Origin of the sequence: Sphingomonas albertensis, assembly GCF_014358075.1 — a bacterium.
In the GTDB taxonomy this organism is placed as follows: domain Bacteria; phylum Pseudomonadota; class Alphaproteobacteria; order Sphingomonadales; family Sphingomonadaceae; genus Sphingomonas; species Sphingomonas albertensis.
The window spans coordinates 1-56188 of the sequence record NZ_JACONT010000024.1 but is presented as its reverse complement, the minus strand read 5'-3'; the positions used below and the strand labels follow the sequence as shown (position 1 = coordinate 56188).

General features: G+C 65.7%; 55 protein-coding genes and 1 tRNA gene (1 of these 56 cut by a window edge). 30 read left to right on the top strand and 26 right to left on the bottom strand.

Features of this window, described 5'->3' with window-relative positions; translation table 11 throughout:
- Both surE and serS read right to left on the bottom strand, forming a co-directional pair.
- Positions 1–437, bottom strand: partial view of a 5'/3'-nucleotidase SurE gene (surE, locus tag H8S47_RS11980; protein WP_187504091.1) — the 5' portion only. It extends 328 nt beyond the left edge of the window; only the first 437 of its 765 coding nucleotides appear in the window; it begins with the start codon at positions 435–437; its stop codon lies beyond the left edge, outside the window.
- Entirely contained in the window at positions 437–1714 is a 1278-nt protein-coding gene (serS, locus tag H8S47_RS11975; RefSeq protein ID WP_187504090.1) for a serine--tRNA ligase, read from the bottom strand. Before serS ends, surE begins: the two co-directional genes overlap by 1 nt.
- 103 nt (positions 1715–1817) lie before the next feature.
- Here serS and H8S47_RS11970 point away from each other — a divergent pair, with 103 nt between their 5' ends.
- The 5 genes from H8S47_RS11970 (at position 1818) to H8S47_RS11950 (ending at position 4643) form a co-directional block, all read left to right on the top strand.
- Positions 1818–2258, top strand: coding sequence for a host attachment family protein (locus tag H8S47_RS11970; RefSeq protein WP_187504089.1), 441 nt, complete (start codon positions 1818–1820; stop codon positions 2256–2258).
- A 90-nt stretch (positions 2259–2348) separates the two neighbouring features.
- Positions 2349–2642 carry a hypothetical protein gene (locus tag H8S47_RS11965; protein WP_187504088.1) on the top strand — a complete coding sequence of 98 codons (294 nt, stop codon included), beginning with the start codon at positions 2349–2351 and terminating at the stop codon, positions 2640–2642.
- Between the two features lie 114 nt (positions 2643–2756).
- Complete coding sequence (locus tag H8S47_RS11960; RefSeq protein ID WP_187504087.1) at positions 2757–3062, top strand: hypothetical protein; 306 nt, start codon at positions 2757–2759, stop codon at positions 3060–3062.
- 561 nt (positions 3063–3623) lie between these two features.
- Positions 3624–4094 carry an RNA polymerase-binding protein DksA gene (gene dksA / locus H8S47_RS11955; protein WP_187504086.1) on the top strand — a complete coding sequence of 157 codons (471 nt, stop codon included), beginning with the start codon at positions 3624–3626 and terminating at the stop codon, positions 4092–4094.
- A gap of 201 nt (positions 4095–4295) precedes the next feature.
- Complete coding sequence (locus H8S47_RS11950) at positions 4296–4643, top strand: PilZ domain-containing protein (RefSeq protein WP_187504085.1); 348 nt, start codon at positions 4296–4298, stop codon at positions 4641–4643.
- A gap of 100 nt (positions 4644–4743) precedes the next feature.
- On the opposite strand, the gene H8S47_RS11945 is transcribed toward H8S47_RS11950, so the two are convergent.
- Positions 4744–4899: a YdcH family protein gene (locus tag H8S47_RS11945; protein WP_187504084.1), complete on the bottom strand. Its 156-nt coding sequence runs from the start codon at positions 4897–4899 to the stop codon at positions 4744–4746.
- A gap of 262 nt (positions 4900–5161) precedes the next feature.
- Here H8S47_RS11945 and H8S47_RS11940 point away from each other — a divergent pair, with 262 nt between their 5' ends.
- Together H8S47_RS11940 and H8S47_RS11935 are read left to right on the top strand one after the other, a co-directional pair.
- Positions 5162–5323 carry a YdcH family protein gene (locus tag H8S47_RS11940; RefSeq protein ID WP_214655055.1) on the top strand — a complete coding sequence of 54 codons (162 nt, stop codon included), beginning with the start codon at positions 5162–5164 and terminating at the stop codon, positions 5321–5323.
- Positions 5324–5433: 110 nt separating this feature from the next.
- Positions 5434–5895, top strand: coding sequence for a DUF1465 family protein (locus tag H8S47_RS11935; protein WP_235982817.1), 462 nt, complete (start codon positions 5434–5436; stop codon positions 5893–5895).
- 50 nt (positions 5896–5945) lie between these two features.
- On the opposite strand, the gene H8S47_RS11930 is transcribed toward H8S47_RS11935, so the two are convergent.
- The 3 genes from H8S47_RS11930 to H8S47_RS11920 form a co-directional block, all read right to left on the bottom strand.
- Entirely contained in the window at positions 5946–6905 is a 960-nt protein-coding gene (locus H8S47_RS11930; RefSeq protein WP_187504082.1) for an NAD(P)H-dependent flavin oxidoreductase, read from the bottom strand.
- Positions 6906–6972: 67 nt separating this feature from the next.
- Positions 6973–8211: an aminotransferase class V-fold PLP-dependent enzyme gene (locus H8S47_RS11925; RefSeq protein ID WP_328805514.1), complete on the bottom strand. Its 1239-nt coding sequence runs from the start codon at positions 8209–8211 to the stop codon at positions 6973–6975.
- Between the two features lie 8 nt (positions 8212–8219).
- Entirely contained in the window at positions 8220–10607 is a 2388-nt protein-coding gene (locus H8S47_RS11920; protein WP_187504080.1) for a TonB-dependent receptor plug domain-containing protein, read from the bottom strand.
- Positions 10608–10832: 225 nt separating this feature from the next.
- On the opposite strand from H8S47_RS11920, the gene poxB reads away from it, so the two are divergent.
- A complete protein-coding gene (gene poxB, locus H8S47_RS11915; protein WP_187504079.1) occupies positions 10833–12581 on the top strand; it encodes a ubiquinone-dependent pyruvate dehydrogenase in 1749 nt (582 codons plus the stop codon).
- A 73-nt stretch (positions 12582–12654) separates the two neighbouring features.
- On the opposite strand, the gene H8S47_RS11910 is transcribed toward poxB, so the two are convergent.
- Positions 12655–12731: transfer RNA gene (locus H8S47_RS11910), tRNA-Pro, on the bottom strand.
- Between the two features lie 193 nt (positions 12732–12924).
- Between H8S47_RS11910 and H8S47_RS11905 the strand changes: the two genes are divergently transcribed.
- The 8 genes from H8S47_RS11905 to mazG all read left to right on the top strand — a co-directional run bounded on the left by H8S47_RS11905 (position 12925) and on the right by mazG (position 20793).
- Positions 12925–13971: a lytic murein transglycosylase gene (locus H8S47_RS11905; RefSeq protein WP_187504078.1), complete on the top strand. Its 1047-nt coding sequence runs from the start codon at positions 12925–12927 to the stop codon at positions 13969–13971.
- Between the two features lie 102 nt (positions 13972–14073).
- Positions 14074–15237: a D-alanyl-D-alanine carboxypeptidase family protein gene (locus H8S47_RS11900; RefSeq protein ID WP_187504077.1), complete on the top strand. Its 1164-nt coding sequence runs from the start codon at positions 14074–14076 to the stop codon at positions 15235–15237.
- Positions 15238–15265: 28 nt separating this feature from the next.
- Positions 15266–16255: an AAA family ATPase gene (locus H8S47_RS11895; protein WP_187504076.1), complete on the top strand. Its 990-nt coding sequence runs from the start codon at positions 15266–15268 to the stop codon at positions 16253–16255.
- Between the two features lie 50 nt (positions 16256–16305).
- Positions 16306–17853: a methionine--tRNA ligase gene (metG, locus tag H8S47_RS11890; RefSeq protein WP_187504075.1), complete on the top strand. Its 1548-nt coding sequence runs from the start codon at positions 16306–16308 to the stop codon at positions 17851–17853.
- Positions 17853–18644 (top strand): TatD family hydrolase, encoded by a 792-nt coding sequence (locus tag H8S47_RS11885; protein ID WP_187504074.1) that lies wholly within the window; start codon positions 17853–17855, stop codon positions 18642–18644. Before metG ends, H8S47_RS11885 begins: the two co-directional genes overlap by 1 nt.
- Positions 18641–19405 (top strand): MBL fold metallo-hydrolase, encoded by a 765-nt coding sequence (locus tag H8S47_RS11880; protein ID WP_187504073.1) that lies wholly within the window; start codon positions 18641–18643, stop codon positions 19403–19405. Before H8S47_RS11885 ends, H8S47_RS11880 begins: the two co-directional genes overlap by 4 nt.
- Positions 19402–19989, top strand: coding sequence for a retropepsin-like aspartic protease family protein (locus H8S47_RS11875; protein WP_187504072.1), 588 nt, complete (start codon positions 19402–19404; stop codon positions 19987–19989). The genes H8S47_RS11880 and H8S47_RS11875 overlap by 4 nt, the downstream gene beginning before the upstream one ends.
- Before the next feature lie 69 nt (positions 19990–20058).
- Complete coding sequence (mazG, locus tag H8S47_RS11870; RefSeq protein WP_187504071.1) at positions 20059–20793, top strand: nucleoside triphosphate pyrophosphohydrolase; 735 nt, start codon at positions 20059–20061, stop codon at positions 20791–20793.
- Here mazG and hflX read toward each other — a convergent pair.
- The 7 genes from hflX to dusB all read right to left on the bottom strand — a co-directional run bounded on the left by hflX (position 20774) and on the right by dusB (position 29931).
- On the bottom strand, positions 20774–22066 hold the full coding sequence (hflX, locus tag H8S47_RS11865; protein ID WP_187504070.1) for a GTPase HflX: 1293 nt from the start codon (positions 22064–22066) through the stop codon (positions 20774–20776). The two genes, mazG and hflX, sit on opposite strands and share 20 nt — an antisense overlap.
- Positions 22063–22638 carry an RNA chaperone Hfq gene (hfq, locus tag H8S47_RS11860; protein ID WP_398457691.1) on the bottom strand — a complete coding sequence of 192 codons (576 nt, stop codon included), beginning with the start codon at positions 22636–22638 and terminating at the stop codon, positions 22063–22065. The genes hflX and hfq overlap by 4 nt, the downstream gene beginning before the upstream one ends.
- Before the next feature lie 88 nt (positions 22639–22726).
- Complete coding sequence (ntrX, locus tag H8S47_RS11855) at positions 22727–24103, bottom strand: nitrogen assimilation response regulator NtrX (protein WP_128452791.1); 1377 nt, start codon at positions 24101–24103, stop codon at positions 22727–22729.
- Between the two features lie 4 nt (positions 24104–24107).
- A complete protein-coding gene (locus H8S47_RS11850) occupies positions 24108–26378 on the bottom strand; it encodes a sensor histidine kinase (protein WP_187504068.1) in 2271 nt (756 codons plus the stop codon).
- Positions 26379–26439: 61 nt separating this feature from the next.
- The gene (ntrC, locus tag H8S47_RS11845; RefSeq protein ID WP_187504067.1) at positions 26440–27885 is read right to left on the bottom strand and encodes a nitrogen regulation protein NR(I); all 1446 of its coding nucleotides are present in this window, start codon (positions 27883–27885) and stop codon (positions 26440–26442) included.
- Positions 27882–28946: a two-component system sensor histidine kinase NtrB gene (locus H8S47_RS11840; RefSeq protein WP_187504066.1), complete on the bottom strand. Its 1065-nt coding sequence runs from the start codon at positions 28944–28946 to the stop codon at positions 27882–27884. Before H8S47_RS11840 ends, ntrC begins: the two co-directional genes overlap by 4 nt.
- On the bottom strand, positions 28933–29931 hold the full coding sequence (gene dusB / locus H8S47_RS11835) for a tRNA dihydrouridine synthase DusB (RefSeq protein WP_187504065.1): 999 nt from the start codon (positions 29929–29931) through the stop codon (positions 28933–28935). The genes H8S47_RS11840 and dusB overlap by 14 nt, the downstream gene beginning before the upstream one ends.
- 91 nt (positions 29932–30022) lie before the next feature.
- On the opposite strand from dusB, the gene H8S47_RS11830 reads away from it, so the two are divergent.
- Genes H8S47_RS11830 through H8S47_RS11820 form a run of 3 tightly spaced genes read left to right on the top strand, consistent with a single transcriptional unit; the run spans position 30023 to position 32252 of the window.
- Positions 30023–31174 (top strand): bifunctional 2-C-methyl-D-erythritol 4-phosphate cytidylyltransferase/2-C-methyl-D-erythritol 2,4-cyclodiphosphate synthase, encoded by a 1152-nt coding sequence (locus tag H8S47_RS11830; RefSeq protein ID WP_187504064.1) that lies wholly within the window; start codon positions 30023–30025, stop codon positions 31172–31174.
- On the top strand, positions 31171–31707 hold the full coding sequence (locus H8S47_RS11825; protein WP_235982811.1) for a hypothetical protein: 537 nt from the start codon (positions 31171–31173) through the stop codon (positions 31705–31707). Before H8S47_RS11830 ends, H8S47_RS11825 begins: the two co-directional genes overlap by 4 nt.
- Entirely contained in the window at positions 31707–32252 is a 546-nt protein-coding gene (locus H8S47_RS11820) for a CinA family protein (protein WP_187504063.1), read from the top strand. The genes H8S47_RS11825 and H8S47_RS11820 overlap by 1 nt, the downstream gene beginning before the upstream one ends.
- On the opposite strand, the gene H8S47_RS11815 is transcribed toward H8S47_RS11820, so the two are convergent.
- Together H8S47_RS11815 and lipA are read right to left on the bottom strand one after the other, a co-directional pair.
- The gene (locus H8S47_RS11815) at positions 32168–32671 is read right to left on the bottom strand and encodes a type II toxin-antitoxin system RatA family toxin (RefSeq protein WP_187504062.1); all 504 of its coding nucleotides are present in this window, start codon (positions 32669–32671) and stop codon (positions 32168–32170) included. The two genes, H8S47_RS11820 and H8S47_RS11815, sit on opposite strands and share 85 nt — an antisense overlap.
- Positions 32671–33594: a lipoyl synthase gene (lipA, locus tag H8S47_RS11810; RefSeq protein ID WP_187504061.1), complete on the bottom strand. Its 924-nt coding sequence runs from the start codon at positions 33592–33594 to the stop codon at positions 32671–32673. Before lipA ends, H8S47_RS11815 begins: the two co-directional genes overlap by 1 nt.
- A 106-nt stretch (positions 33595–33700) precedes the next feature.
- On the opposite strand from lipA, the gene H8S47_RS11805 reads away from it, so the two are divergent.
- Positions 33701–34411 (top strand): carbonic anhydrase, encoded by a 711-nt coding sequence (locus H8S47_RS11805; protein WP_187504060.1) that lies wholly within the window; start codon positions 33701–33703, stop codon positions 34409–34411.
- On the opposite strand, the gene H8S47_RS11800 is transcribed toward H8S47_RS11805, so the two are convergent.
- Both H8S47_RS11800 and aspS read right to left on the bottom strand, forming a co-directional pair.
- Complete coding sequence (locus H8S47_RS11800; protein ID WP_187504059.1) at positions 34397–35173, bottom strand: polyphosphate kinase 2 family protein; 777 nt, start codon at positions 35171–35173, stop codon at positions 34397–34399. The genes H8S47_RS11805 and H8S47_RS11800 overlap by 15 nt on opposite strands.
- Before the next feature lie 26 nt (positions 35174–35199).
- On the bottom strand, positions 35200–37023 hold the full coding sequence (gene aspS, locus H8S47_RS11795) for an aspartate--tRNA ligase (protein WP_187504058.1): 1824 nt from the start codon (positions 37021–37023) through the stop codon (positions 35200–35202).
- Between the two features lie 171 nt (positions 37024–37194).
- Between aspS and rnd the strand changes: the two genes are divergently transcribed.
- The gene (rnd, locus tag H8S47_RS11790; RefSeq protein WP_187504057.1) at positions 37195–38370 is read left to right on the top strand and encodes a ribonuclease D; all 1176 of its coding nucleotides are present in this window, start codon (positions 37195–37197) and stop codon (positions 38368–38370) included.
- Positions 38367–38663 (top strand): I78 family peptidase inhibitor, encoded by a 297-nt coding sequence (locus H8S47_RS11785; RefSeq protein WP_187504056.1) that lies wholly within the window; start codon positions 38367–38369, stop codon positions 38661–38663. Before rnd ends, H8S47_RS11785 begins: the two co-directional genes overlap by 4 nt.
- 125 nt (positions 38664–38788) lie before the next feature.
- On the opposite strand, the gene H8S47_RS11780 is transcribed toward H8S47_RS11785, so the two are convergent.
- Genes H8S47_RS11780 through H8S47_RS11765 form a run of 4 tightly spaced genes read right to left on the bottom strand, consistent with a single transcriptional unit; the run spans position 38789 to position 44379 of the window.
- Positions 38789–40300: a Ppx/GppA family phosphatase gene (locus H8S47_RS11780; protein WP_187504055.1), complete on the bottom strand. Its 1512-nt coding sequence runs from the start codon at positions 40298–40300 to the stop codon at positions 38789–38791.
- Positions 40297–42462: an RNA degradosome polyphosphate kinase gene (locus tag H8S47_RS11775; protein ID WP_187504054.1), complete on the bottom strand. Its 2166-nt coding sequence runs from the start codon at positions 42460–42462 to the stop codon at positions 40297–40299. Before H8S47_RS11775 ends, H8S47_RS11780 begins: the two co-directional genes overlap by 4 nt.
- Before the next feature lie 16 nt (positions 42463–42478).
- Positions 42479–43123: an HdaA/DnaA family protein gene (locus H8S47_RS11770; protein WP_187504053.1), complete on the bottom strand. Its 645-nt coding sequence runs from the start codon at positions 43121–43123 to the stop codon at positions 42479–42481.
- Between the two features lie 11 nt (positions 43124–43134).
- Positions 43135–44379, bottom strand: coding sequence for a heavy-metal-associated domain-containing protein (locus H8S47_RS11765; protein WP_187504052.1), 1245 nt, complete (start codon positions 44377–44379; stop codon positions 43135–43137).
- A gap of 64 nt (positions 44380–44443) precedes the next feature.
- On the opposite strand from H8S47_RS11765, the gene purM reads away from it, so the two are divergent.
- The 4 genes from purM to H8S47_RS11745 are packed head-to-tail and all read left to right on the top strand — an operon-like array spanning position 44444 to position 47091.
- The gene (gene purM / locus H8S47_RS11760) at positions 44444–45559 is read left to right on the top strand and encodes a phosphoribosylformylglycinamidine cyclo-ligase (RefSeq protein WP_187504051.1); all 1116 of its coding nucleotides are present in this window, start codon (positions 44444–44446) and stop codon (positions 45557–45559) included.
- Positions 45552–46124: a phosphoribosylglycinamide formyltransferase gene (gene purN, locus H8S47_RS11755; protein WP_187504050.1), complete on the top strand. Its 573-nt coding sequence runs from the start codon at positions 45552–45554 to the stop codon at positions 46122–46124. The genes purM and purN overlap by 8 nt, the downstream gene beginning before the upstream one ends.
- On the top strand, positions 46121–46486 hold the full coding sequence (locus H8S47_RS11750; RefSeq protein ID WP_187504049.1) for an MmcQ/YjbR family DNA-binding protein: 366 nt from the start codon (positions 46121–46123) through the stop codon (positions 46484–46486). The genes purN and H8S47_RS11750 overlap by 4 nt, the downstream gene beginning before the upstream one ends.
- Positions 46483–47091 (top strand): hypothetical protein, encoded by a 609-nt coding sequence (locus tag H8S47_RS11745; protein ID WP_187504048.1) that lies wholly within the window; start codon positions 46483–46485, stop codon positions 47089–47091. Before H8S47_RS11750 ends, H8S47_RS11745 begins: the two co-directional genes overlap by 4 nt.
- 162 nt (positions 47092–47253) lie before the next feature.
- Here H8S47_RS11745 and H8S47_RS11740 read toward each other — a convergent pair whose 3' ends face one another.
- From H8S47_RS11740 to H8S47_RS11725, 4 genes are all read right to left on the bottom strand, one after another.
- Positions 47254–47772 carry a GNAT family N-acetyltransferase gene (locus H8S47_RS11740; protein WP_187504047.1) on the bottom strand — a complete coding sequence of 173 codons (519 nt, stop codon included), beginning with the start codon at positions 47770–47772 and terminating at the stop codon, positions 47254–47256.
- Positions 47772–48194, bottom strand: a complete 423-nt coding sequence (gene ndk, locus H8S47_RS11735) for a nucleoside-diphosphate kinase (RefSeq protein ID WP_187504046.1) — start codon at positions 48192–48194, stop codon at positions 47772–47774. The genes H8S47_RS11740 and ndk overlap by 1 nt, the downstream gene beginning before the upstream one ends.
- A 73-nt stretch (positions 48195–48267) precedes the next feature.
- Positions 48268–48714, bottom strand: coding sequence for a DNA polymerase III subunit chi (locus tag H8S47_RS11730; RefSeq protein WP_187504045.1), 447 nt, complete (start codon positions 48712–48714; stop codon positions 48268–48270).
- A 156-nt stretch (positions 48715–48870) separates the two neighbouring features.
- Positions 48871–50346, bottom strand: a complete 1476-nt coding sequence (locus H8S47_RS11725) for a leucyl aminopeptidase (protein WP_187504044.1) — start codon at positions 50344–50346, stop codon at positions 48871–48873.
- 216 nt (positions 50347–50562) lie between these two features.
- On the opposite strand from H8S47_RS11725, the gene H8S47_RS11720 reads away from it, so the two are divergent.
- From H8S47_RS11720 to rsmA, 4 genes are all read left to right on the top strand, one after another.
- Positions 50563–52830, top strand: a complete 2268-nt coding sequence (locus tag H8S47_RS11720) for an LPS-assembly protein LptD (protein WP_398456834.1) — start codon at positions 50563–50565, stop codon at positions 52828–52830.
- 78 nt (positions 52831–52908) lie between these two features.
- The gene (locus H8S47_RS11715; RefSeq protein WP_187504042.1) at positions 52909–54330 is read left to right on the top strand and encodes a peptidylprolyl isomerase; all 1422 of its coding nucleotides are present in this window, start codon (positions 52909–52911) and stop codon (positions 54328–54330) included.
- A gap of 34 nt (positions 54331–54364) precedes the next feature.
- Complete coding sequence (pdxA, locus tag H8S47_RS11710) at positions 54365–55375, top strand: 4-hydroxythreonine-4-phosphate dehydrogenase PdxA (RefSeq protein ID WP_187504041.1); 1011 nt, start codon at positions 54365–54367, stop codon at positions 55373–55375.
- Positions 55369–56188 (top strand): 16S rRNA (adenine(1518)-N(6)/adenine(1519)-N(6))-dimethyltransferase RsmA (rsmA, locus tag H8S47_RS11705; RefSeq protein ID WP_413243622.1); only part of this gene is annotated, 820 nt, incomplete at its 3' end. The genes pdxA and rsmA, both read left to right, overlap by 7 nt.

Below are 56188 nucleotides of genomic sequence, written 5' to 3'. Positions count from 1 at the left end.
CCCCAAGCCGCCGCGGCCTCGAACGGTACGCTGTCGCCCATGCCTTCGCGGCTGTAGATCTGGCTCAGTGCGATCGAACGAATGCCACCCAGTGCCCCTTCCATCGCCGCCGAGACGGTGCCCGAATAGGTCACGTCCTCGGCCAGGTTGGCGCCGCGATTGACGCCCGACAGGATCAGGTCAGGCGGGCAATCCTTCATGATCTTGGCGAGCGCCATCATTACCGCATCGGTCGGCGTACCTGCGACCGCGTACCGCTTTTCGCCATGCTTCCGCACGCGGATCGGCCGCGACAGCGTCAGGGAATGGCCCGCGCCCGATTGCTCCTCGGCCGGTGCGACCACCCAGACATCGTCGGACAGCGTCCGTGCGATCGTCTCTAGCACCTTGAGGCCGGGCGCATAATAGCCGTCGTCATTGGTCAGCAGAATCCGCATCAGCGCTTGGGCTCCAACAAGGTCAGCCCGCCGAGATACGGCTGGAGCACAGCAGGCACGGCGACCGAGCCGTCCTCTTGCTGGTAATTCTCCAGCACCGCGACCAGCGTCCGGCCGACCGCGAGCGCGGAGCCATTGAGCGTGTGGACGAACCGCGTGCCCTTCTCGCCCTCTGGCCGATAGCGTGCGTTCATCCGGCGCGCCTGGAAATCGGTGCAGGTCGAGACGCTGCTGATCTCACGATAGCGCGCCTGGCCCGGCAGCCAGACTTCGAGATCGTAGGTGCGCGCCGCGGTGAAGCCCATATCGCCGGTGCATAGGAGCATCCGCCTGAACGGCAGCTGCAACGCGTCGAGCACGCCCTCCGCGCACGCCGTCATGCGCTCGTGCTCGGCCTCGGACATGTCGGGTGTGACGATCGAGACCATCTCGACCTTGTCGAACTGGTGCTGGCGAATATAGCCGCGCGTATCACGCCCTGCCGCGCCCGCCTCGGAGCGGAAGCACGGCGTCAGCGCGGTGAAGCGGAGCGGCAGTTCCGCCTCGCTGAGGATCTGCTCGCGAACGATGTTGGTGAGGCTCACCTCGGCTGTCGGGATCAGCCAGCGGCCATCGGTCGTCCGGAACAGATCTTCCGAGAATTTTGGCAGCTGCCCGGTGCCGAACACGGCTTCGTCGCGGACGAGCAGCGGCGGCGAAACCTGTTCGAAGCCTGCCTCGGACACGTGGTCCAGCATGAACTGCCCGAGCGCGCGCTGCAGCTTGGCGGCGGGCCCGCGAACCAGCGTGAACCGCGCGCCGGACATCGCCGCGCCCGTCTCGAAATCGAGGCCGAGGGCAGGGCCGATCACATCATGCTCGCCCGCCGTGAAGGCGAAGGTCGTCGGCGTGCCGCGGGTATGGACGAGCGCGTTATCGTCCTCGCCGCCGCCTTCGGGTACGTCCCCTGCTGGCAGGTTGGGGATCGCGGCCAGCATGTCGCCGAGTTCGGCACTCAGCCGTGCCTCGTCTGCCTCCAGTGCCGGCAGTGCTTCCTTCAGGCTCGCGACTTCGGCCATCAGCGACTGCGCCTTGGCCTCGTCCTTCTGCGCCTTGGCTTGGCCGATCGCCTTCGACAATTCGTTGCGCCGCGTCTGCGCGCTTTGCGACTCCGCGATCGTCGCGCGGCGCTGCTCGTCGAGCGACACCAGCGAAGCGGATTGCGAGGCCACGCCCCGCTTGGCGAGGGCGGCGTCGAAGGCGGCGGGATCGTCTCGGATCAGGCGTATGTCGTGCATTGCTGGGCTATGCCGACCGCCGCGGGCGTACGCAAGGCGGCGCAACCTCCCCGGTACGCGGCGCGTTCACCCCCTGTACGCATAGCGAAAAGGAGAGACCCGCATGCATCTTCCCCACAACTCCGTTGTGCTTGTTGCGGACGGCCGGAAAATGCTGTTCCTGCGCAACGAGGGAGACAATGAATTTCCCAATTTTGTCGTCGAAAAGGCCCAGGAGCAGGACAATCCGGCCACCCGCGACCAAGCGACCGACTCCGCGGGCCGCGCCTCGTCTCCGCAGGGTGGCGTACAGAGTTCGGTCGAGCCGACCGATTTCCACCAGATCGAGGAAGATCGCTTCGCTGCGGACGCAGCCGACTTCCTGAAGATGGGTGCGCTGAAGAACAAGTATGATTCGCTGATTGTCGTCGCGCCGCCTAAAACGCTTGGCGAGTTGCGCAAGCATTACCACAAGGAAGTCAGCAGCCGCCTCAAGGGCGAACTCGATAAGGACCTGACCGGGCATCCGATCAAGGATATCGAGAAGGCGCTCCAGAACGCCTGACCACGGATACAGAAAAGGCCCCGTCGGAGCATATCCGGCGGGGCCTTATTTCTAAGGTATTCCAGTGCTTAAGCGGCAATCGCCTTTGGCTTGGCAAAACGCTTGCGCGCCACCAAGGCTGCTGCTGCCGCACCGAACAACAATATCATCGGGGGCGCAGGAACAGGCGCAGGTGGACCTCCGCTCGAACCCGTGCTGCCGCTCGAACTGGCGCTGCTCGCGCTGCTGGCACTACTCGCACTGCTTGCGCTCGATCCGCTCGAACTGGCTGACGAGGCGCTGCTGCCCGATGAGGCGGAACTGCCGGACGATCCGTTGGAGCTCCAGCCACCGTTGGAATTCCACCCACCGTTCGATCCCCACCCCTTGCTGCTCGACCCATAGCCCGAGGAACTTGCGCTGCTGGCGGACGATGCCGAAGACGCTGAGGAGGCCGATGACGCGCTGCTCCCCGAGGACGACACATCGCCACTAGAGCCGCCCGAGGCCGACGAGACATTGCCGCTGGAACCGCCGGTCGAGGTCGACCCACCGCTCGACGTGGACGAGATCACGATGCTGCCACCCGATCCGCCGCTGCCGCCGAATCCGCCGCCGAAACCACCACCCAGTCCGCCGCCGAAAAAGCCGCCGCTGCCGCCGACCACGATCGGCGCGCCGCCGGCACCGCCGCCACCGATGAACCCTTCGCCGACCGGCGCGGGAACCGGCGTTGCGCCCGCCACAGTAACGATCGTGGGCGCGCAGGTTGTGCGCGTCGTGGTGGTGACGCGGCGAACACGCGGTCGCGCTGCTGCGACCTGAGGACGTACGACCCGCTTGACGAGCACGCGCTTGGCGTTGGCGGTTCGCGTCGGGCGCTCGGCCACGTGCACGGCACCACCGCCGATCAGGGCACCTCCACACGCGCACGCGCATAATTTGGCCAAGGCCATCCGCACCGACATATCGTCACTCTTTCGTTGCCGGCACCCTTGTGTTGCCGGATCCCCGCCTGCAGCATTGGTTTACCGCTATCCGACTAACTGCAAAACAAACCGTTAAGCGCAAGCGGATTAACCATATTCGAAATGGTAAATGAACCATTTATGCGACGGTCGATACCCAAGCCGAGCTTAACGTGCCGGGCTGGGACACAAGTCGAACGAATGTGGACCATGTCGCCGGCTACCACGGAATCGTGGATAGTGCGGCGGTGTGAAACCTTCGTGAGTAGTAGTGTTATAAAATGTCGAAAACGGACGCGGATGCGCAAGTCGCGTCGCTTGTGGTCCCAACAGCGTGCGACTATAGGCGCTTTCACCATTTGGGGGCGGCTTCTGGAGATCGGCGAGGTCGATCCGACGGGGCCAGAGGGAGAGTGGTATGGCGACCGTGATGAATCGTATGGACGATACCGGCAATTTCAATCGCGACCCGGCGAACGACGGGGGGCCCGACGGGTATCGACCCGAACCCGACGAGCCGTTCATGAGCCTGAAGCAGCAGGCGTATTTCCGCCGAAAGCTACAGGATTGGAAGGACGCCATCCTGCGCGAATCGCAGGAAACGCTCTCGCAACTCCAGGTCGATTCGCTGCGGGAAGCCGACCTTACCGACCGCGCCTCGAGCGAGACCGACTGGTCCATCGAACTGCGTACGCGTGACCGGCAACGCAAGCTCGTGTCGAAGATCGAGGCGGCGATCCGCCGGATCGACGAGGGCGAATACGGTTATTGCGAAGTGACGGGCGAGCCGATCAGCCTCGCACGGCTCGAAGCCCGGCCGATCGCAACGATGACGGTCGAGGCGCAGGAGCGTCACGAGCGGAACGAGAAGGTATCTCGCGAGGACTGATAGCCCGGTCCTCGGTTTGGCGCGGACTTGCCGACGCGGACTTGGCCGGCGCGGACTTGTATGTCTCCGATCAGCCTTTACGGCTTGTCAGTACGACGAACGGACGAGGTACAGGATGCGAATGGCCAGCTTCTACCCCAGCGTCGACCAGTGCATGGGCGTTCGTAATGAGGCGTCGGTCGGTCCGGGACATGGCCGGCTATGACGCGGCAAAGCGACGTCTTAAGCGGTGCCGATATCGATGGCGGCAAACGACAGCGTTCACGCGACAGTTTGGTCCTGACGGCGCAAATTCGCCTTGATCGTGAAACAGGTCTTCGGGAAGTGCGGGTTCGCAATCTGTCCGCTGGTGGGCTGATGGTCGAACTCGACGAAGACGCCGACGTCGGAACGCCGGTCATGATAAAATTGGAGGGCATCGGTGAGGTCGACGGCAAGATAGCGTGGTGCACCGAAGGCCGTATGGGGATCGCGCTCGATTCGCTGATCGACCCCGACAAGGTGCCGAGACCGTCCGGATCAGGGAAATCACCGACCAATCAGGCTTAGGGCTGGGCAGGCTTTTTTCCGAAGCCCGAGCAGTGTTGGTCGCGGAATTGCAATGAAATCGCCCCCCGGAGCTTGGCCGGGGAGCGGTAGATATTGCCGGTTACAGGCTGACGATCTCTTCCTTCAGACGCAGTTTCTGTTTTTTGAGTCCCGCCAGCAATGCCGTGTCAGGCAAGGGACGATGGATCTCCTCGGCGATCCGCCGATCCAGCACGGCGTGCTTGGTTTCCAAAGCTGTCTGATGTGTCGTCTGCACGGTGGGATACCTCCTGCATTCGGGTTGGGAGACCGAGTAAACCACCGAGTCACGGAAATGTCTTCATCGGAAATGGATCATATCGATGATCGAGCCTTTTCCAGCGACGACCCGTTCCGATCTCGATTGCGGCGATTTGAATGGACCCGTGACGGTTTAGCACTCGCGCGCCCCGCCGCATTTGCTAAGTACGGCGTCAGGTTAGCGGCATCAACCGGGGGACAAGGTGGACGACGCACAGGCCAGGATACGACTTGACGCAATGCGGACCGAGCACCGCGACCTCGACGATGCGATCACCGCACTGGCGATGACCGCCGTTCCCGATCAATTGCAGATGGCGCGCTTGAAAAAGCGCAAGCTGCGTCTTCGCGATGAGATCGCCATGATCGAAGACCAGATGATTCCCGATATCATCGCCTGACACGGCGTCGCCGACGCGCGGCCAAATTGACGCATTCCGGGACACTGCGCGGTTACCGGTGCATTAACCTCGCTGTCGGACCTCGAGTCCGTGTGGCATCGCCGATGACGATGACCCAGACCAGCCATGAACTGCTCATGCAGCACCGCCTGATCGATGCGCTTTATAACGAAGCGATGCTGCTGGCGGACGAGGCACGGGACTATTTCGACGAGGCCGGCCGAGTGGATCGCGAAGCACTGGATCCCCCGGTTCGGGTGAGCTTCAGTTGCGAGTCGCTCAAGGTGACGACCCGGCTGATGCACGTGATCGCATGGTTCCTGACGCAGCGTGCGGTGCGGGCAGGGGAGTTGCGTGCGAGCGACGCGCTGGATCCTGGGCGGCGGTTGGGCGATGCGCCGTCGACCGATCAAGCCGTAATCGACGTCCTCCCGAGTCTCGCCCGCCGCCTGGTCGAGGCGAGTATCGATCTGCATCGGCGTGTCGCGCGGCTGGATATGGCGCAGGATACGCCCGGCATGATCGTCAGCCCTGCGCTATCGATGCAGAACCGCCTCGCCACCGCATTCTAGACGTATGTGACGCCCAAAGGGGGGCGGCGGCAGCGGCGGGTCGTCTCGTCCTAGAGCGCCAGCCGCGCCCTCGCCGCGCGATACTCGCGTTCGAGCCGGTCGACGCGGAGCGCCACCGTCTCGACCTCCGTGACCGCGCCAATCCCCTGGCCCGAGCCCCAGATATCGCGCCAGGCCTTGGGTTTCGATCCGTTGCCGCCGCCGAAATCCATCGTCTTCAGATCGCCTTCCGGCAACGCGTCGGGGTCCATCCCCGCGGCAACGATCGAGGCACGCAGGTAATTGCCGTGCACGCCGGTGAACAGGTTCGAATAGACGATGTCCGACGCACGGCCGGCGACGATGCCGTCCTTGTACGCCTGATCCGCATTCGCTTCGCTCGTGGCGATGAACGGCGATCCGATATAGCCGAAGTCCGCCCCCATCGCCTGCGCCGCCAGGACCGCATCGCCGGTCGCGATCGATCCGGACAAGGCGAGCGGGCCGTCGAACCACTGGCGGATCTCCTGGATGATCGCGAACGGCGACAGTCGACCGGCATGACCACCGGCGCCTGCCGCGACGGCGATCAGGCCGTCGGCGCCTTTCTCGATCGCCTTGCGCGCGAACCGGTCGTCGATCACGTCGTGCAGCGTGATACCGCCCCAGCCGTGCACGGCCGTGTTCAAGTCCTCGCGCGCGCCAAGCGAGGTGATGACGATCGGCACCTGCCACTTGGCGCAGGTCGCCAGGTCGCTTTCGAGGCGGTCGTTGGACTTGTGGACGATCTGGTTCACCGCGAAGGGTGCTGCCGGGCGATCGGGGTTGGCGCGGTTATGCGCGCTCAGTTCCTCGGTGATCCGGTGCAGCCATTCGTCCAGCATCGCCTGCGGCCGGGCGTTGAGCGCGGGGAACGACCCGACGATCCCCGCCTTGCACTGCGCGATCACCAGTTCGGGACCCGAGATAATGAAGAGTGGCGACCCGATTACAGGCAGTCGCAGATTTTTTAGAATAGCGGGTACGGTCATGTCCGTTTGCTAGCGCAACTCCGCGGCGCGGGCTAGATGTATCGTCGCCGAGAGTGCAGCGCCCGGATCACAGCAACGGCAGGGCACGTGCGAGGGCATCCATGTCCGCCATCGTATTGAACAGGGCCGGCGTCACGCGGACGCACGAGCCGGCGGCGGGTCCGTCGCGGTGCACGGTGAAGATCCGGAACCTGTCGAGCAGTGTCTTTGCCAGCGCCACATTGTCCGCGCTGCTGGTCTTGCCCGCGATCCGGAACGACGTGATGCCGCCGTGCAGCGCGGGATCGTGTGGTGTCAGGATTTCGATGCGGGGCACGTCCTTGACCTGATCGACCCAGCGGTTGCGGAGGGCGGCCAGCCGACCGGCGCGGCGCGCGCCGCCGATTTTCGCCTGGAAAGCAAGCGCGGCCGGCACGGTCAGCGGCGCGGCGAAGTCGATCGTGCCGGTATGGATCCGCGCCTGGATCGTGTCGCGGTCCGACGCAGGATTGGCGGGGTCACGGTCGATCGCGGAAAGTGCGTTGCGGCGGACATGGATCGCGCCGACGCCGAGCGGGGCGCCCAGCCATTTGTGGCAGTTGATACCGACATAATCGCAGTCGAGATCGGCCAGCGTCATATCGAGCTGACACCAGCTGTGCGCGGCATCGACGATCGTCGCGATCCCGCGCGCGCGCGCCATCGCGGCGATCTCGCGTACCGGCAGGACCAGGCCGGTACGATGGCTGAGATGCGTCAGCAGGATCAGTTTGAGACGTGGGTTCGCTGCCATTGCCGCGGCATAGGCATCGATCAGCGACTGGCGGGTCGCAGGCTGCGGCAGCGCGATCCGCACGACCGACACGCCGCGGCGTGCCACGAGACTGTCCATGCACGCCTGCATGCTGTCGTAATCAAGATCGGCGTAGAGAACCGCATCGCCCGGGATCAGGCGGTTATAGCCCAGGATCAATGCCTTGAGCGCTTCGGTGGCGTTGCGGGTGAACGCGATCTCGTCGCGGTGGACATGCAAGGTGGCTGCAAGCCCATCGCGTGCGGCGGTCCAGTCCGCGATCATTCCCCTGCGCGTATAATAGCTCGTGTCGCGGTTCACGCGTTCGACGTTTCGCTCGTACGCGTCGAGAACAGGGCGGGCCATCATGCCCCAGTTGCCGTTCTCGAGATGGACGACCTCGCGCGTCGAATCGTATTGCGCGGCGACGCCCTTCCAGAAGGGTTCGTCATCGACCGCGCTGGCCGGAAACGCATTGGCTCGCGCGATCGGAAGCGCGGCGGCACCCGCGAGAAACAGGCGGCGATCGATGATCTGCACCATCAGAACTTCATCCCGACCCGCGCGTAATATTGTCCGCCATCGGTGTCGTAGGGCGCATTCCGCGAATAGATCAGACCGCGGACCGCCTGGTTCGTCGCCTCGGCCGGATAGGTGTTGGCGACGTTCTCAGCGCCGATCCGCAGCGTGAAATGCTCGTCGAACCGGTAGCTGGCCGATACGTCGAACAGCGCGATCGAGCCGAACCGCTGGAACAACTCGCCCGTCGCGTTGCCGGTTACGTCGGTCCACGCGCCGTAATAGCGGCCGCGTGCCAGGAACGAGACCGCGCCAATGTCGTAGCCGATCGTCGCGGTGCCGTTATGCTGGGGGAGGCGCTCCTCGAAAATGCGGCGTTGCGTATCGTTGGGGATCGCCGCGCTGACGCCGCTGCGAACCTTGGTCTGGTTGTAGTTGTAGGCGAGGCTCAGGCTGGCGCGGCCCGGACCGACGCGATGCGCATAGGACAGCACCGCATCGATCCCGCGGGTGCGCGTGTCGAAGTCGTTGGTGAAGTACGAGACCGCGGTGAAGCGCTGCGGGTTGGCGAAACTCGCCGGCACCGCGAACGTCTGCGACTGGCTGAAGCGGTTGTCGACGTCGATCTGGTAGATATCGATCGAGCCGGTCAGCCCGAACCGACTCTGGAAGGTAAGCCCGGCGGTTGCAGTCTTCGAGGTTTCGGGGGTCAGCGGCTTGGCGCCGAGCGCGATCGCCAGCGGATCGCTGGGCGACAGGCGACCCTGGTTGAATACCTGGAGCGTGGTGGTGTCGAGCCCTTGCGTGGTCTGCGCCGTGTTGAGCTGTGCCGGAGTCGGTGCGCGGAAACCGGTCGAATAGGTTCCGCGTGCGGCGATGCCCTTGATCGGTTCGAACCGTGCGGACAATTTGTAGTTGAAGGTGTCGCCGAACGCGGAGAAATCCTCGTAGCGACCCGCGGCACCGAGCGTCACCATCTCGACCGGTTGCCATTCGAGATCGACATAGCCGGCATAGCTGGTCTGATCGAACGTACCCGCGAGGCTCGGGCTGAAACCGGGAAAGCCGTTCGAATTGGGCGCGAGGCCCGTCGCTGCGCCCGCGCCGATGGCGTAGGACGCCGGGTCGCCAGCCGAAACCTGATACGTTTCGCGCCGCCGCTCCGCGCCGAACGCGACGTTGACAGGATGTGCGGTGCCGACCGGCAGGCGATAGACGAAGTCGGCGTTGAGGTTGAACTCGCGCTGTTCGAGCTGGCCGAGATAGAAGCTGGTGGGGCTCGCTGGCCCGAGCGATGCGTTCAGGCTCTCGTTTAGCGTGTAGGCGATCCGGCTGCGGCCGACCGCGGCGGAGAGATCGTAGCTGAACCGATCGCTCAGATCGCCGCGTAGTCCGCCATCGGCCTGGTAATCGCTGAACGTGGTGCCGAACCGCGGGGTGAAGCCGACCGGGTAGATGTTGCGGAACGAGAAGCCGGGAAACGCGCTGGTGGCATTGTAGACGCTGCCGGTGCCGGCGGGATTGCGCCAGTTGAAGTCGGTGACGCCTTCGCCCTGCTGTGCGGTGCCGAACACATAGAGCGTTGCGGCATCGGCGAGTGCGTAATGCGCGTCGATCGCGCCGCGGATACGCTCCTCGTCGGGCTGGCCCCAGCGCTGCACCGGGTTTGGAACGACGAGGGTCGGGTTGGCCGCCTGGAAGGCGATGGCGTCGGGCCGCTGGCGGGTCCGCGAGGTCGCTTCCGAATGATCATATTCGCCGGTGACGACGATCGCACCGCGGTCGCCGAGCGCGATGCCGCCGCGCGCGCCGGTCTGATATTCGTTGCCGTCGCCTTTGTAATATTGCGAGACCTGGCCGAATGCCTCCATGCCGGCGGTGTCGTCGAGGATGATGTTGACGACGCCGGCGATCGCATCCGACCCATATTGCGCCGACGCGCCGTCGCGCAGCACTTCGATCCGCTTGATCGCCAGTGAGGGTATGCCGGCCAGATCGGGGGCCTGAGCGCCGCGCGTGCCGAGCAGCGCCGACCGGTGATAGCGCTTGCCGTTGACCAGCACGAGCGTCTGGTCGGCGGAGAGCCCGCGCAACGTCGCCGGCCGGACGAAGGCCTGGCCGTCGGCGGCGGGCAGGCGCTGGACGTTGAACGACGGCAGCAACTGCGCCAGCGTATCCGACAGGTCGCCCGAGACACTCGATCGCACCGCGTCACCCGACAGGACGTCGACGGGGGCGAGCGTGTCGAATTGGGTTCGCGACCGATCGCGCGTGCCGGTCACGACGATCTGGCCGTCTTCCGCGACCGTGTCGATCGAGGCATCGGCTGCAGCCGGTGGTAATATCGTCTGCGCGAAAGCCGACGAACTGGCGATCAGCGCGATCAACGCGCTGCCGGTGATGAATTTCATAAGGCCCCTGGGGTTTGCCGACATGGGTCCGTCGGTTCGCACCGCAGCCGCTAGTCGCCGGGTGATGCGTCTTCGTGACGGAACGGATGCAGTTTTGTGACTTTGGACACAGGAGCGGGGTCGCGCAGGGTCGTACGTTCGGTGCATCCCGATCGCACCGCAATGCGTTTGCCCCTCGTCCACCTCGCTGGTCGGGGGGGCATCCTTCACGTGCGGAGCCGTTCCATGTCCAAGACCATCATCGCCGACCTGTTCGCCGAAACGCTGCATCTCGCGGGCGTCGAACGGATCTACGGAGTCGTCGGCGACAGTCTCAACGGCCTGACCGACAGCTTGCGACGCCAGGGCAAGATCGAATGGATTCACGTCCGCAACGAGGAAGCCGCGGCGTTCGCTGCTGGCGCCGAGGCGCAATTGACCGGCAAGCTCGCGGTGTGCGCCGGTTCGTGCGGACCGGGCAACATGCACCTCATCAACGGCCTGTACGACTGCCACCGCACGCGCGTGCCGGTGCTGGCGATCGCCGCGCAGGTGCCGAGCGGGGAGGTGGGGTCGAACTATTTCCAGGAGACACGGCCCGAGGCGCTGTTCCGCGAATGCAGCGTATATTGCGAGACGATCTCCGACGCCGACCAGATGCCGCGAACGCTCGAAACCGCGATCCGCGCGGCGGTCGGCCACCGCGGCGTCTCGGTCGTCGCGATGCCCGGCGACGTCGCGCTGCGTTCGACCACCGGCACGCTCGCGCGCTCGGCCGGGGCGCTGCTGCCGTCGCGGCCGGTGACCGTGCCGGGCGAGGCGCAGATCGCCGAGCTCGCCGCGTTGCTCAACGATGCGCGCAAGGTGACGATCCTGGCGGGTCGGGGGTGCCGGACTGCGCATGCCGAACTGGTTAAGCTTGCGGAAACGTTGCAGGCACCGGTCGTCCATGCGCTCGGCGGCAAGGAATTCGTCGAATACGACAACCCCTATGACGTCGGCATGACCGGGCTGATCGGCTTTTCAAGCGGCTACGACGCGATGATGGCCTGCGACGTGCTGCTGATGCTCGGCACCGATTTCCCCTACCGCCAATTCTATCCCGAAAAGGCGAAGGTCGCGCAGATCGACCTGCTGCCTGAAAATCTCGGGCGGCGGACATCGATCGATATCGGCTTGGTCGGCGATGTCGGCGCTACGATCACCGCGGTGCTTCCGAAGCTGGCCGCTCCGCGAGACGGTAGCTTCCTGCAATCCGCGCGCGAGAATTATGCGGAGGCACGCAAAGGCCTCGACGATCTCGCCGACGGTACGCCCGGCAGCGGCGTGATCCATCCGCAGCATGTCGCCCGCGTCCTCAGCGAGCAGGCGGCGGACGATGCGGTCTTCGCCTGCGATGTCGGCACGCCGACGGTATGGGCGGCGCGCTACCTCAAGATGAATGGCCGCCGTCGGTTGATCGGCTCGTTCAACCACGGTTCGATGGCGAACGCTCTGCCGCAGGCGATCGGCGTGCAGGCGGCCTATCCGGCGCGACAGGTGGTGACGCTGTCGGGAGACGGCGGCCTCGCGATGCTGATGGGCGAGTTGCTGACGGTGCGCCAGCTGGGTTTGCCGGTGAAGATCATCGTCTTCAACAACGGCACGCTTGGCTTCGTCGAGATGGAGATGAAGGCGGCTGGCCTGATAGAAACCGGCGTCACGCTCGACAATCCCGACTTCGCGGCCATGGCGCGGGCGATCGGACTGCACGGCGTTCGGGTCACCGATCCGGGTGAGGTCGAAGCCGGCGTCCGCGAGGTGCTGGCGCATCCAGGGCCAGCGCTGCTCGATGCGGTCACGGCGCGCACCGAACTCTCGATGCCGCCCAAGATCACGCTGGAGCAGATGAAGGGCTTCACGCTCTATATGGCGAAGGCGATCATCAGCGGTCGAGGTGACGAGGTGATCGAGCTGGGCAAGACCAATGCCGGTCTGCTCAAGCGACTCTTCTGACAAACAGACGTATGATGTCGATGAAGAGGTGAGGGCGACGGATGCGGGATCAGCCTCGCAGTCCGTCACTCGATGGTCGGGGAGACAGGATTCGAACCTGCGACCCCCTGGTCCCAAACCAGGTGCGCTACCAGCCTGCGCCACTCCCCGACTGCGACGGCCCTTAGCCGCTGCTTTTGCCGGATGGCAAGCGACATCGTGTTCGAAGCGGCAAAAGGAACGCGGCCTGGGAGTCCGCCCTTTGCAGGTCGAGTGTGGAGTGTAGCGAAGCGTACGGCCGCACGTGCGGCTGGCGCGACGATGCGAGGTTCCGATCGCGGCGGGTCTGTGGCAGAGCCTGCCAATGGGCGGGACATCGACAGCAACAGCGCGACTGCGCAGGATCGTGATCGGCTTCGTTGCCGTGCTGGCTGGGACTGGCCCGGCATTGGCGCAGGACGATGCGGGGTTTCAGGCCTATATGATGACCCTTCGTCAACAGGCGCTGGCGGATGGGGTGAGTACGCGGACCGCCGATGCGGTCTTCCCGGGGTTGACCCTCAACCAGCGGGTCATCGACCTCGACAGGCAGCAACCCGGCGCGACCAGCAGCAGCGCGATCCCGGCCTTCGCCCCATACCGCGCGCAGCATGTCGATGCGGCGCGGATCGCGCGCGGTCGCCAGACCTATCAGGCGCAGCGCTCGCGGTTGCAGCGGATCGAGCAGACGACGGGCGTGCCCGAATCGATCATGGTCGCGATCTGGGGGCATGAGACGAATTACGGCAGCTATACCGGCAATTTCGATCTGCTCCGCTCGCTTGCCAGCCTTGCCTATGAAGGCCGACGGCGATCGCTGTTCGCGGGAGAGTTCATCGCCGGGCTCAAGATGCTCGATCGCGGCGTGACGCGCGACCAGTTGAAGGGGAGCTGGGCGGGCGCGACCGGCAATCCGCAATTCCTGCCGTCGATCTATCTGCGTCTGGCGCGTGACGGCGATGGCGACGGCCGTGCGGATATCTGGAACAGCCCGGCGGATACGCTGGCGTCGATCGGCAATTATTTCGTCGATGCGGGCTGGCGTGCGGGTCAGCCCTGGGGTGTCGCGGTCAATGTGCCCGCCGGGTTCGACCGATCGCAGGTCCGCAACCGGCTCGTGTCGCCGCGCTGCCCGCGCGTGTTCGAGCGGCATAGCGGCTGGCGGACGATTGCCGAATGGCGCGCGCTGGGGATTTCGCCGCAAGGTCGCAGCCTACCCGCCGACAGCGTGATGGCGACGCTGCTCGAGCCGGACGGGCAGGGCGCGACCGCCTATCTGCTGACCAGCAACTACCGCGTGATCCTCGATTACAACTGCTCGAATTTCTATGCGCTGTCGGTCGGGCTGCTTGCCGACGCGGTCGAGCGCTAGGCTGAATTTGCACGCAACGGATACGTGACGCGGTCGCCGGGCGCGGCTATGACCTGCATCACATCCTGCCCACGGACCGCCCTTTTGCTCACGGAATACCCCATGAAGAAGCTGATCGTCGCACCGCTCGTCGCCATTGCGCTAGCGCACCCGTCCATCGCCGCCGCGCCGCAGTTCCAGACCGCCGCGCCGATCGCGTATATGGAGGATCTATCGTCGGGCGCGGTCCTGTTCGCGCGCGATGCGGATCGCCGCATGCCGCCCGCGTCGCTCGCCAAGATGATGACCGTCTATGTCGCGTTCGACATGGTCAAGAAAGGCGAGCTGAAGCTCGACCAGATGATGCCGGTGCGGCCCGAGACCTGGGCGAAATGGCATGGTCCATCCGCGGGTTCGACGATGTTCCTGTCGTCGGGTGAGAACGTCAGCGTCGCCAACCTCCTGTACGGGATCGTCACGTTGTCGGGCAACGACGCGTGCATCGTGCTGGCCGAGGGCATCTCCGGGTCGGAGCAGGCGTTCACCGAGCGGATGAACCGCAAGGCGGCCGAACTCGGTCTCAAGGACAGCCATTTCGGCACCGCCAATGGCTGGCCCGATAACGGTGTCACCTATGTGACCGCGCATGATCTGGCGCAGCTCGCCGCGGCGACGATCACCAACTATCCCGATCTCTACAAGCAATTCTATTCGAAGCGTGATTTCACCTGGGGCAAGACGATGGGCGGCAGCGCCATCACGCAGGCGAACCGCGATCCGATCCTCGGTCGCGTCGCCGGCGCCGACGGTCTCAAGACCGGCCACACCGAGGAGGCCGGCTACGGCTTCACTGGGTCCGCGATCCAGAACGGCCGTCGCCTGGTTATGGTCGTCGCCGGTCTGACGAGTGCAGGCCAGCGTGCGGAAGAGTCGGTGCGCTTCATGGAGTGGGGCTTCCGTGCGTGGCAGTCGAAGCCGATCGTCGCGAAGGGCAAAAAGGTCGAGACCGCCGCGGTCCAGATGGGCGACAGCTCTTCGGTCGGTCTCGTCGCGCCCAAGGCGCTGACCGTGACGCTGCCCGCTGGTACCTCGCCGACCATGACCGCGAAGGTCGTCTATCAGGGCCCGATCAAGGCGCCGATCAAGGCTGGCCAGCACGTCGCCGATCTCGTCGTCACGACCTCGGATGGTCTCCAGCAGACGATGCCGCTGGTCGCCGAGAAGGACGTTGCGGTCGCGGGGTTCTTTGGGCGCGCATGGGCAGGACTGAGCGGCTTTTTCGGCTGATGACCCCGGCGCCGACGGCGTTGCCGGCATGACGTCGATCATCGGCAACGCCGCCGCGCAGGCCGCCTTCATGGCGACGATGCGCGGCGGGTCGTTGCATCACGCGTGGCTGATCGCCGGACCGCAGGGTGTCGGCAAGGCGAGCTTCGCGCGCGCCGCAGCGATGCGCATGCTGGCGGATGCGGCCGATCCCGATGCTGGGCCCGATGCTGGATCGACCGGGTTGGAGGTTCCCGAGGGGAACCGGACGCGGTCGCTGATGGAGGCCGGGTCGCACCCCGATTTCCGCGTGCTCGCGCGATTGCCGAAAGATCCGGAGAAGCCCGACCAGGATCTCGCGCGGAGCATCACGATCGCGCAGGTGCGGACGCTGCAACCGCTGTTCGCGACGACGCCGTCGATGAGCCCGCGGCGCGTCGTGGTGATCGACGCAATCGACGATCTGGAGCGAGGCGGGGCGAATGCGCTGCTCAAGAACCTTGAGGAACCGCCGGCCGGGACGATATTCCTGTTGGTCAGTCACGCGCCGGGTCGGTTGCTGCCGACGATCCGGTCGCGGTGCCGCCTATTGCGGTTCGAGGCACTTTCCGACGACGAGGTCGCGACCGCGATCCGAACGTTGCAGCCCGATGCCGACGAGGGCGAGGTTGCTGCGCTGGTGCGTGCGAGTGATGGCGCGCCCGGCCGCGCGCTGCGCTATGCCGGGCTCGATATCGCGGCGATCGACGATGCCATCGCCGCGATCGCGCAGGACGGCGATCGGGATAACGGACGCCGGTTGAAGCTCGCCAAGGCGCTCGGGCTCAAGGCGGCACAACCGCGGTACGAGGCGTTTCTCGACCGTGCGCCGGCGTTCATCGCCGACGCGGCGCGGACCCGCTCGGGCCCAGCGCTCCGATCCGCGCTCGACGCGCATGCCGCAGCGCGCGACCTCGCGGGCGCAGCGATCGGACTGTCGCTCGACGCGCAGGCGACCGTGTTCGAGATGGCGGGGATCGTCGCGACATTACGCCAGTGATCGGGCCGCGCAGGCTTCACCTCACCGGGGCGATGCTCTAGGAGCGCGGCATGGCCGATCCTTTCTATATCACCACCGCGATCCACTATCCCAATGGCCGTCCGCATATCGGCCATGCGTATGAGATGATCGCCGCCGACGCGATCGCCCGCTTCCAGCGTCAGGCGGGCCGCGATGTGCTGTTCCAGACCGGGACCGACGAGCATGGCCTCAAGATGGTCCAGGCCGCGCGCGACCGCGACATGCCTGTGCGTGACCTGTCCAACGAAATGTCGTCGTATTTCCACGAGATGGCGGATCGTCTTGGCATCTCGTATGACCGCTTCATCCGGACGGTGGACGAGGATCATTACGCCGCGAGTGCCGCGATCTGGCAGGCGATGGCGGACGCGGGCGACCTGTATCTCGACCGCTACGAGGGCTGGTATTCGGTCCGCGACGAGGCGTTCTACGACGAGTCCGAGCTGACCGGGGAGGGCGACGATCGTCGCTCGCCGCAAGGTACGCCGGTTGAATGGACCGCGGAGGAGACGTGGTTCTTCCGCCTGTCGAAATATCAGCAGCCCTTGCTCGATCTGTTCGCCGCCAATCCCGATTTCATCCGGCCTGAAAGCCGTCGCAACGAAGTGATGCGCTTCGTCGAGGGTGGCCTGAAGGATCTGTCGGTCTCGCGCACCAGCTTCGACTGGGGCGTTCCGGTGCCGGGCAGCCCCGGACATGTCATGTATGTGTGGGTCGACGCGCTCACCAATTACCTGACTGGGATCGGCTATCCCGACATGACCGGCGACAAGGCGAAATACTGGCCGGCGGATATCCATCTGATCGGCAAGGATATCGTCCGCTTCCATGCGGTCTATTGGCCGGCGTTCCTGCTGTCGGCGGGCATTCCCTTGCCTAAGAGTGTGTTCGGCCACGGCTTCCTGCTTACCCGCGGCGAGAAGATGTCGAAGTCGGTCGGCAACGTCGTCGATCCGATGGCGTTGGCCGATGCGTTCGGCGTCGATGCGTTGCGCTATTTCTTCCTGCGCGAGGTCAGCTTCGGGCAGGACGGCAGCTACTCGCCTGAGGCGATCGTCATGCGCGTGAATGCCGAGCTGGCGAACAGCTTCGGCAACCTCGCGCAGCGGACCTTGTCGTTCATCGCCAAGAACTTGGCCGGCGAGTTTCCCACCGCGGGTACGGTTCAGGATGCCGACGGCATGCTGATCGAGGAGGTCGTCGTCGCTTGTGCGGGGTTCAGGGCCGGCTTCACAGATCTCGCGCTTTCGCAGGGCATCGAGGCGTGGATGCGCGGCGTGTTCGCGTGCAACCAGTATATCGATGCGCAGGCGCCCTGGGCGTTGCGTAAGACCGATCCCGAGCGGATGAACGCGGTGCTCCGCACGCTGGTCCGCGCGATCCGCATGCTCGCGATCGCGATATTGCCGGTCGTCCCCGAGTCTGCTGGCAAGGTGCTCGATCAGATCGGCGCGACCGAGCGCGACCATGCCGCGATCGACGACGATGGCTGGTACGACCGGATCGCCGCATCGGACTTCCGGATCGCACCGCCATCGCCCGTGTTTCCCCGTCTCGAAATGCCCGCGGAGGCCTGATGCTCGCCGACAGCCATTGCCACCTGAACTACAAGGGCCTCGTCGAGGACCAGCAGGCGGTGCTAGAACGCGCACGTGCCCGCGGTGTGACGGCGATGCTCAACATCTCGACGCGGGAGAGCGAGTGGGACGATATCGTCGCCACCGCCGAGCGCGAGCCGGACGTTTGGGCGACGATCGGTATCCACCCGAACGAGGCCGACGTGTATCCCGACGTGGACGCCGCCAAGCTGATAGAGCGCGCACGGCATCCACGCGTGGTAGGGCTCGGCGAAACCGGCCTCGACTATTTCCGCGACACCTCGGACCGCGCCCGCCAGCAGGCGAGCTTCCGCGCGCACATCGCCGCGTCGCGCGAGACCGGTCTGCCGATCGTCGTCCACACCCGCGATGCCGAGGACGATACCGCCGCGATCATGGCCGAGGAGATGGGGAAGGGGGCCTATCCCGGCGTAATCCACTGCTTCACCGCGAGTGGAGCTTTCGCTGACAAGGCGCTGGATATGGGGCTTTATATCTCGATCTCGGGGATCGTGACGTTCAAGAACGCGCGGGATCTTCAGGAGACGGCCGCGCGCCTGCCGATCGAACGACTGCTGATCGAGACCGACGCGCCGTTCCTTGCGCCGGTGCCGCATCGGGGCAAGACCGGCGAACCTGGGTTCGTTGCCGATACCGCGGCGTTCCTCGCCAACCTTCGCGGCGAAGATGTCGAGGAATTGTCGCGCCGTACGGCCGAGAACTTCCACACGCTGTTCGGCAAGACGCGGGTGTCAGGGGCTTCGGCATGAAGATCACGATCCTCGGCTCCGGCACATCCTCCGGCGTGCCGAGGATCGGCAACGACTGGGGCGAATGCGATCCGAGCGAGCCGCGCAATCGCCGCACTCGTGCGTCCGCGCTGGTCGAGCATGACGGCACCCGGATCCTGATCGACACCAGTCCCGACATGCGCGAGCAGTTGCTGCTGGCCGACATCGACCGGGTAGACGCGGTGATCTGGACGCACGACCATGCCGATCACTGCCACGGCATCGACGATGTACGGCAACTCTTCCACGCGACCGGAACGCCGGTCCGCGGCTATGCGCGGCCAGTCACGCTGGCGGCGCTGGACGCGCGGTTCACCTATGCGTTTCACGGTCGCCCCGGCTATCCGCCGACCATCGCCGCCGAAGTCTTGCCGGACCGACTGACGATCGGTGGCATCGACATCCGCGTTGCCGACCAGCCGCACGGCAGCATCCACGCAGCCGGCCTGCGGTTCGATGCGGACGGTATCTCGGTTGGATATGCGACGGATTTCAACGTGATGACCGATGACATGGTCGCCCTGTATCAGGATCTCGACATCTGGGTCGTCGACGCACTCCGCCGACGTCCGCACCCGACGCATATGGAATTGCCGGCTGTCCTGAACTGGGTGGAGCGCCTGACGCCGAAGCGGACGGCGCTGATCCATATGGACAACACGATGGATTACGCAACGCTGCGCCATGAACTCCCGGTCGGTGTCGAGCCCGGCTATGACGGGCTAGTCCTCACCGCATGATCGGCGACCGCGCAGCCCAGTTCGCGCTGTACGCGGTCATGCTGATCCTGCCGCTGTCCGCGCTGGTAGCGCGCCGGTTGCCGCTGAAACCCGTGCTGAAAATGGCCCTGGCGTGGGTCGCGATCTTTGTGGTGGCTTTGCTGATCGCGAGCCAGCGGGACCGGCTGTCGGGACTGAAGACCCTGTTCGCAGACCAGCAGGTCAGCGGTACCGAAACGCGGATACGCATGGCCGAGGACGGGCATTTCTGGGCCGATGTCGATATCGACGGCGTACGGCGGCGCATGCTGATCGACAGCGGTGCGACGACGACCGCGCTGTCGACGGCCACTGCGAACGCTGCGGGACTCGATAGCGACGAAAGCCCGTTCCCGGTTATCATCTCGACCGCGAACGGCGACGTGTCGGCGCGGACCGCGACGGCCAAGCGCATCACGATCGGCACGATCACCGCGACCGATCTTGGCATCGTCACGGCGCCGTCTTTCGGGGACACCGACGTCATCGGCATGAACTTTCTGTCGAAGCTGGGATCGTGGCGGGTCGAGAACGCCACGCTCATCCTGACCCCGATCCAGGAATAGATTTTACATAATGTATATTATCGATCTTGAGATAGTCAGCGGATCGATGCAAATTTACAGGTGCCCCCTATGATCGAACGCCTCACTTCCATCATGGCGCGGTTGCGTGATCCGGTCGACGGATGCGAATGGGATCGGGTGCAGACTTGGTCGACGATCGCGCCGTACACGATCGAGGAAGCGTATGAGGTTGCCGACGCGATCGCCCGCGACGACCCAGCCGATCTCAAGGACGAACTTGGCGATCTGCTGCTTCAGGTCGTGTTCCATAGCCGTATCGCCGAGGAATCGGGTGCGTTCACGCTTTCCGACGTCGTCGCCGCGATCAGCGACAAGATGGAGCGCCGCCACCCGCATATCTTCGGTGATGCGGTGAAGTCGCCCGGATGGGAAACGATCAAGGCCGGCGAGCGTGCGGAGAAGTCCGATCCCAGCGCGTTGGCCGGCGTCGCGATCGGCCTGCCCGCCTTGTCGCGTGCCGAGAAATTGCAGAAGCGTGCAGCGCGCGTGGGGTTCGACTGGCCCGATGCAGCGGGTCCGCTTGCGAAGGTTTTCGAGGAAATCGAAGAGGTTCGCGAAGCCGGCTCGGACACGATCGCAGAAGAGATCGGCGACCTGCTGTTCGCCGTGACGAACTGGGCCCGTCATCTCGGTGTCGATCCCGAAGCCGCGTTACGCGCCGGCAATGCCAAGTTCGAGGCACGCTTTCGGGCGATCGAGGCCGATGGCGGCGACGCCTTCGCCGCCATGACACTCGATCAGAAGGAAGCCCTTTGGCAGGCGGTCAAGCGTCGCGACGGATGAACCGGTCGTAATCGCTTTCAGACAGTCGCACGTCGTAGGTCGTCTCGAGTTCGTCGTCCAATCTGCCAAGCACCTCGCCGTGTGCATGGAGCCACGCCGCACCCGCCCCATCGGTAGCATCGAGCGTGATGCTATACCGTCGATGCGCGCCGGTGAGCTTGGCGGCGACTTGGTGGATCAGCGTATCCACCCCTTCCCCGCTCAGGGCCGAGATCGCCACGACGTCGTCACGATGCGAGGCCTGCGCGGCGATCTCGTCATGCGTATCGGCATCGAGCAGATCGAGCTTGTTCCAAACCTCGAACCGCGGCGTGTTCTCGTCCACGCCAATTTCGGCTAGGACGGTTTCGACGTCGGTGCGCTGAGCCTCGGTATCGGGATGCGCGATATCGCGGATATGGACGAGCAGGTCCGCCGACACGACCTCCTCGAGCGTCGCCTTGAACGCAGCGACCAGCTGGGTGGGAAGATCCGAGACGAACCCGACGGTGTCGGACAGGATCGCCTTGTCGATGCCGGGTAGCTGGATCTGCCGCAACGTCGGATCGAGCGTAGCGAACAGCAAGTCCTCCGCCATCACGTCCGCTCCGGTCAGCCGGTTGAACAGCGTCGACTTGCCTGCATTGGTATAGCCGACCAGAGCGATAACCGGCCACGGGGCGCGCTGGCGGCGCTCACGGTGAAGCCCCCGCGTGCGGCTGACCTGCTCGAGCTCACGCTTCAGCCGGGCCATCCGGTCGCGGATCAGACGGCGATCCGCCTCGATCTGGGTCTCGCCCGGGCCGCCCAGGAAGCCGAAACCGCCGCGCTGGCGCTCAAGATGGGTCCAGCTGCGGACCAACCGCCCCGCCTGATAATCGAGATGCGCCAGTTCGACCTGCAACCGACCCTCGGCGGTCGCGGCGCGCTCGCCGAAGATCTCAAGGATCAGGCCGGTGCGATCGATAACCTTGGTTTCGAGCGCCTTTTCGAGATTGCGCTGCTGGACCGGGCTGAGGCTCGCGTCGAACACGACGAGCCCCGCTTCTTCCATCCGCACCTGGGTCGCGAGCAGTTCGACCTGTCCGCTGCCGATCAGCGTCGCCGGCTTGGGCTGGCGAACGCGATAGGCGATCCGCTCGACGACCTCGACGCCGATCGCCGCGGCGAGACCAGCGGTCTCCTCCAGGCGAGCATCGACGTCGCGCGAGGCGTCGCCCTGATCGGGCAACACCACGATCACGCGCGTACCGCGGGCGAACTCGTCCCGATCGCGTTCGAAACCGCTACTCAATCGCCGTGGTCCGCATCATCTGCGTCATCCGCATCATCCGTATCGGTGGGTTCCTCGGCGAGGTTCAGCGGGCGCGCCGGCTGGATCGTCGAGACTGCATGCTTGTAGACGAGCTGCGCCATGCCCTCGCGCTGGAGCAGCATGCAGAACAGGTCGAAGCCGGCGATCTGGCCCTGCAGCATGACGCCGTTGATCAGGAACATCGTCACGCTGTCTTCGGACTTGCGCACCGCGTTGAGGAAGATGTCCTGCAACAACGGGTGCTTCTTCTGGTTCTCTCCGACGGCATCGACGATTGCCGACACGTCCATCGGGCCTGCTGGCATGATCGTCGAAATGGCATGCTTGTAGATCAGCTGCGACTGGCCATCGCGGCGGAGCAGCACGGAAAAATTATCGAACCATGTGACGATGCCCTGGAGCTTCACGCCCTTGACGAGGAACATCGTGACCGGCGTCTTGGAGCGCCGGAGTGCGTTCAGGAAGAGGTCCTGAAGCGAGCCTGGTTTATCGGCCAATGGGATAACCCTTTGTTTTTGGCGGGACTTTGCCCGCAAGGCGCTGTTTCCCAGCGTCGGAGATGCACCCGGTTACCGGGCACCGTATGTGATTTATGATCGACACCCCCATAGTTCCAGAGGGCGGCGAAATTGCGGCGTGCTATTCGTCGCGTGTTTCGGTGATTCCGAGCAGCTTGAGTTTCCGGTGCAAGGCCGAGCGTTCCATGCCGATAAAGCTGGCCGTGCGCGAGATATTGCCCGAAAAACGTCGGATTTGGACGCGCAGATATTCGCGCTCGAACGTCTCGCGCGCCTCCCGCAGCGGCGATCCCATGATCGCGGTGCCGCCCGCCGCCCCCATGTCGCCCTGATCGCCGAGCACTTCGGCGGGCAACAGGTCGATGTCGATCCGGCCGATGCGATCGCCAGGCGCGAGGATGATCGTCCGCTCGACCACGTTGCGCAACTGGCGGACGTTGCCGGGCCAATCATAGGATTGCAGCGCGACCATCGCATCAGGCGCGATCTCCGGCGTCGGTACGCGGCGTTCGGACGCGTAATGCGCGATGAAGTGCTGGACCAGCGCGGGAATGTCCTCGCGGCGATCGGACAGCGGCGGGATCGTCACGGGGACGACGTTGAGGCGGTAATAAAGGTCTTCGCGAAAGCGCCCCTCGGCGATCTCGAATACGAGGTCGCGCGCCGTCGCCGAGACGACGCGAACGTCGACCTTGACGACCCGCGTGCCACCAACCCGCGTGAAACTCTGGTCGGTCAGCGCGCGCAGGATCCGCGCCTGCGTCGTGATCGGCATGTCGGCGATCTCGTCGAGAAACAACGTGCCACCATGTGCCTGCTCGAACAGGCCGGGACGGACGAGATCGCCCGCCTCCTCGACCCCGAACAGTTCCTCGTCGACCCGCTCGGGCGTCATCCGCGCCGCGCTCACGACGATGAACGGTGCGTCGGTGCGCTGGCTCCAGCCATGCAGCAGCCGCGCGGCGACTTCCTTGCCGACGCCTGCGCCGCCCATCACGAGCACGCGGCTACCGGTTGCCGCGACCCGCTTGAGCGTCGCCCGGACGCCGTTGATCGCGCCAGAACTGCCGGTGAGATCGGTCTCGCGGCCGACCGTCGCGCGCAGGGTGGCGACTTCGCGCCGCAGCCGTTCGGTCTCGGTCGCACGCGCCACCATGAGCAGCAGGCGCTCGGCCTCGAACGGCTTTTCGATGAAGTCGGACGCGCCACGCCGGATCGCGGCGACCGCGGTATCCAAATTGCCGTGCCCCGAGATGACGAGGACGGGGATCGACGGGTCGCGACGCTTGATCTCGTCGAGCAGTTCGAGGCCGTCGAGCCGCGAGCCTTGAAGCCAGACGTCGAGCAGCACCAGCGACGGACGCCGTGCGGCGATCGCCTCCAGCGCGGAATCGCTGTCGCCGGCGTCGCGCGTGTCATAGCCTTCGTCTTCGAGGACGCCGGCGACCAGTTCGCGAATGTCACGTTCGTCGTCCACGACGAGAATATCGAGCGCCATCAAATCATGTCCGGTTACGAGTCATGGTGGCGAGTTGGCCATCCCCTGCCCCCTCGGGTAGCGGCCCCCCTGCGTCGAGGCCCACTTGGTTCAGGCCCCCCTGGTCCAGTGCTGCCAGAGCCCTGGTGTCGAAGGTCATGGTGACGAGCGTGCCGCCACCCGGCCGATCGGAGAAGCCGATCGTTCCACAATGCTCCTCAATGATCTTCTTGACGATGGCAAGCCCGAGGCCGGTGCCGCGCGCCCGCGTCGTGACATAGGGCTCCATGATCCGGTCGCGGTCGGCGGGCAGGCCGACGCCGGTATCGGCGACCGCGATCGTCACGCTCCGGCCGACCTCCTGGCTGAGCGTCATCGTCACCGATCCACCGGGTTCGCCGCGTGTTTCAGTGGCTTCGACTGCGTTCTTCACGATGTTCGTGAGGGCTTGGCCTATCTGCCGACGATCGCAAACCAGCGCCAAGCCGGGATCGTCGTTGACGAGGTGGAAGCCGATCGAGGGATGCGCCACCTCGTGTAGGAAAAGCGCCTGGCGGGCGGCATCGACCAGCGACTCCTCGCGGAAGACGGGCTTGGGCATGCGCGCGAACGACGAGAATTCGTCGACCATGCGGCGCAGGTCGCCGACCTGGCGGATGATCGTGTCGGTGAGCCGCGAGAACGTGCCGTCCTGCATCTCGGCCTTCGCGCCATAGCGTCGTTGCAGGCGTTCGGCCGCGAGCTGGATCGGTGTCAGCGGGTTCTTGATCTCGTGCGCGATCCGTCGGGCGACGTCGGACCAGGCCGCGCGGCGCTGATCGAGCAGTTGCTGCGTGATATCGTCGAAGGTAAGGATCGGACCTGTGGCCGGGCGGGCGATGCGGACCGCCAGCGTGCGGACGTCACCGCCCTGCCCGACCTCGACGATCGCCTCTCGGTCGCCCCCGTCGAGCATCGCGTCGAGTTCGGGAGCGACATCGACCAGCTTGCGTCCGACGAGACCGCCCGCATCGGTCCCGAGCAGCGTGACCGCGGAATCATTGGCGATCGTTATCGTGCGCTCGCGTCCGGTCGCGACGACGCCTGCCGAGACGCCGGCCATCACTGCCTCGATCAACGCGCGTCGGTTTTCGAGCTGGCCGTTGGCGGTGACGAGTTCGGTATTCTGCTCTTCGAGCTGCCCGGTCATCTGGTTGAAGGCGTTGGCTAGCGTTCCGACTTCGTCGCGGCTGCGCGGGTCCGGCACGCGCGCGGTCAAGTCGCCGCCCGCGACGCGCCGCGCGGCATCGACGAGTTCGCCGACGGGACGGACGAGCCGATCGGCCACCGCGAGCGCGATCCAGACGGCGACCCCGACGATCAGCAGCGAGATGACGAGCAACGCGGCGTTGAACCGCAACTGGAGGCTCCGCGAGCGCGCCAGCAGCGAGCGGTAGCTGGTCAGTACCTCGTTCGCGCGGACGGTCTGGCCGGAGAGCAGCTTGGTATCCTCGACGCGCCCGGCATAGAGGAACAGCTCGTCGGAACCGGGCAGCAGCGTGATCGTCTGGATCCGGTCACCGGTGACCGCGACGACCGCCGACTTGCCGGCACGGAGCTGGGCGATCGACTGCGGGGTCACCTGGCGGGCGAAATCGATTTTGTAGGGGTCGACGACCGCGAAGGTCTGGATCTCGTTGTCCGGCGTAACCTTGAACAGCGCCGCCTCGGACAGGCTGCGATAATAGACCTGCTGGAGAAAATAGCCGGAAAAATCGGGGCTCTGGAGCGATTTCGCCTCGAGATAGCCCGACATGTCGGCGGCCATCGTTACGGTCGCCTCCTCCCAGCGGCTGAGCTGGCGCGCATAGGAGGATTGCGCGAGCGCGGTGGCGTTCTCGAGCATCCCGCGCGCCTGGTCCGAATACCAGAACTGGACGCCGTACTGGAACAGCAGAGAGGCGAAGATCGTCACCAGCAGCATGGGTACCGCGGCGACGATCGAGAACAGCGCAACGAGGCGGACGTGAAGGCGCCCACCGCCGCCTACAGGCGATCGTGCCGCGCGCCGCATCGCCACGCGGCGGCCTAGCAACATCAGCAACGCGATGCCGGGAACGAGGTTGGCGACGAGCAACAGGGCGACCAGCGGCGGCGGGATCAAGCGTTGCGGCGCGTCGGTGCCGGTGATGATGAAATAGCTCGCGACGCCGATCGCGACGGCCACCGCTAGAACCAGCGCCTCGATCGCAGGCGTCACCGCGAACCGGTGTGCAGGCCCGTCATCATCCATCGGTAGCGTCGCGGAAGCGATCATCGTTGCCCCGATACAACGTCAACCGTTGCCGGGAAACCACATAATACGGAATTCGACCGCGTTACGCGTCTTCGGCCCGTTGCATATCGCTCCCGCCATGGCCGATATCGATGCCGAGCGTATCGAGCCGCTTGCGCAGGGTATTGCGGTTGATTCCCATCGCCCGGGCGGCGCGGAGCTGGTTCTGGCCGTGGCGCGCAAGCATCGCCTCGATCAGCGGGCGTTCGACTTCGCCGATGATCCGATCGTACAGCGTGCCGTCGTCGAGCGCTGCAGGGTTTTCCCGCGCGATCCGTTCGATCATCGCGCGGACCGCGTGGCCGATCTCGATATCGCCCGGCTCACCGGCGATTGCCTGCGTGCCGATCATTGCCTTGATCGCGTCGGCTCCAATCACCTCGTCACGCGCCAGCACTGCCAGCCTGCGCATCAGGTTTTCGAGTTCGCGGACGTTGCCGGGCCAGTCATGCGCACCGAGCGCGGTGAGGGCGTCGCTGCCGAGCTGGCGGCGCGGCAGGCCCTGCACCGCGGCGTGATCAAGGAAATGGCGGGCGAGCAACGCAATATCCTGGCGACGCTCGCGGAGTGGCGGCAGCGTGATCGGGACGACGTTGAGGCGGTAGAACAGGTCTTCGCGAAAATGCCCCGCGGCGACCTGCGCGTTGAGATCGCGGTTGGTGGCGGCGACGATGCGGACGTCGACGCGGATCGTCCGCGCGCCGCCGACGCTGGTGAACTCGCCCGACTGTAGCACCCGCAACAGGCGGGTCTGCGCTTCCATCGGCATATCGCCGATCTCGTCGAGGAATAACGTGCCGCCCGACGCCTGTTCGAACCGCCCGGCGTTACGCGTCGCCGCGCCGGTGAACGCACCGCGCTCATGGCCAAACAGTTCGGCCTCGATCAGCTCGCGCGGGATCGCGGCCATGTTGATCGCCACGAACGGCGCGGCGTTGCGTGGGCCGAGATCGTGGATTGCGCGCGCGACGAGTTCCTTGCCGGTGCCCGATTCGCCCGAGATCAGCACCGTCAGGTCATTCGAGACGACCCGCGCGATGATCCGGTAGACGTCCTGCATCGCCGCCGACCGCCCGATCAGCGGCAGTGCGCGATCCTCGTCGTGGAGCGCCTCCTCCGACACCATCCCGCCACGCGCGAGCGCACCAGCCACCGCGCGGGCCAGCACGTCGAGATCGAACGGCTTGGGCAGATACTCGTATGCGCCGACCTCGGCCGCGCGGACCGCGGTGGTCAGCGTGTTCTGCGCCGAGAGGACAATGATCGGCAGAAGGGGAAAGCGCGCGGCAACGCTGCGGACATGATCGATACCGTCGCCGTCCGGAAGAATGACGTCGGTGACGAGGACATCGGGGAGCGATGCGGCGAGCGCGCGTTCGAGTTGCGCGAGGCTGTCGGCGACCGACACCTCATGCCCGGCACGGCGGAGCGCCTGCGCAACAACGGTCCGAATCGCGGCGTCGTCGTCGACGACCAGAACGGTGCTCACGATGCCGCTCTTGGCAGCAGCAGGCGGAGGACGGTCATTTCGGGATTTCCTTCGCGGGCATATTGGACGATCCCGCCCATGTCGCGCGTGAGCTTGTCGACCAGCGCGAGGCCAAGCCCCTGCCCTTCGCGCCGACCCGATACGAACGGATCGAACAGATGGTCGGCGATATCGGCCGGGGCACCGGGACCATTGTCGAACACGCAGATCTCGATCGGGAGCGGCAGGCGTGGCTTGCCTGGGGCCGAACTGACGGTGATGCCGTGGCGGTAGGCGGTCGTCATCACGAGCCGAGGTTCGCGTTCGTTTCGAACTGCTTCGCGTGCGTTCTTGAGCAGGTTTATGACGATCTGGAGCAGTGCGTCGCGGTTGATCTGCGCGGGCGGGAGCGACGGATCGAAGCGTTCCTCGATTGAAATCCCGCGCGCGAACCCGGCGAGCGCCAGCCGACGCGCATGGCCGAGCAACGGATAGATGTTTTCGCTGGCGAGCGGCAGCGGACGCGTGTCGCTGAAATCCTGCATCCGGTCGATCAACGCCGCGATCCGGTCGACTTCGGTCACGATCAGCGTCGTCAGTTCGCCCGCACCGAGCAACTGCGCGGCGCCGCGGATGCCGGATAGCGGGTTCTTGATCTCGTGCGCGAGCATCGCCGCCGCACCGACAGCCGCACGCGCGCCGGCCGCGCGGTCGGCGGAATGGCCGAGCCGCCGCGAAGTTGCCGCGGAATGCAGCGTGATCGCACGCCACCCCGGGTAGTCGGCAATCTGCGTCTCGGCGAAATCGACCCGGATCTTGCCACCCCGCGCGGTCGACATCTCGGTATCGTACACCGCGAGCCCGTGCCCGTCGCGATTGCGCGGATCGTCGGGCGGCGGGATGATCGCATCGAGCGGCTGGCCGATCATCAGCCGCTCCGACAGATTCAACAGTTGCTCGGCGAGCGCGTTGGCATGTGCGACGCGCTGATTCGGATCGACCACTACGACGGCGACCGGAAGCGCCGCGAACAACTCCGCAAAACCCGGCCGTACCCGAGAGTGCGTGTCAGGCCGCTGCAAGGTCGCGCCAGGGAGCGTAAAATTCGGCGAGCATCGCCTTGACCTGCTTGGGATCGGGAACCTGGTTCACCTTGTTGCGGAACTCGGCCGAACCAGGCAGCCCCTTGGTGTACCAGCCAATGTGCTTGCGCGCCATGTTGACGCCGGTCTCGATCCCGTAATGTTCGAGCATCGCCTCGTAATGGCCTGCGATCGCGTCATATTGCTCGGTGATCGACGGGTCTTCGATGCGCCGGCCGGTAGCGAACCACTCCATGACCTGACCGAGCACCCATGGGCGGCCGTAGCTGCCACGACCGATCATCAGGCCATCCGCGCCCGACTGGTCCATCGCTGCTTCGGCGTCCTCGATGGTACAGATATCGCCGTTGACGATCACCGGCACGCTCACTGCATCCTTGACCTTGCGGACGAAGCCCCAGTCGGCATTGCCCTTGTACATCTGGTTGCGCGTGCGGCCGTGAACGGTGATCAGCTTGATGCCGAGATCCTCGGCGATCCGCGCAAGGTCGGGCGCGTTGAGGCTGTCATGGCACCAGCCCATTCGCATTTTCAGCGTCACCGGTACGTCGACCGCCTTCACGGTGGCCTCGATGATCGCGCTGGCGAGCTTGGTGTCGCGCATCAGCGCCGAGCCCGCGTCGCCGTTGACGACCTTCCGCACCGGACAGCCCATGTTGATGTCGATGATCGCCGCGCCGCGATCCTGGCTGAGCTTGGCGGCCTCGCCCATCTCGTACGGGGTGCAGCCGATCAGCTGCATCGACACCGGTTCCTCGAGCCGATCCCATGCCGCCTTCTGGAGCGACTGGCGAGTCTCGCGGATGGCGGCCTGGCTCGCGACCATTTCGGTAACGTTGAGGCCCGAGCCATAGCGTCGCACCAGCGTGCGGAACGGCATGTCGGTGACGCCGGTCATCGGCGCGAGCACGACGGGGCTTTCGATCCGGACGGGACCGATCTGGATGGGAGATAGATTACGCATGGATGTGCCTGAAAAAGAGGCATCGCCCTACCCTGTCCCGCGCTCCGTCGCAAGACTGGCGAGCCTCCGGACGAAGCGCTAGGTCGCGACGATGACACAGGCACACCGTATCGTTGCGATCATCGTCGCCGCCGGAACCGGCGTGCGCGCCGGGGGATCGGTTCCCAAGCAGTATGCGCGGATCGCCGGGCGTCCGATGGTCGCCTATTCCTACGACGCGTTTTCCACGCATCCGGCGATTGCCGAGACTATCGTCATCATCGGTGAAGGGCAGCAGGCTCTTGCCGCCGAGTCGCTCGGCAGCAGCGTGAGAACCGTCATCGGCGGAACCACCCGGCGCGAGTCGGTCGCGAACGGGCTCGCGGCGATCACCGATGCGACACACGTGCTGGTCCACGACGCGGCCCGCCCTTTCCTTTCCGCCGAGGTCATCGATTCGCTCGTCTTAGCCTTGAAGACCCGGGACGCGGCCATTCCGGTCCTCCCGGTGACCGATACGCTTGCGCGCGGCACCGTGCTGCTTGGGGACATCGTGCCCCGCGCGGACCTCAACCGCGTGCAGACTCCGCAGGCGTTTTCCGTCGAAGCGCTACGCGCCGCGCACGCCGTCTGGCTCGGAGACGAGGAAGCCACCGACGACGCGCAGATGGTGCGGCGGCTTGGCGTCGGCGTCGCGTTGGTGCAGGGCTCGGCGATGCTCGAGAAAGTCACCCACCCCGAAGATTTCGCCGCCGCCGAGGCGCGTGTCGCGTATGAAACCCGCACCGCGATGGGCTTCGACGTCCACCGTCTCGAAACCGGCGAGGAACTCTGGCTCGGCGGCGTCCTGGTCCCGCACGACAAGGGCCTGTCGGGGCACAGCGATGCCGACGTCGCGCTCCACGCGCTGACCGACGCGCTGCTCGGCACGATCGCAGCCGGCGATATCGGCACACATTTCCCGCCGAGCGATCCGCAGTGGAAGGGCGCCGACTCCGCGCAGTTCCTCCAGCATGCGGCCAAGCTGATCGCCGACAAGCGCGGCCGAATCGATTTCGTCGACCTGACGATCATGTGCGAGGCACCGAAGATCGGTCCGCACCGCGCGGCGATGACCGCCCGGATTGCCGAATTGCTCGGGCTCACGCTCGACCGGGTCAGCGTCAAGGCGACGACGACCGAGCGACTCGGCTTCACCGGCCGCGGCGAAGGCATCGCCGCACAGGCCGTCGCGACCGTCCGCGTGCCAGGAGCACCGGCATGAAGGCCCGCATGAGGATTGGCGCCGCGCTGGCCGCCGTCGCGCTTCTCGCCAGCCCGGCGGTTGCGCAACCCCGCTGCATCACCGGACCCGAGGCCGAATCGCTGACGCTGGTCGCGATGCCTGACATCCTCCGCGAAACCGGTCGCGTCTGCGCGGCGCAACTCCCGGCCGCCAGCCTGATCCGGCGGCAGTCGAGTGCGCTGATCGATCGCTATCAGATCGAGTCCGACCGCGCCTGGCCGTCCGCTCGCGCGGCGATCGTCAAGCTGAGCGATCCGGCGGTCGACGCGATGCTCGATTCGGAGTTCGCGCGGCCATTGCTGACGACGTTGCTGGTGCCGCAGATCGTCGGTCGGATCGCGACGCGCGATTGCGGGACGATCGATCGGATGCTGACGCTGCTGCAACCCCTGCCGCCCCGCAACACCGCGGCCATCGTCGTGGAGACGTTGCGGTACCTGAAATCCCAGAAGCCGCGCGGCGGTGATATCGCCGCGGTGGCGATGCTGCTGTGCCCGGTGGAGACTCGCTGATGGATACCATCCTTCCCGCCGAACTGGTCGACGCCGCACGCAAGGTCGTCGAGCAGAACCGCGCGATCGGTCGCCGTGTCGCGGTCGCCGAGAGCTGCACCGGTGGCCTCGTCGCCGCTGCGTTGACGGAAATTCCCGGATCGTCCGACGTGTTCGAAGTCGGCTTCGTCACCTATTCGAACGAGGCCAAGCTCGGCGTGCTGAAGATCAGCTCGGACGTGCTCGAAACGTTCGGCGCGGTCTCGATCGCGGTCGCGTGGAGCATGGCACAGGCCGCGTTGAAGCAGTCGGGCGCGGATATCGCCGTCGCGATCACGGGCGTAGCGGGCCCCGGAGGCGGATCGCTCAAGAAGCCGGTCGGTACGGTCGTGTTCGGTCGTGCGGAGAAGGGTCGCGATCCGTCCGACGTTCACGCCGATCGCAAGGATTTCGGCGATCTCGGTCGTGGCGGGATCCGGCTTCAGGCCGCGTTGTGTGCGCTCGAACTTTTGCTGCCCGACGCGCCGGCCGCGGAAGACTCGGCCGCGGAAGATTCGGCGCCGTAAAGCTCGGCGGCGCGAGTCTCGAACGCACCGATCATCTTGCGCAGTGCAGCGCCGAACACCTGGCCGGCGATCATCTCGAACATCCGGTTCTTGAACGCGAAGTCGACGGTGAAATCGACCGCACAGCCTTGCGGCTCGGGCCGGAAATGCCATTCGTTGCGCAGATACTTCAGCGGTCCATCGACATAATCGACGTTCAATTCGCTCGGGCGGACCTTCTGCACGCGCGAGGTGAACGTCTCGCGCAGGCCCTTGAACCCGACGATCATGTCGGCGAGCGTCTCGGTCTCGCTGTTCGAGCGTACTCGCATCGCGCTGACCCAGGGCAGGAACTCTGCATAGCGACCGACATCGGCCACCAAGTCGAACATCTGCTCAGGGGTGTAGGGCAAATGACGCGTTTCGGAATGCTTCGGCATCAGATGCGCGCGACGCCCAGCTTCGCGTCACGATTTGCGCGCAATCGCTCGAAATCGTCGCCGGCGTGATAGCTCGACCGGGTCAGCGGCGACGATGCGACCAGAAGGAACCCCTTCGCGCGCGCGATCGAGGCATAGGCGTCGAACGCCTTGGGCGGCACGAACTCGGCGACCTTGGCGTGGCGCGGAGTGGGCTGGAGATACTGGCCCATCGTCAGGAAATCGATGTCGGCGCAGCGCATGTCGTCCATCACCTGATGGATCTCCAGACGCTCCTCGCCGAGCCCGAGCATCACGCCGGACTTGGTGAAGATCGACGGATCGTGCTTCTTGACGCTCTCCAGCAGGCGGAGCGACGCGTAGTAGCGCGCACCCGGGCGGATCGTCGGATAGAGCCGCGGGACGGTTTCGAGATTGTGGTTGTAGACGTCGGGACGCGCCTCGACGATCGACTCGATCGCGGCCTGCGCCTTGTTGCGGAAGTCGGGGGTCAGGATCTCGATCGTCGTCGTCGGGTTGGATGCGCGTATCGCCTGGATCACCTTGACGAACTGCGACGCGCCGCCATCGGGCAGGTCATCACGATCGACCGAGGTGATGACAATGTGGTTGAGACCCATCTGCGCGGCGGCGTCGGCGACGTTCTGCGGCTCCATCCGGTCGACCGCGCGCGGCATGCCGGTCTTCACGTTGCAGAACGCACAGGCGCGCGTGCAGGTGTCGCCGAGGATCATGACCGTCGCGTGCTTCTTCGACCAGCATTCGCCGATATTCGGGCACGCCGCCTCTTCGCACACCGTCGTGAGGCTTTTCGACCGCATGAGCTCGCGGGTTTTCGCGAAGCCAGCGGAGGTCGGTGCCTTGACGCGGATCCAATCGGGCTTGCGGGCACGCGGGAGGGCGATCGGGGTCATCTCGTTCATGTCGTGCCAGATAGCCCCGCCCTGCCGTCGAGACAATGGCGGCGGATCAGGTCGGCCGGTTGGAACGGCTGGAAAAACGGGATAAAATGAGGGAACCAGTTCGAACATGACAGGTTTGTCATGTTGCAGTGCAAACGTCCATGAAAGGCTAACCGTGCCAACTCACTTTCCGGAAATGATCGAAGGCTATCATCGCTTCAAGGACGGCCCCTGGGAGGAGCAGCGCGAGCGCTGGAAGGAACTGCGGGACGGCCAGAGCCCGAAGGTGATGATCATCGCCTGCTCCGACAGCCGCGTCGAGCCGGCCCAGATTTTCGACACGCTGCCGGGCGAAGTGTTCGTCGTTCGCAACGTCGCCAACCTCGTGCCGCCGTTCGAAACCGGTGGTGGCTATCACGGTGTCTCCGCCGCGATCGAGTTCGCGGTCACCCAGCTGAAGGTCGAAGAGATCGTCGTGATGGGCCACGAGAAGTGCGGCGGCTGTAAGGCCGCACTCACTCAGGCATTCGCCGATGCCGACCATGGTGCCGGGGGCTTCGTTTCGGATTGGGTCAGCCTGCTCGACGGTGCTCGGGAGAAGGTGATCGCGAAGTATGGCGAAGGCGCCGAAGCCGGTCGCGAGATGGAGCTTGAGTCCGTCCGCACCTCGATCGCCAACCTGCGCACGTTCCCGTTCGTGACCGAAGCCGAAGCGGCTGGGACGCTGGCCCTCCGTGGTGCCTATTTCGGCATCGACCAGGGCCAGATGCTGGTGCTCAATGAGGATGACGAGTTCATCCAGGCCGGCGCAGCAGAAGCGAAGTCAGCGAAGGCCTAACGCCTTCTCCGCCACCCGCTTGACCTTCGGGTCGAGCGGTGGCGGAACCATCGAGACGCCGGCTTCGAGGCGGTCCGCGATCAGCGTCAGCGCTGCGATCCGGGCCGCCTTCTTGTCGTTGCCGTCGATCACCGTCCACGGCGCGGTTGCGGTATCGGTGCGCGCGAACATCTCATTCATCGCCTCCAGATAGTCCTTCCGTCGCGAGCGGTTGTGATAATCGTCGAGGCCGGTCTTCCAGTGCTTCCAGGGATCGTCGAGCCGTGCCTTCAGGCGACGATCCTGTTCCTTCTGCGTGGTGTGGATGAACAGCTTGATCAGCGTCGTGCCGCTCTCGACCTGCTGCGCTTCGAACGCGTTGATCTCGTCATAGCCGTGGCGCCATTCGGTCTCGCTGGCGAACCCCTCGACGCGCTCGACGAGGACCCGACCATACCAACTGCGATCGAATATCGCGATGTGGCCGTCGGCGGGAAGCCGGTGCCAGAAGCGCCAGAGGAAATGATGCGCCTTTTCGTCCGCGGTGGGAGCGGCGATCGGCCAGACCTTGTAGTTGCGCGGGTCCCATTCGGCGGAGAGCCTCTGAATGATGCCGCCCTTGCCCGCCGCGTCCCAGCCCTCGAACATGACGATCGCGCGCGTACCGCCGACGATATGCGCGACCTGGATATGCTCCAGCCGCTTCTGGAGCGCAGCGAGGTCATGCTTGTACTTGCCGTCATACGCGTCGCCGGCTTCGTAGTCGGCCAGGTGTATCGTCATGCGCTGCGCTCCATCACCGGTTTCGATCAGCCTGCGTTCGGCGCGACCGCCTTCGTCACGTCCTTCGGACCATCGACCGTCAGGCGGATGTTGAGCTCCTTCAGCTGCTTGGCGCTGACCGGGCTCGGGGCGCCCATCATCAGATCCTCGGCCTTCTGGTTCATCGGGAACAGCACGACCTCGCGGATGTTCGGCTCGCCCGCGAGCAGCATGACCATCCGGTCGATCCCCGGTGCCGAGCCACCATGCGGCGGCGCGCCGACCTTGAACGCGTTGATCATGCCCGCGAAGTTCGTGTCGACGTCCGCCTGCGTGTAGCCGGCGATCTCGAACGCCTTGTACATGATCTCCGGACGATGGTTCCTGATCGCGCCCGACGACAGCTCGACGCCGTTGCAGACGATATCGTACTGATACGCCAGGATATCGAGCGGATCCTTGTTCTCCAGCGCATCCATCTCGCCCTGCGGCATCGAGAACGGGTTGTGGCTGAAATCGATCTTCTTCGCGTCCTCGTCATATTCGAACATCGGGAAATCGACGATCCAGCAGAACTCGAACCGGTTCTCATCGATCAGGCCGAGATCGGCACCGATCCGCGCGCGCGCAGCACCCGCGAGCTTGGAGGCGGGCAGTTCCTTGCCGGCGGCGAAGAAGATGCCGTCGTTCGGGCCGAGGCCCATCTCGGCGATCAGCTTCCGGGTGGCTTCCTCGCCGTGGTTCTTGGCGATCGGGCCGCCGAGTTCACCGTTCTTCTGCGTGATGTAGCCGAGCCCGGCATGCCCTTCGGCACGCGCCCAGTCGTTCATGTCGGTGAAGAACTTGCGGCTCTTGTCCGCGGTGTTCGGTGCGGGGATCGCCCGGACCACGTCACCGCCGGCGACGATGCCCGCGAACAGGCCGAAGCCCGAATCGACGAAGTGATGGCCGACGTCGTGGATCAGGATCGGGTTGCGCAGGTCGGGCTTGTCGCTGCCGTATTTCAGCATCGATTCGCGGTAGGGGATGCGCTTGAACGGGAGGGCCGACACTTGGCGTCCCTTGCCCTGCCAGTCGGCGAACTCTTCGAACACGCCGTGCAACACAGGCTCAATCGCCGCGAACACGTCGTCCTGCGTGACGAAGCTCATCTCGAAGTCGAGCTGGTAGAATTCGCCTGGTGACCGATCGGCGCGAGCGTCCTCATCGCGGAAGCACGGCGCGATCTGGAAATAGCGGTCGAAGCCCGCGACCATCAGCAGCTGCTTGAACATCTGCGGCGCCTGCGGGAGCGCATAGAACTTGCCCGGATGGACGCGGCTCGGCACCAGATAATCGCGCGCGCCCTCGGGCGACGACGCGGTCAGGATCGGCGTCTGGAATTCGGTGAAGCCTTGATCGTTCATGCGGTTGCGCAGCGAGGTGATCACCTTCGAACGCAGCATGATGTTGGCGTGAAGCCGCTCGCGACGCAGATCGAGGTACCGATAGCGCAGGCGGATATCCTCGGGATATTCGGCCTCGCCCGCGACCGGCATCGGCAGCTCGCCGGCCATCGACTGGACGGTCGCTGCGGCCGCGCGGATCTCGATCCTACCGGTCGGCAGGTTCGGGTTGACCGCTTCGGGTGCCCTTGCGGTGACCTTGCCGGTGATCGTGACGACGCTCTCGCTCTTCAGGCCCTCGATGACCTTGAAGACCGGGCCACTGACGTCGGTGACGATCTGGGTGATGCCGTAGTGATCGCGCAGATCGATGAAGACGAGGTCGCCGTGATCGCGCTTCTTGTGGACCCAGCCGGAGACACGGACCTCTTCGCCAACCTGTTCGGGGCGGAGGGCGGCGCAATTGTGGGTGCGATAGGCGTGCATGTGTCTCGTCTCTCATGCGTCGTCCCAGCGAAAGCCGGGATCTCGTGCGGCAAGGGTGCGCCCTGCGACGGGAGATCCCAGCTTTCGCTGGGATGACGGGAATTGGATGCCTCGCGCTTCCCTTCCTCACCCGCCTTTGTCAAGGCGGACACGCCTCGCTATGGACGGTCCATGCATATCCACCCGCTTATCTCCGACAGTGCCACGCTCGCCAATCTGTGCGCGCGCATGGCCGACGCCGACTATGTGTGCGTCGACACCGAATTCATGCGCGAGAGCACCTATTACCCGGAGCTCTGCCTGATCCAGATCGCCGACGACAAGGAAGCCGCGGCGATCGATCCGATGGCGCCGGGAATCGACCTGAAGCCGCTGCTCGACCTGCTCGTCGAGAATCACGACGTGCTGAAGGTCGTCCATGCCGGCGGGCAGGACATCGAGATCGTCTACAACCTTACCGGCAAGACCCCCTTCCCGCTGTTCGACACGCAGGTCGCGGCCATGGCGCTCGGCCAAGGCGAGCAGATCGGCTATTCGAATCTCGTCGACAGCTGGCTGGGCATCGCAGTCGACAAGGGCGCGCGATTCACCGACTGGGCGCGGCGGCCGCTGGACGAGCGGCAGATCGAATATGCGATCGGCGACGTCACGCATCTGTCGAAGATATTCCCCAAGATGCTCGAGCGGTTGCGCAAGACCGGACGCGGGGTGTGGCTCGACCAGGAGATGGAGCGGCTCGGCGATATTGCCAATTATGCGAACGATCCTGATCTGGCGTGGAAGCGTGTGCGGATCTCGGGGCGCAAGCCCGAGGTGCTGGGGCGGTTGAAGGCGCTGGCGCGGTGGCGCGAACTCGAGGCCCAGGCGAAGGACCTGCCGCGCGGCCGGATCGTCAAGGACGAGACGCTGGGCGACATGGCGGGGCATCCGCCGCGCAAGCAGGCCGACCTCGCGCGCGTTCGTGGGCTTTCGGCGACATGGGCGGGGAACGACATCGGTGGCCGCCTGATGGCCGCGATCGAAGGGGCTCAACCGCTTAGCGAGGACGAACTGCCGCCGCGCGACGACCGCAAGCCCGGGCTTGGCAAGGAGGGCTCGCTGGTTGCGGACCTCCTCAAGCTGCTGCTCAAGATCCGCTCGCGAGACATTGATGTCGCGTCCAAATTGTTAGCGCGGACGGATGAACTTGAAGCCCTCGCGGCGGGCGTTCGCACCGGGCTGCCGATGCTGGAGGGCTGGCGGTTCGATCAATTTGGCCGCGATGCGCTGGATCTGGTCGAGGGACGACTGGCTTTCGCGGTCATCGGCGGCAAGCTGAAGATGACGCGTACGGAGGATGCCGCATGAGAGTCGTTCCGATTGCAGTCTTGCTGGCTTCGGCGGCGTGTACGCCGGTCGAGATGCGCGGCGAGGCGCCTGCCGCTCCGCCGGTCGCGGCAGCCTGCAATGCCGGTTCGCTGGGCGATCTGGTCGGCAAGCGTGCGAGCGATGCCCGGGCGGACGTGATGCAGACGCGGTCGGGCGCTCGAACGCTGCGCTGGATCGCACCGAATACGGCGGTAACGATGGATTTCCGGCCTGACCGGCTGAATGTGTACGTCGATGCGAAGGGTCGGATCGAGCGCTTCACCTGCGCCTGATCACTTTGTTCCTCCCCTGCAAGGGGAGGTGGCTGGCTCGCCAGACGGAGGGGTGACACCTTCTCGATAGCGCGTCACCCCTCCGTCAGCCCGATGGGCTGCCACCTCCCCTTGCAGGGGAGGATCTACGCGAGAGCCAACAACGGCTTGCGACCTAATGCGGTCGCCAGCGCGATATGGCGACGTTCTACCGCCTCACCGTAGAGGCCGCGGTCGTCCGGGCGTAGCGTTAGCGTCAGCGTTATCCCGTCGTCCGATAGCTTCGAACGCTTGAGCGGACCGGCCAAGCCTCCGCTCATACGCTGGCCGAGCCGCATCGCGAGGCCCCACGCGGTTGCGCTCTTCACTGCTGCCGGCGTCGCGAGTCGCCCGACCGGGTCTGCGGCTGCCAAATCTCCGCCGAGGCTCGTGTAGAGCGCTTGGGCAAGCATTCCCCGGCCCGGCGCGTCGATCGCGACCCAGTTGCCGTGCAGGGCGATCTCCACGCCGCGTTCGGCGCGGAATTCGGGGTTGGCGCGCCAGCCTACGTCGGCAAGGAGACAGGCGGTGTGACGGATGCGCGCGAGCGCAGGTGGTTCGGTGACGAACAGCGGGGCGATCCAGCGATCGAGCAGGTCGCCATGCTCGGGAAAGCGACCCAGGAGACGCCCTTCTTCACGGGCGGCGACGATCAGCGGATCGAGCGCGCGGGTCTTGGGCTCCAGGTCGCCGTAGAGAAGCCCCTCGCGCAGACCGTATGCCGATACCACTGTCGTCTTGCTGCCGAGCTGGCGCATCAGCACGCCGAGCAGCGCGGCGGCGTCGGCCAGCGTGGACGTACGACCGGACGAAAGACCGGGGATCGCCTTCAGGCGCGGCTTCGAAAGCTGCGGGATCGTGCGACTGAGCCGCGTGATCGTTGCGGCGGTCATCGGGTATTGGTGGATGATCGGCAGCGGATAGTCCGACAGCTCCATGTCGAGCCGGGCGAGCGCACGCCACGATCCACCGACGAGATACAGCGGCAACCCCTGCCCCTTCGCAGTCCAACCAGCCTCGCGGACCAGCCTCGCGACATAGCGTTCGAGCACCTTGCCGCGCTTGGCACGAAGCGGGCCGATGCGGAGTACGCCGAGCGGGAACGAGACGCGGTCTTCGATCTTGCCGCGGCGGACGCGGACAAGTTCGAGACTGCCTCCTCCAAGATCGCCGACGATGCCGTCCGCGTCGGGGATCGCGGAGAGGACGCCGTAGCCGGCTGCGCTGGCCTCCTGTTCGCCCGACAGGGTCTCGACCTTGAGGCCGAGTTGTTCAGCCGCTGCAATGAGTTCGCCACCGTTCTTCGCATCGCGTACCGCCGCCGTCGCGACCGTGCGGAGCGTCGAGCATTCCATTTCCTTGGCCACCGCGGCGAACCGCGCGAGGGCGACGCGTGCCGTCTTCAGCGCCGACTTCTCGATCGCGCCGGTCGCGGCGAGCCCGCGTCCGAGCCCGGCCAGGACCTTCTCGTTAAAGCGGATCGCGGGCAGGCGTGGCGGGCCCTGATACACGACCAAGCGGATCGAGTTCGAGCCGATGTCGATAATCCCCGTACGCGGGTGGTCGTCGGTCTCGGCCTTGGGCGTGGAATTACCGAACAGGATATTCGTGACGCTCATCGTTTTCGCCGAAGCGACAGGGTCGGCACGGCGTTGCTGGTCGCGAGCGAGGCGCCGCGGCCGGAAAGAGACGGGTTGGTCATGAAATACCGATGCAGGTTGAACGGGCGGTCGCCGGGATCGACGCGGGTATATTCGCCGTCGGGGCCTAGCTCCCAACTCTGCTCGTTGTCGATCAGGTTCGCGACCATGACCTGATCGAGGATCTGGTCGTGGACGGTCGGGTTGAGGATCGGCAGCATGTATTCGACGCGGCGGTCGAAGTTGCGCGGCATCCAGTCGGCGGACGAGATGAAGAGTTTCGCGCCGTCGTTGGGGAGCGCCTTGCCGTTGCCGAACGCCCAGATCCGGCTGTGTTCCAGGAACCGCCCGATCACCGATTTCACGCGGATCGTCTCGGACAGGCCGGGTACACCGGGTCGCAGGCAACAGATGCCGCGGATGATGAGGTCGATCTCGACCCCTGCCCCGCTCGCCTCGTAGAGCTTCTCGATCACCGCGGGGTCGACCAGCGAGTTCATCTTCGCCCAGACGCCCGCCTGTTTGCCGGCGCGCGCGTTGGCAATCTCGACGTCGATGAGGTTCATCAAGTTCTGGCGCAGATCGCGCGGGCTGAGACTGACCTTCGCCATGTCGGTCGGCTCGACATAGCCGGTGATGTAGTTGAACATCTGGGCTGCATCGCGCCCGACCGCGGCGTCGGCGGTGAAGAAGCTGAGGTCGGTGTAGATCTTGGCGGTGACCGGGTGATAATTACCGGTGCCGAAATGGCAGTAGGTGCGGAACGCCTGGCCTTCGCGGCGGACGACCAGCGAGACCTTCGCGTGCGTCTTCCAGTCGATGAAGCCGTAGACGACCTGCACGCCGGCGCGCTCCAGTGCGGAGGCCCAGACCATGTTCTGCTCTTCGTCGAACCGCGCCTTCAGCTCGACGACGGCGGTGACCGACTTGCCCGCCTCGGCCGCGGTGATGAGCGCGTTGATGACCGCGGGCTGCTTGCCGGCGCGGTAGAGCGTCTGCTTGATCGCCACCACGTCAGGATCGTTCGCCGCCTGCTTGAGGAAGGCGAGCACGACTTCGAACGTCTCGTACGGGTGGTGGACGACGATGTCCTTCGCCTTGATCGCCGCGAAACAGTCGCCGCCGAATTCGCGGATCCGTTCGGGGAAGCGCGGTGTGAACGGCGGGAACTTCAGGTCGGGGCGATCCTCGTCGACCAGTCCGTCGAGGTCGACGATGCCGAGCAGATTACCGCTCTCGGTGATGATCGCGTCCGCGCCGCCGAGTTCGTCCTTGAGGACGGCCGCGAGCACATCGGGGATGCCGGTTTCGAGTTCCAGACGGATGACGCGGCCACGGCGGCGGCGCTTGATCGCGTTGGCGAAGTAGCGGACGAGGTCCTCCGCCTCTTCTTCGATCTCCATGTCGCTGTCGCGCAGGACGCGAAAGCTGGCGGCGGCGAGGACTTCGTAGCCGGGGAACAGGACGGGTGCGAACCGCTTCAGGATCGATTCGATCGAGATGTAGCGCGCGGGCTCGCCGGGGAGGCGAACGAACCGCGTCATCGTGTGCGGGAGCATGACCAGTTCGCGGACCGGTTCGTTATCCGAACGGCGGACGAGGTCGAAGATCACCGACAGGCCGCGGTTCGGGATGAACGGGAACGGATGCGCGGGATCGAGCGCCTGCGGGGTCAGGATCGGGAAAATCTGATCGCGGAAATGCGTTTCGAGCCACTCGTCGGCCTCGCCTTCGACCGCGTCGCGCCGCAGGACGAACAAGCCAGCCTCGTCGAGCAGCACGCGCAGGTCGCCCCACACCGCCTGCTGGCTCGCCATCAGTTCGTCGGCCTCACGGACGATCGCGGTCAGCTGTTGGCCCGCGGTGAGGCCGTCGGCCGAGCGACGGTCGACGTCCTGCGTCTGCTGGCCCTTCAGCCCCGCGACTCGGACCATGAAGAACTCGTCGAGGTTCGAGCCCGAGATCGACAGGAAGCGAAGCCGCTCCAGCAGCGGATGCGCGGGGTTGCACGCCTCCTCCAGCACGCGGCGGTTGAACGCCAGCCAGGAGAGTTCGCGGTTGAAGAACCGGTCGTTCGGCTCTGCGCCGATGGGATCGTCGTCGTCTTCCGCTTGGCGGACGATATGCGCTGGACGGTTCATCGGTCCTCTTGGGGTCTTATGGTGACGTGAAGAGCGGCAGATCCAGGGCAAGCTGTGGCCGGAGGATCAGCCCGGCCTCGGTGAGTGTCGTTCGTGCAAGAGGAATGGACAAGCGCTTGCGACGTTCCATCGCCTCCTGATCGAGCGCATCGACGGTTCGCGTTACGGTAATATGACTGCGCTCGATTCTGGTCGCGAGCCAGTCGATAAGATCGGGCCGCGCGTCGAGGCTGCGGCGCTCGAACAGATGCGCCAGCAGCAGCCGCATGAGTTCGTCGTCGGGCGCACCGATCGCCGCGATCGGACTGGCCGCGAGACGCGAGCGCAGGTCGGGGAGCTTGACCTTCCACTCGGGCGGGGCTGCGTCGGCGACGATGAGCAGCGGCCTGTGCTCCTCCTGCGCGCGGTTCCAGGCGTGGAACAGCTGCGCCTCGGGCACGCGCTCGGCATCGTCGATGATCGTGCCGCCGCTCTTCGCCGCGAAGATCCGCGCAAGCAGGCTGCGGCCCGATTTGCGCGGGCCGGTGAGGATGGCGGTCATGACGGGCCAGGTCGCCCAATGCTCCAGCGTATGGACGGCCCGCGAGTTGGATGGGGTAACCAGGAAGGCGTCGTCGCGAGGGTCCGCCGGCCACCCGAGTGGCAGCGCGATTTGAGTCATCTTGGTCGCGCTCACCCTGTCGTCACGGTATCCGCGGGAAGGTCCGGCGGAAGAAGTTGGGAAACCCGGCGGATGCGGATCGTCTGGCCGGAACCGAAAACCTGGTAACCGCGCGCTTCGAGCGCGGTCTTGAGCGCCGCCGGATCGCCGTCATAGGCGACCCGCATCAGCGAGACGCCGCCGAGCGCGAGGCTAGTCGTGGCCGCCGAGCGGACGCCCGGGATCGCGCGGAGTGCGGCTTCGGTCGACGATACGGCCGTAGCTGCGGGCGTGTCGAACTGAACCGTGACCGAGATGCCTTCGCCGCCGGTCAACGCCGCAATATTGGCGTCGGCGGTCTCGTCGCTCGGCAGGTCGTCGGTTACCGCGGCTTCGGGCGTTGGCGGCGGCGACAGGCTATAGTCGACACGGAGCGAACCATTGCGGCGCGCCTGCTGATACAGGTCGTCGATCCGCTTCACGCCGGTGTCGAGCAGTTGCGGCAGACCGTCGGACGTTCCGACACGGAGCGTGAAGCGGCCGATCAGGTCGTTGTCGGGACCGTGGCGCGCTTCGAACACGCCGATCACCGGGCCGCCGGGCCATTGGCGATAGAGCTTCACCACCGGGGACAGCACGTCGCTCGCGCCATATTGGTCGAGGATCGTCCGCCACCAGCCGCGACCGGGGCGCTGCGTCTGGCCAACGTTGAGCAGGAGCGCGTCGGGGCCGGAGCCGGACGGGCGAACATAATCGATGCTGCTGTTGCCGGTACGATAGCGCGCCCAGGCCTGCTGCCATTGCGTGCTCTGCTCGAAGGATTGGCCGACACCGCCCGAATATTGGATCGGGATCGTCAGCATCGGCTGGGAGCGATCGGCGTAGGTGGATATGCCGAGGACGGAGCCCGCGCGGGTGCGGTCGAACAGCACGCCGAGCTTGGCGATGTAACGCTGCGGGCCGATCTGTTCGTTCTCGACGACGATTCCGGAGACGAGCGAATCGAGCGTGCCGTCGGAGACGAGGCCACCACCACCACCAAGCCGGTTCGACAATTGCACCCAGGCCTTGCGCTGAGCGAGCCGCCAGCCGCTGTAACGCGCGGCGTCTGCGGTCTTGCCGGCTACATCGACGGTGACGCCGCTGACCTCGTAGGCGCTGCCGCTGTCGACCGGGGCTGCGCCTCGGTTGCCGCCCTCGATCTGCGCGAGCACGGCTCCGCCGCTGAGCAGCAAAGCGGCGCCGGCAAGCGCGGTGGGGAGGGTACGGATACGCATCAAGCGGGCCTTTTGGCGAAGCAGACGTGGAAATCCAAGCGCGATGTGGCTAGCAGCACCGATCATGACCGATACGCCAGACTCCGCCGCTCCCGCCACGGGCTCCTATACCTACGCTCAAGCGGGCGTTTCGATCGCCGCGGGCAACGCGCTGGTGCGGGCGATCGCCCCGCTCGCGCGCTCGACGCGGCGGCCAGGTGCGGACGCCGATCTCGGCGGGTTCGGCGGGATGTTCGACCTGAAGGCGGCAGGGTTCGTCGATCCGTTGCTGGTGGCGGCGAACGATGGCGTCGGCACCAAGCTGAAGCTGGCGATCGAATGGGACCGGCATGAGGGCGTCGGCGTCGATCTCGTCGCGATGTGCGTCAACGATCTGATCGTGCAGGGCGCCGAGCCTTTGTTCTTCCTCGATTATTATGCGAGCGGGAAGCTCGATGCGGCAGTCGCCGAGCGTGTCGTGGCATCGATTGCGGAAGGGTGCAAGACCGCCGGCTGCGCGCTGATCGGGGGCGAGACCGCCGAGATGCCGGGCATGTATGCGGATGGGGATTATGACCTCGCCGGCTTCTGCGTCGGGGCGGTCGAGCGGACCAACGTTCTTACCGGGCGAGAGATCGCTGCGGGCGATGTGATGCTCGGGTTGGCGTCGTCGGGCGTGCATTCGAACGGGTTCTCGCTGGTTCGCCGGCTGGCGACCGATCGCGGCTGGAAGCTCGATCGGCCGGCGCTGTTCGACCAGGACAAGTTGCTGATCGATCAGCTGATGGCGCCGACTCGGATCTATGTCGCGAGCCTGCTGCCGTTGCTGCGCGAGCGGCGGATCAAGGGACTGGCGCATATTACCGGCGGCGGCCTGCTCGAGAACATCCCGCGCGTGCTGCCCGAGGGCGTGCATGCGGTGGTCGACGCGGACGCTTGGGAGCAGTCGCGGTTGATGGCGTTCCTGCAAGCGCAGGGTGCGATCGAGGCGGAGGAGATGGCGCGGACGTTTAACTGCGGGATCGGCATGGTCGTGATCGTCTCCGCGGACGAGGCCGAGGCGGTGACCGCGGCGCTGGAGGCGGCGGACGAGACGGTGTTCACGATCGGGCGGATCGAGACCGGCGCGCATGGCTGCACGGTTCGCGGGTCGGCGGGAACTTGGAGCGCGCGCGAGGACTGGACCGCGACGCATGGCTGAGAAGATGCGGGTTGGCGTGCTGATCTCCGGGCGCGGATCGAACATGATGGCGCTGGTCGGCGCGTCGCGCGCGGCCGAGTGTCCGTATGAGATTGCGCTGGTGGCTTCGGACAAGCCGGATGCGGCTGGGCTTGAGTGGGCGCAGTCGCAGGGTCTGGCGACGTTTGCGCTTTCACCCAAGGGTTTAGGGAAGCCTGCTTACGAGGCGGCGATCGACGGGGCGTTGCGCGATGCTGGCGTCGGGGTCGTTGCGCTGGCCGGCTATATGCGATTGTTGTCGGACGGTTTCGTCGCGGCGTGGCGTGACCGGATCGTCAACATCCACCCGTCGCTGCTGCCCAAGTACAAAGGGCTCGACACGCACGCGCGCGCACTCGCGGCGGGCGATGCGGTCGGCGGGTGCTCGGTGCATGTCGTGACCGAGGAACTCGATGGCGGCGTGGTGCTGGGGCAGGCCGAGGTGCCGATCCTTGCCGGCGACGATGCGGATGCGCTTGCGGAGCGCGTGCTGGCGGCGGAACATGCGCTGTATCCCAAGACCTTGGCGGAGTTCGTGACGCGATGACCGATCTGTCCCCTCTCGACCGCGTTCGTGCGGCGGCGCTGGCGTTGCCCGAGACCGAGGAAACGGTTTCGCATGGCCAGCCGACGTTCTTCGTTGCGGGCAAGCAGTTCGCGCAGTTTCGGGCGGATCATCATGGCGATGGGCTGACCGTGGTGTGCGTAAAGACGGGTGGGGCCGACGAGCAGGCGATGCTGATCGAGGCGAACCCGGATGTGTATTCGCGGCCAGCGTATCTTGGTGCGACCGGGTGGGTCGGCGTGAACCTTGCGGGCGATCCCGACTGGGCGCTGGTGGAGGACCGGATCGCGCGCAGTTGGGAGCTGGCGGCCCCTGCCCGCCTGCTGGAGGCCGGCGGGCGATGAGCGGCGAGACTCCGACCGAACGGCGCGAAGCTGCGGCGACGCGGCGGCGCTGGGTCACGTTGGCGGAAGTCGTGGCGGTTGCAGGCGTTCTGATCGCCGCGCTGACGTTGTGGACCAACTGGTCGGATCACCGTGCGAACGAGGCGGACAAGCTCGCCGCGCAGTCGAGTGCCGCGCGTGAGCGGACCAAGATCGACCTTTCGGCGATCGTGCAGGATGGCGGCGATACGCTGTTGCTGAAGGATGCGCGGCATGACCTTCAGGACGTGACGATCACGTTTCCCAAGGCGCTCGGCGTATCGCCGCAGCGGCCGCCGGCCGAGCCGATCATCGACAAATCCTGGTTCTCTAAACCGCTTCTGAAGTTGACCGATGGCGGCGCGGACAACCGAGCAGGCCGATTGCCGGTTCTGGTTAGCGTCCAATATTTTGATGGCGACACGACTCGGTCTGCGAGCGGCATCTATGAAGTGATCTGGAAGACCGAAGCCGGCTTGCCCTTGATGGGTCGGTCACTGAAGCTCGAGGGCTTGCGCGTTCGCCAGCGCGGCGGTGATCAGGCGAAGCTTGATGCGATCTGGGCGAAAGAGAAGCCCGCGACGTGATTGCCTACCGCTAAACGGCACCACCCCGGCGGAGGCCGGGGTCCAATTGGGGACGTTGCTAACGGACGGCAGCGGTCCGTTACTGCGACCTTTCCAATTGGGCCCCGGCCTTCGCCTGGGTGGTAGTGGTGCTGTGCAGTGCGGAGCTTTCGCCGGGAAGACTCAGACCGCCTTGGCGTAGACTGGGTCGTCGTGGAGGGTGGTGCCGACCGTGAACTGGCGGGTGCCGATTACCTTGAAGCCTTGGCGTTCGTAGAAGGCTCGGGCGCGGGTGTTCTGGTCCCATACGCCTAGCAGGATGCGGGTGCGTTCGTGCGCCGCGGCGTCTTCGAGGGCGCGGGCCATCAGGGCGGCGCCTAGGCCTGAGCCCTGGCCTTGCTTCATGAGATAGATGCGGCGGAGTTCTATGTCCGCCGGGCCGGGTTCGATCGGGAAATCCGGCGCGGTCAACACCGTGTAGCCGATCGGTGCGTGGCCGGGCTCGTGCTCGGCGAGCGTTACGATCGTCGCGGGGTCGGCCAGCCACGTCTCGAAGGTGGCGATGCTGTTCTTCATCGTGCAGTGCGCGACGATGTCGGTACCGGTCAGCACGGTCGCATAAGTATCGAGAAACGTGGCGGATGCGACGAGCGACAGCGCGGGCGCGTCGCCCGGTCCTGCCCGTCGCAACCGCCAAGTCATCAGCCGACGATTTCTTCGGGCTTGAAGAAGTATGCGATCTCGATCTCGGCGTTCTCGTCCGAATCCGACCCGTGCACGGTGTTGGCTTCGATCGACTCGGCGAGTTCCTTGCGGATCGTGCCGGGCTCTGCGTTGGCGGGATTGGTGGCGCCCATGATGTCGCGGTTGCGCTGCATCGCGTTCTCGCCCTCGAGAACCTGGACGACGACCGGGCCCGAGATCATGAACGAGACGAGCTCGCCGAAGAACGGACGCTCCTTGTGGACCGCGTAGAAGCCTTCGGCCTGCTCGCGGGTCATCTGGATGCGCTTCGAAGCGACGACGCGCAGGCCGGCTTCCTCGAGCATCTTGGTGACCGCACCGGTCAGGTTGCGGCGGGTTGCGTCGGGCTTGATGATCGAAAAAGTACGGTTCGCGGCCATGATGGTCACGGGCTCCTGTGATAAAGCTTTGGAAAAGTGGCGCCGCCCTAGAGCCGGGGCGGTCCAAATGCAACTAGGCGGCCTGTTCCCAGCGCCCGGAGTCGTTCTGCTTCCAGTAGCGGCGTTCGACGCCGTCGCGGTCGGCTAGCGCTTTCCAGGCGAGGCGGGCTTCGCGGATGGCTTCGTCGTCGAAGATGTGGAAGGCGCGGTCGAAGGTCAGGGTCAGGTCCCGCCACCGACCATCGACGATCGCGACGTTGCGTGCCGCATTGGCGGGGGCGGCGTCGGGTATGTCGTCCGCGATCAGGATGGGTTGCGCTGCATCGTCGTTGCTGCCGGCCTGGGCGTGGGGGAGGAAGCTCTCGGGGGCGTAGGACCAGAGCAGGCGGTCGAGTGCGACGCGTTGCTCCTGGGGTTCGGCGACGATCAGGAGCCGACCGCCGGTTGCGACCACGCGCTCGGCTATGCGTGGGAGGACGCGGTCGAGGGGGCTGGTTAGGTGGTAGAAATCGACCTGCATAGTTTCCATCCACCTGCCCGACCCGCGCCGTCATCCTGACGAAAGTCAGGATTCAGAGCAACGGAGCGCATCGTTTGGTATCCTGGGTCCTGACTTTCGTCAGGATGACGAAGAAGAGGATGACGGGAGGGGGGCGGCGTTCCCCCAACCCGTCGTTCAGCCCTCGAAGTTGTCCGCTACGAACTGGTCGAGCAGGCGGACGCCATAACCCGTAGCGCCCTTGTCGTGGTTGGTCCCCGGCTTGTCGGACCAGACCATGCCGGCGATGTCGAGATGCGCCCACTTCACACCCTCGTCGACGAAGCGCTTGATGAACTGGGCGGCAGTGATCGAGCCGGCGCCGCGGGGACCGACGTTCTTCATGTCGGCGATCGGCGAGTCGATCAGCTTGTCGTATGCGGGCGACAACGGGAAGCGCCAGAGCGTGTCGCCGGTGGTCTTGCCCGCCGCGATCAGCTGGTCCGCGAGGGCGTCGTCGTTGGCGAAGATGCCGCCATTCTCGGTGCCGAGCGCGACGATCATCGCACCCGTGAGCGTGGCGAGATCGACGATCGTGGTCGGCTTGTGCGCCTGCTGGACCCAGGTGACGCAATCGCAGAGCACGAGGCGACCCTCGGCGTCGGTGTTGAGCACTTCGATCGTCTGGCCGGACATCGAAGTGATGACGTCGCTCGGACGCAGCGCGGCGCCATCGGGCATGTTCTCGACCAGGCCCATCACGCCGACGACGTTCGCCTTGGCCTTGCGGCTCGCCAGCGCCTTCATCGCGCCGGCGACCGCGCCTGCCCCGCCCATGTCCCACTTCATGTCTTCCATGCCCGCGCCGGGCTTGATCGAGATGCCGCCCGAATCGAACGTCACGCCCTTGCCGACGAACGCCAGCGTTGGCGCGTCGGCCCCTGCCCCGTTCCACTTGAGCGCGAGGATGCGGGCTTCACGGCGCGAGCCCTGGCTGACGCCGAGCAGCGAGCCCATGCCGAGCTCGGTCATCTGCGCCTCGTCGAGCACGGTGATCTCAAGCCCAAGACCCTCGACGTCCTTCGTCACCTTCTCGACGAAGCTCTCGGGATAGACGACGTTCGGCGGCGACGTGACCAGCCAGCGGGTCAGGTCGAGACCGCCGGTGACTGCGGACTGCTCCGCCCAGGCGGTGTCGGTGCCGTCGGGCGCACCCGCGATCGTGATCTCGGTCAGCGTCGGCTTAGATTTCTCGGCCAGCTTGGTGCGGTACGTGTCGTAGCGCCATGCTCGCTGCGCGGCGGCGGCGGCGAAGTGCGCGGCGGCCTTCGGAGTCGGCGTGGCGCCTGCGAAGAAGTCGGCGACGACCGAGGTCGCGCCCGATGTCAGCAGGCGAGCGGTGATCGCGCCCCCGGCCTTTTCCCAATCGGCAGTCTCGCCACCGCCGACGCCGACGAGCAGGACCTGGCGGACTGAACCGTCGACGGGCACGAACAGCTCGACGACCGAACCGGCCTCGCCTGTGAACCGTGCCGCGCTCGCCGCGCTGGTCGCCACCGCCTCGACATCGCCGCCGATCGCGCTCCACTTGGTCTGCGCCACGCCGTCCTTTGCGACGGGGACGGCCAGGATCGGGGCGTTGGCGGGAACGGTCGGGGCGAAGACGATCTGCATGAAGAAACCTCGGGAAGCTTTTGAACGGATGTGCGTACCCCATAAGTTGATGCCGCGGGTCCGGCAAAGCAAGGTGGAGCCCCTCAACGCCCGATGATTGCAGCGACGCGCCTGCAAGCGAGTGCGGGATGCGATTGCAGCGAAGGGCCGGTGGTGCGATAGGCGGGCGATATGGCGGCAAACGGCTGCCCAGTGCCAAAGGGGTTGGTTCGGATCGTGTTGCGTATCGACCTTTTGACGGGTTGTGCCGTTTCGCTCGCGCTGGCGTGCGGACTGGCAACCTCGCCCGTGCAGGCCCAGGATCTTCAGAACCGCCCGGTTGCGCCACCGGTGCAGGACCCGCCGGTCGCCAATGCGTCGACGGCGACGCCGGCCGAGGACCAAGTGCAGTTCAGCTCCACGGCGCTGGAATACAACACCAACACGGACATCGTGACCGCGACCGGTGAAGTCCGGATGTTCCGCCAGGGCAGTCGCCTGCGCGCCGACAAGGTCGTGTGGAACCGCAAGACCGGCAAGGTCGTCGCGACCGGCAATATCGCGGTCACCAATCCCGAAGGCGACATCGCGTACGGTGACGAGATCAACCTGACCGATTCGCTGAAGGACGGCGTGGTCGACAATATGCTCGTCGTGCTCGAACAGGGCGGGCGCCTCGCCGCCGAGCAAGGCACGCGCGACGCCGACGGCACGGTCAATTTGAAGACCGCGGCCTACACGCCGTGCGGCGTCACCAACTCCGCCGGTTGCCCGAAGGAACCGACGTGGAAGATCACCGCGGTCCGCGTCACCTATCGTCCGGAGCGGAAGCGCATCTTCTACAAGGGCGCGCGCCTGCACCTGTTCGGCCTGCCAAGCCTGCCGCTCCCCGAATTCTCCAATCCGGTCGGTGGCGGGAGCGACAGCGGGTTGCTCTCGCCGAACGGCGGATATAGCCGCGTCAATGGCGTCGAAGTCAGCGTCCCCTATTACTGGAAGCTCGCCCCGAACCAGGGGCTGGTCATCACCCCGCACATCTACAGCAGCGTGCTGCCGATGGCGCAGGTCGATTATTCCGCGCTCAACTCGAAGGGCGCCTTCAAGGTACGCGCTTACGCGACCGAAAGCCGGCGTAGCGACGATCTGGCGACCGCGGACCCGACCGACACGAGCATGGCGTTCCGGGGCTATATCGACGGCGTGGGGCGCTATCAGCTGTCGCCGAACTGGACCGCGAGCGGTTCGCTGCGCCTGACGACGGACCGGACGTTCCTGCGCCGCTACGACATCTCGCGCGATGATCGCCTGCGCACCACGGCGAGCCTGGAGCGGATCGACGACAGCAGCTATTTCTCGCTGAGCGGCTGGTATGCGCAGACGTTGCGCGTCGCCGACAGACAGGGGGACCAGCCGATCGCGCTGCCCGAGATCGACTATCGCAAGCGGTTCGACGACGGGCTGGTCGGCGGCCGGTTCCAGCTCCAGCTGAACACGCTCGCGCTGACCCGCACCGATGGCCAGGACACGCAGCGCGCGTTCGCCAGTCTTCAGTGGGACCTGCGCCGCTTCACCAACTGGGGCCAGGAGGTCACCTTCACGGCGTTTGCGCGCGGCGACCTGTATAATACCAACGACACTCTCGCGACGACCAACATCAGCTATCGTGGGCTGGAGGGCTTTCACCAGCGCGCGATCGGTGCGGTTGCGGTCGACGTGAAGTGGCCGTTCATCGGCACGTTCCTCGGCGGCACGCAGCGTTTTACCCCCCGCGTCCAGTTCGTCGCGGCCCCGAAGGTCGCGAACATCACCCTGCCGAACGAGGATTCGCGCGCAGTCGATCTCGACGACACCAACCTGTTCTCGCTGAACCGGTTCGCCGGCTATGACCGGTTCGAGGATTCGTCGCGCGTCACCTATGGTGGCGAATGGGCGCTCGACCTGCCGGGCATCAGCTTCACCACCAATGTCGGCCAGAGCTATCGGCTGGACCTGCGCCCCACCATCCTGCCGGATGGCACCGGCCTCAGCGATCGGTTCTCCGACATCGTCGGGCGCAGCGAGCTTCGGTTCCGCGACTTCGTTTCGATCGTCCACCGCTATCGACTCGACAAGGACGGCTTTGCGATCCGCCGCAACGAGCTCGATGCGACGATCGGCTCGCGGGCGACCTATGTGCTGGTCGGCTATCTGAAGCTGAACCGCAACATCGACGCGTCGATCGAGGATCTGCGCGACCGCGAGGAGGTCCGCGTCGCCGGCCGCGTCCAGTTCGCGCGATTCTGGTCGGCGTTCGGCTCGGGCGTGGTCGATCTCACCAACGCGTCGGAGGACCCGCTGTCCCGCAGCGACGGCTTCACCCCGATCCGCCACCGCATCGGCATCCAGTACGAGGACGACTGCCTGCGTCTCGGCGGGACCTGGCGGCGAACCTACAACGACACCGGCGACGCGCGTAAGGGCAACAGCTTCCTGTTGACGCTGGCCTTCACCAACCTCGGCCGCTAAGCCCGCGTTCAGCTACTTTGAGGCAACGCCGGATATGTGCCGTCATGGCAATGACGGTGCGATGTACGGCGCGCGATGATGGGATACCGACACTTGAAGCATGATGTTCGACTGGCGGCGCGTAGCAGCCGTGTGATCGGGGCGGTGGTTCTGGCCGCGCTGGCGGCAAGTGCGATCGCGCAGAGCGCTCCTCCGCAGGCTGCCGCAGGCGAGGCAGGCGCCGGTCGGACGGTCCAGGATCAGAGCGTGCCGGACAATACCGGCCTCGACATCCCGACCAACCTTCAGATCTTCGGCAAGCTCGACCCCAACGTCCGCAAGCCGACCGCGATCGTCAACGACACGGTCATCACGGGCACCGACGTCGACCAGCGCGTGGCGCTGGTGGCGATGGCGAACGAGGCGAAGCTGTCGCCGGAGGACCGCGAGCGGCTGAAGCTTCAGGTGCTGCGCCAGCTGATCGACGAGACGCTGCAGATCCAGGAAGCGAAGACCGCCGACATCGCGATCACCCCGGCCGAGCTGACGCAGAGCTACAATGCGGTGTCCAAGCGGTTCAACAGGACCCCGGAGGCGATGCGCGCATTCCTGCGCGAGTCCGGGTCGTCCGAGCGCTCGCTCAAGCGGCAGATCGAGGGCGAGCTCGCCTGGCAGCGCTATCTGCGCCGCCGCGTCGAGCCGTTCGTCAACGTCGGCGACGAGGAAGTGAAGTCGATCATCGACCGTCTCCAGGCGGCCAAGGGCACCGACGAGTTCAACCTCAAGGAAATCTATCTCGCGGCGACGCCGGCGAACGGCCAGCAGGTATACGCGAACGCCAAGCAGATCCTGGCGGAGATCCAGAAGGGCGCGCAGCCGTTCGAATATTACGCGCGTCAGTTCTCCGAAGCGTCGACCCGTGCGGTCGGCGGCGATCTCGGCTGGATTCGCGCCGCGACGCTGCCGGCGCAGCTCGCCGAAGCCGCGACGACGATGCAGGTCGGCCAGGTCGCGGGGCCGATCGAGGTCTCGGGCGGCTATTCGATCCTGTATCTGACCGACAAGCGTCAGGTGCTGACGGCGGATCCCCGCGATGCGAAGCTCAGCCTCAAGCAGCTGACGCTCAAGTTCCCGCCGAACACCAACCAGGCGCAGGCCGCGGCGCGTGCCCAGGCATTCGCCAAGGCGACGCAGGATCTGCGCGGGTGCGGCACCGTGGAGAAGGTCGCGGCCGGGATCGGCGCGGACGTGGTCGACAACGACACGGTTCGCATCCGCGACCTGCCGCCTCAGCTTCAGGAGATCATGCTGAAGCTCCAGGTCGGTCAGTCGACCCCGCCGTTCGGCTCCGCGGAACAGGGCGTGCGCGCGCTGGTGCTGTGCGGACGCGACGATGCGCAGGCCGGGTCGGTGCCGAATTCGGAGCAGATCCAGGGCCAGCTCGAACAACAGCGCGTCAACCTGCGCGCCCAGCAGAAGCTGCGCGATCTACGGCGCGATGCCGTGGTCGATTATCGGTGACCGCGACCGGTGACCGCGATGGGATGATCGGCGCGTGACGCGCGTACACCCGCTCGCGGTATCGATGGGCGATCCTGCGGGGATCGGTCCGGAGATCATCGCCAAGGCCTGGGACGCGCGTGAGACACACCGCTTGCCGCCGTTCGTCGCGGTTGGCGATGCCCGTGCGATCGAGCGGGTCTGGACCGGCCAGATCGCGCGGGTCGCGGATATGAACGAAGCGGGGGCGGTGTTCGCGGATGCGCTGCCGGTACTGACCGTGGGCGACGCCGGGACGATCGTTCCCGGACACCCGGACGCCGATGGCGCGCGATGTGCGCTGCATTCGCTGGAGTTGGCCGTCGGGCTTGTCCGTACCGGGGCGGCGCGCGCGCTGGTGACGGGGCCGGTGTCGAAATCGCAGCTGTATGCGATCGGCTTCAGTCATCCGGGACAGACCGAGTTCGTTGCCGAGCGTTACGGCGTGGCGGGCGACAATGCGGTGATGATGCTGGCCGGGCCGTCGCTGAAGGTGGTGCCGATCACGACCCACGTGCCTTTGAAGGAGGTTTCCGCGCTGCTGACGATCGACCTGATCGTCGCCAAGGGCCGCGCGACTGCACGCGGGTTGCTGCGCAACTTCGGGATCGAGAACCCGCGGCTCGCCTTTGCGGGCTTCAATCCGCATGCCGGCGAACAGGGTGCGCTCGGGCGCGAGGAGATCGAGATCATCGCGCCGGCGATCGCGATCTTGCGGGACGAAGGCATCGATGCGACCGGGCCGTTTGCGGCGGACACGATGTTCCATCCGCGGGCGCGTGCCACGTATGACGTCGTGATGTGCTGCTATCACGACCAGGCGCTGGTGCCGCTCAAGACGATCCATTTCGACGAGGGCGTCAATATGACGCTGGGGCTGCCGATCGTGCGGACCTCGCCGGATCACGGCACCGCGTTTGCGATCGCGGGCAAGAACCTCGCCGAACCGGGCGCGATGATCGCGGCGATCGCGATGGCGGGCGAAGCGGCCGACCGGCGCGCGCAGACCGCAGCCTGCAAATCGTGAGCGATGCGGTAACGGCGCTGCCCCCGCTGCGCGAGGTGATCGCGCGGTACGGTTTGAACGCGAGCAAGGCGCTCGGGCAGAATTTCCTGTTCGACATGCAGTTGCTCAAGCGGATCGCCGCGGTGCCGGGTGATCTGCGTGGTGCGGAAGTGCTGGAAGTGGGACCTGGGCCTGGCGGTCTGACGCGCGCGCTACTTGCTGCAGGCGCGCGGGTGACGGCGATCGAGCGTGACCGGCGCTGTATCCCGGCGCTGGCCGAACTCGGCGAGGCGTATCCGGGGATGCTGCGCGTGATCGAGGGCGATGCGATGGAAATCGATGCGCCTTCGCTGTTCGAGGGCAAGCCGCATATCGTGTCGAACCTGCCGTATAATATCGGCACGGCGTTGCTCGTCGGGTGGCTGTCGGCGTCTTGGCTGCCGTGGTGGCAGTCGTGCACGCTGATGTTCCAGAAGGAAGTCGCCGAGCGGATCGTCGCCAAGACCAATGACGATCATTACGGGCGATTGGCGGTGCTGGCGCAGTGGCGCTCGACCGCGCGGATCGCGATGCCGGTGCACCGGTCGGCGTTCACCCCGCCGCCCAAGGTCATGTCGGCGGTGGTGCATCTGGTGCCAGTGGAGGCGCCGGAGGGGGTGAACTTCGCGGTGCTGGAGCGACTGACGGGCGCGGCGTTCGGGCAGCGGCGGAAGATGTTGCGGCAGAGCCTGAAGGGCGTGTCGGGTGCGCTGGATGCGCTGGAGCGGATCGGGGTGGAGGCGACGCGGCGGGCGGAGACGCTGTCGGTGGCAGATTTCACGGCGTTGGCGCGCG

Bases quoted from the DNA above. Each gene is read 5' to 3' on its own strand.
- H8S47_RS11775 (WP_187504054.1), bottom strand. From the start codon at position 42,462: ATGAACCGTCCAGCGCATATCGTCCGCCAAGCGGAAGACGACGACGAT.
- serS (WP_187504090.1), bottom strand. From the start codon at position 1,714: ATGCACGACATACGCCTGATCCGAGACGATCCCGCCGCCTTCGACGCC.
- lipA (WP_187504061.1), bottom strand. From the start codon at position 33,594: ATGAACGAGATGACCCCGATCGCCCTCCCGCGTGCCCGCAAGCCCGAT.
- H8S47_RS11820 (WP_187504063.1), top strand. From the start codon at position 31,707: ATGGATACCATCCTTCCCGCCGAACTGGTCGACGCCGCACGCAAGGTC.
- H8S47_RS11830 (WP_187504064.1), top strand. From the start codon at position 30,023: ATGACACAGGCACACCGTATCGTTGCGATCATCGTCGCCGCCGGAACC.
- aspS (WP_187504058.1), bottom strand. From the start codon at position 37,023: ATGCACGCCTATCGCACCCACAATTGCGCCGCCCTCCGCCCCGAACAG.
- H8S47_RS11815 (WP_187504062.1), bottom strand. From the start codon at position 32,671: ATGCCGAAGCATTCCGAAACGCGTCATTTGCCCTACACCCCTGAGCAG.
- H8S47_RS11905 (WP_187504078.1), top strand. From the start codon at position 12,925: ATGGGCGGGACATCGACAGCAACAGCGCGACTGCGCAGGATCGTGATC.
- H8S47_RS11825 (WP_235982811.1), top strand. From the start codon at position 31,171: ATGAAGGCCCGCATGAGGATTGGCGCCGCGCTGGCCGCCGTCGCGCTT.
- H8S47_RS11930 (WP_187504082.1), bottom strand. From the start codon at position 6,905: ATGACCGTACCCGCTATTCTAAAAAATCTGCGACTGCCTGTAATCGGG.
- H8S47_RS11715 (WP_187504042.1), top strand. From the start codon at position 52,909: ATGGGATACCGACACTTGAAGCATGATGTTCGACTGGCGGCGCGTAGC.
- H8S47_RS11920 (WP_187504080.1), bottom strand. From the start codon at position 10,607: ATGAAATTCATCACCGGCAGCGCGTTGATCGCGCTGATCGCCAGTTCG.
- rnd (WP_187504057.1), top strand. From the start codon at position 37,195: ATGCATATCCACCCGCTTATCTCCGACAGTGCCACGCTCGCCAATCTG.
- H8S47_RS11970 (WP_187504089.1), top strand. From the start codon at position 1,818: ATGCATCTTCCCCACAACTCCGTTGTGCTTGTTGCGGACGGCCGGAAA.
- dusB (WP_187504065.1), bottom strand. From the start codon at position 29,931: ATGCGTAATCTATCTCCCATCCAGATCGGTCCCGTCCGGATCGAAAGC.
- H8S47_RS11765 (WP_187504052.1), bottom strand. From the start codon at position 44,379: ATGCGTATCCGTACCCTCCCCACCGCGCTTGCCGGCGCCGCTTTGCTG.
- purM (WP_187504051.1), top strand. From the start codon at position 44,444: ATGACCGATACGCCAGACTCCGCCGCTCCCGCCACGGGCTCCTATACC.
- ntrX (WP_128452791.1), bottom strand. From the start codon at position 24,103: ATGGCGCTCGATATTCTCGTCGTGGACGACGAACGTGACATTCGCGAA.
- H8S47_RS11885 (WP_187504074.1), top strand. From the start codon at position 17,853: ATGCTCGCCGACAGCCATTGCCACCTGAACTACAAGGGCCTCGTCGAG.
- dksA (WP_187504086.1), top strand. From the start codon at position 3,624: ATGGCGACCGTGATGAATCGTATGGACGATACCGGCAATTTCAATCGC.
- H8S47_RS11900 (WP_187504077.1), top strand. From the start codon at position 14,074: ATGAAGAAGCTGATCGTCGCACCGCTCGTCGCCATTGCGCTAGCGCAC.
- H8S47_RS11875 (WP_187504072.1), top strand. From the start codon at position 19,402: ATGATCGGCGACCGCGCAGCCCAGTTCGCGCTGTACGCGGTCATGCTG.
- H8S47_RS11935 (WP_235982817.1), top strand. From the start codon at position 5,434: ATGACCCAGACCAGCCATGAACTGCTCATGCAGCACCGCCTGATCGAT.
- ndk (WP_187504046.1), bottom strand. From the start codon at position 48,194: ATGGCCGCGAACCGTACTTTTTCGATCATCAAGCCCGACGCAACCCGC.
- metG (WP_187504075.1), top strand. From the start codon at position 16,306: ATGGCCGATCCTTTCTATATCACCACCGCGATCCACTATCCCAATGGC.
- H8S47_RS11805 (WP_187504060.1), top strand. From the start codon at position 33,701: ATGACAGGTTTGTCATGTTGCAGTGCAAACGTCCATGAAAGGCTAACC.
- poxB (WP_187504079.1), top strand. From the start codon at position 10,833: ATGTCCAAGACCATCATCGCCGACCTGTTCGCCGAAACGCTGCATCTC.
- mazG (WP_187504071.1), top strand. From the start codon at position 20,059: ATGATCGAACGCCTCACTTCCATCATGGCGCGGTTGCGTGATCCGGTC.
- H8S47_RS11750 (WP_187504049.1), top strand. From the start codon at position 46,121: ATGACCGATCTGTCCCCTCTCGACCGCGTTCGTGCGGCGGCGCTGGCG.
- H8S47_RS11725 (WP_187504044.1), bottom strand. From the start codon at position 50,346: ATGCAGATCGTCTTCGCCCCGACCGTTCCCGCCAACGCCCCGATCCTG.
- H8S47_RS11950 (WP_187504085.1), top strand. From the start codon at position 4,296: ATGACGCGGCAAAGCGACGTCTTAAGCGGTGCCGATATCGATGGCGGC.
- H8S47_RS11785 (WP_187504056.1), top strand. From the start codon at position 38,367: ATGAGAGTCGTTCCGATTGCAGTCTTGCTGGCTTCGGCGGCGTGTACG.
- H8S47_RS11770 (WP_187504053.1), bottom strand. From the start codon at position 43,123: ATGACTCAAATCGCGCTGCCACTCGGGTGGCCGGCGGACCCTCGCGAC.
- H8S47_RS11780 (WP_187504055.1), bottom strand. From the start codon at position 40,300: ATGAGCGTCACGAATATCCTGTTCGGTAATTCCACGCCCAAGGCCGAG.
- H8S47_RS11730 (WP_187504045.1), bottom strand. From the start codon at position 48,714: ATGCAGGTCGATTTCTACCACCTAACCAGCCCCCTCGACCGCGTCCTC.
- H8S47_RS11800 (WP_187504059.1), bottom strand. From the start codon at position 35,173: ATGACGATACACCTGGCCGACTACGAAGCCGGCGACGCGTATGACGGC.
- H8S47_RS11850 (WP_187504068.1), bottom strand. From the start codon at position 26,378: ATGATCGCTTCCGCGACGCTACCGATGGATGATGACGGGCCTGCACAC.
- H8S47_RS11745 (WP_187504048.1), top strand. From the start codon at position 46,483: ATGAGCGGCGAGACTCCGACCGAACGGCGCGAAGCTGCGGCGACGCGG.
- H8S47_RS11940 (WP_214655055.1), top strand. From the start codon at position 5,162: ATGCGGACCGAGCACCGCGACCTCGACGATGCGATCACCGCACTGGCG.
- H8S47_RS11880 (WP_187504073.1), top strand. From the start codon at position 18,641: ATGAAGATCACGATCCTCGGCTCCGGCACATCCTCCGGCGTGCCGAGG.
- purN (WP_187504050.1), top strand. From the start codon at position 45,552: ATGGCTGAGAAGATGCGGGTTGGCGTGCTGATCTCCGGGCGCGGATCG.
- H8S47_RS11740 (WP_187504047.1), bottom strand. From the start codon at position 47,772: ATGACTTGGCGGTTGCGACGGGCAGGACCGGGCGACGCGCCCGCGCTG.
- H8S47_RS11895 (WP_187504076.1), top strand. From the start codon at position 15,266: ATGACGTCGATCATCGGCAACGCCGCCGCGCAGGCCGCCTTCATGGCG.